The sequence below is a fragment of the Microbacterium azadirachtae genome, from assembly GCF_000956545.1.
GTDB classification, from domain to species: Bacteria; Actinomycetota; Actinomycetes; order Actinomycetales; family Microbacteriaceae; genus Microbacterium; species Microbacterium azadirachtae.
The window spans coordinates 57,022-109,239 of sequence record NZ_JYIT01000077.1 but is presented as its reverse complement, the minus strand read 5'-3'; the positions used below and the strand labels follow the sequence as shown (position 1 = coordinate 109,239).

Sequence of the window (52,218 nt, the reverse complement as noted above, 5' to 3'; positions counted from 1 at the left end):
CTGCTCCGCTTCGCGGGCCCTCCGGCGCGCGTCGGAGACCGCCGCCGGGTCGGTGGCACCTGCGGCGCGGCCCGCGAGGAGCCCGGCGAGCTCGGCGCGCGCGACACGCACGGCGACGCGCGCCTCGTTCGCCTGCCGGAGCGCGTTCTGCAGGTCCAGGCGCGCCGCGTCGTACCCGAGACGGCGCCCGCCGGACGAGAGCCTGCGCCGCACGCCGGCCACGCTCACGACCGCCCCGCCGGCGACGACCGGCGCGACCCACCAGAACTCCGCGGCCGCGGCCCAGAACGGATCCACTCCTCGAGCCTACCGATCGGGCCCGCGTCGCCGCGGTCCGGTGAGCCGCGCCCTGTCATCCGGCGCCCCTCAGACCAGCGTCTGCTGCCAGGCGGCGTGCAGCTGGGCGAACTTGCCCGTGCCGGCGATGAGCGCCGCGGGGGCGTCGTCCTCGATGATGCGGCCGTGTTCCATCACCAGCACCCGGTCGGCGATCGCCACGGTCGACAGCCGGTGCGCGATGATGATCGCGGTGCGGTCGGCGAGCAGCGTCTGCAGCGCATCCTGGATGAGCCGCTCGGACGGGATGTCCAGCGACGCGGTCGCCTCGTCGAGGATCAGCACCGCGGGATCGGCGAGGAAGGCGCGCGCGAACGAGATCAGCTGGCGCTGCCCCGCCGAGACGCGGCCGCCGCGCTTGTTCACGTCGGTGTCGTAGCCGTCCGGGAGCGAGTCGATGAACGTGTCGGCGCCCACGGCGCGCGCCGCGGCGCGGATCTCCTCGAGGGTCGCGTCGGGCTTGCCGAGCGCGATGTTGTCGGCGACCGTGCCGCTGAACAGGTACGCCTCCTGCGTGACCATGACGATCGCGCGGCGCAGGTCCTTCGGGTGCAGATCGCGCAGATCCACCCCGTCCAGCGTCACCGCTCCCGCCGTGGGGTCGTAGAAGCGCGACACGAGCTTCGCGAGCGTCGACTTGCCCGCGCCCGTGGTGCCCACCAGCGCGATCGTCTGCCCCGCGGGGATGTCCAGCGAGAAGTCGGGCAGGATCACCCGATCGGCCGCGTAACCGAACTCCACGTCGTCGAAGCGGACGTGCCCCTTCGCCTCCCAGAGGTCGGTCGGCGCCGCCGGGTCCGGAACCGTGGGTACCTCGTCCAGCACGCCGGACACCTTCTCCAGCGCCGCCGTGGCGGACTGGAAGGAGTTCAGGAACATCGCGATCTCCTGCATCGGCGCGAAGAAGTTGCGCACGTACAGCACGGCGGCGAGCAGGATGCCGACCTGGATCTGGCCGTCCGCCATGCGCACGCCGCCCCAGACCACGACCACGCCGAGCGTGAGCGCGGCGACCGCCATGAGACCGGGCTCGAACGTGCCGAACAGCAGCATCGAGCGCCGGTTCACATCGCGATAGTCGCCCGCGACCTCCTGGAAGGAGACGTCGTTGCGCGGCTCCTTGCGGAAGGCCTTGACGGCGCGGATGCCGGTCATGGTCTCGACGAACTGCACGATGACCTTCGCGCTGATCACCCGCGACTCCCGGTACACGAGCTGCGAGCGCTGGTAGAACCAGCGCATCAGGTACGCCAGCGGGACGCCGGCGAGCACGAGCACCACACCCGACTGCCAGTCGACGAGCACCAGCGCGATGAACGTGAACACGCCGTACAGCAGGCCCGAGACGAGCTGGTTCAGTCCGCCGTCCAGAAGCTCGCGGATCGAGTCCAGGTCGCTGGTCTGGCGCGAGATGATCCGGCCGGACGTGTAGCTCTCGTGGAACTCGAGGCTGAGCCGCTGCGTGTGCAGGAACATGCGCTTGCGCAGATCCAGCAGCACGGCCTGGGTGATGCGCGCGGTGAGCACGGCGTACCAGCCGATGAGCGCGGATCCGACCCCGCCGACGATGAGGAACACGATGCCCACGACGATCGTCGGCATCCAGTCCGCGTGCTTCAGCACCGCGGGCAGCGCCGTGTTGAGCCCGTACGCGACCAGCGCGGGGCCCGCCACCTGGGCGGCCGTCGAGACGACGAGCACCAGCGCGGTCAGGGTGATCTGCGCCTTGAGCGGCGAGATCAGGGATCCGAACAGCCGCAGCGATCGACGCCGGATCGCCCGGCTCTCCTCGTGCGTGAGGTCGGAGCGGTCCTCGTCCTGGGTTCCGATGACGCTCATGCCTGCACCTCCTCTGCGTCGACGCGGGTTTCGTCAGCATCGTCCTGTTGTTCGGCGACGACCGGGATGGCCCCGGTGCGCGCCGCCTCCTCCGCCTCGAGGCTGGAGATCACGTGGCGGTAGTGCGCGCTGGTGCGCAGCAGCTCGGAGTGGGCGCCCACCGCGGTGACCTTCCCGTCCTGCAGCAGCGCCACCCGGTCGGCGAGCGCGACCGTGGACGGACGGTGCGCCACGATGAGCGCGGTGGTCTCGGCGAGCACGTGGCGCAGCGCCTCCTCGACCAGGGCCTCGGTGTCGACGTCGAGCGCCGACAGCGGGTCGTCCAGCACGAGCACCTTGGGCTTGGCCGCGACGGCGCGGGCGAGGGCGAGGCGCTGGCGCTGTCCGCCGGACAGGCTCAGCCCCTCCTCGCCGATCATCGTCTCGACGCCTTCGGGGAGGGTGTCGACGAACCCGGCCTGGGCGACCTCGAGCGCCTCCCGGAGCACCTGCTCGGCCTCGGGGCTGTGGATGTCGAGATCCGCCCGGCCCAGCAGCACGTTCTCGCGCACCGTGGCCGAGAACAGCGTCGCGTCCTCGAACGCCATCGCGATGTGCGTGCGCAGCTCGGCCAGCGTCAGGTCACGCACGTCGACCCCGTCGAGGGTCACGCGCCCGCCGGTCACGTCGTACAGGCGCGTCGGCAGGGTCGTGAGCGTGGTCTTCCCGGATCCGGTGATCCCGACGAGGGCCATCGTCTCGCCGGGACGCAGCACCAGGTCGATGCCGTCGAGCAGGTCGCGCTCGCCAGGGCGGGCGTCCTGGTAGCGGAAGCGCGCCCCCTCGAACGCGAGCTCGCCGCGGGGCTCCGCGATCGTGAGCGGCTTCTCGGGGTCGACGATCGTGTTCTGCTCGTCGTAGATCTCGAACACGCGGTCGGTGGCCGTGCGCGCGTCGAGCATGAAGGAGAACAGGAAGCCGATCGACTCGATCGGCCAGCGCAGCACGGTCGCCATCGCGAAGTACGCGAACAGCTCGGGCGCGGTCAGGGCGCCCTGCGCGATCAGCCAGATGCCTGCGACCAGGTTCAGCGCGAAGGCGATCTCGGGCATGAGCACGAGCCAGAACCAGATCCACCCGACGGAGCGGGCCTTGCTGAGCTCGGTCTCGCGCAGGGACTCCGCCTGCCGAGCGAACTTGACGAGAGCATGCTTGCCTCGGCCGAACGCCTTCAGCACGCGGATGCCGTGAACGCTCTCCTCGACGCTCGTCGCGAGGTCGCCGGCCTGGTCCTGGCTGCGGCGCGTGAGCACGCCGTAGCGCTTCTCGAACAGGAAGCCGGAGATCCACAGCGGCACCGCGGTGAGCAGGAAGATCGTGCCGAGCAGCCAGTGCCACCGGAACAGCAGCACGGCACCGATGAGCATCGTCAGCAGATTGACCACGAGCAGCACGAGACCGAAGGCGAGCCAGCGGCGGATCAGGCCGATGTCCTGCATCATGCGGCTGAGCAGCTGGCCGGACTGCCAGCGGTCGTGGAACGCGACCGGGAGGCGCTGCAGGTTCGAGTACAGCTGCGTGCGCATGCGGTACTCGACCTGGGTGGCCGGGTTGAGGACGAACTGGCGGCGCAGCCAGACCATGAGCGCCTCACCGAGGGCGAGCACGGTGATCGCGACCGCTCCCCAGACGATGGCGCCGATCTCGCCGCTGGCGATCGGCCCTTCCAGCACGACCTGCAGCAGCAGCGGCACGCACAGGGCGATGACCGCGGCGGCGAGCGCCGAGAGCCCACCGCCGACCAGGCGCCAGGCGACCGGCTTGACGAAGGGCGCCAGGCGCGCCAGGGCGCGGGGCGTGGAGAGGGTGGAGGCGGACGAGGACGAGGATTCTTCAGACATTGTTCTCAGCAGTGACGTATCGCATCAGGGATGGCAGGGGACGAGAAGGAGCGGATGCGATGCATCCGTGCGATGAGCGGCCGGTGGGCCGGGGAGGAACCGGAGGGGTTCAGTCCTCGGCCGACGCGAGAGGCGAACCGGCGACAGCGCTGATCGACGACGCAGTGGTGATCGTGGGCATGGTGTCCTCCTCGGTTCGACGGCCGCCGGGTCGGTTGACGCGACAGCCGTCCAGCCTACGTTTGCGGACTGGCGGAGCGCAAGCGTTTTCCCGAAACCGATCTCACCAGCGCGTGACACCGGAGGGAGCGCGCTCACCCGCGCGATCATCTCGTGCGGAGAGGAGCGCTCGGCGTGCGTCATCCATTCCCGAGCGCGCGATCGCGGCCACGATCCGGGCGCCGGTCGTCGGATCGGATCAACCGGGGCATCCGGTTTCGGTCGAGCGGACAGCCGCGCCCGTCGGGGGCGTCAGCAGGATGGGAGCACGATCCGAATCCGAAGGAGCCGCCATGCCGGAACCCCTCGAGACGATGGTCGCGGAGATCCTGCGCCTCGTCCGCTGCGAGTCGCCGTCCGACGACCTCGCCGCCGTCGCGCGCAGCGCCGACGCCGTCGCCGAACTGGGCACGGCCCGCCTCGGTGCGGCGCCGGAGCGGATCGTGATCGACGGGCGCACCCACCTGCGCTGGCGCTTCCCCGGCGAGCCCCGGATCCTCGTGCTCGGCCATCACGACACCGTCTGGCCCGTCGGCTCGCTGGCGGAGCTGCCGGCCCGCGCCGATGCGGAGACCGTGGCGGGCCCCGGATCCTTCGACATGAAGGCCGGGCTCGTGATCGCGTTCCACGCGCTCGGCCGGCTGACCGACCTGGCCGGGATCACCGTGCTCGTCACCGGGGACGAGGAGCCGGGATCGTCCACCTCGCGGGCCCTCATCGAGGACGAGGCCCGTGCGTCGGTCGCCGCTCTCGTGCTGGAGGCCGCGGGCCCCGGCGGCGCACTCAAGGTGGCCCGCAAGGGGGTGTCGCGCTACGAGGTCGCCGTGCTCGGCCGCGCCTCGCACGCCGGGCTCGATCCGGAGCAGGGCGTTAACGCGACGCTCGAGCTCGCGCATCAGGTGCAGGCCGTGGCGCTGCTCGGCGATCACGACGCCGGGACGACCGTCACCCCGACGCGGACGAGCTCCGGCACGACGACGAACACGGTGCCGGCCCAGGCGTCGTTCTCGGTGGATGTCCGCGCCCTCACCGCCGCGGAGCAGGAGCGCGTCCACGCCGGGATGCTCGCCCTCCGGCCGCGGATCGCCGGAGCACGCGTCGCCGTCGACGGCGGCGTCAACCGCTCCCCCCTCGCCGCGGACTCCTCGGCCGAGCTGTTCCGGCGGGCGCAGACGGTCGCCGCCCGTCTCGCGCTGCCGCCCCTCGCGGGGAGCAGCGTCGGCGGCGCCTCGGACGGCAACTTCACCGCCGGGGTCGGCACGCCCACGCTCGACGGGCTCGGCGCCGTGGGCGGTGGCGCGCACGCCGCCGACGAGCATGTGCTGATCGCCGAGCTCGAGCCGCGGGTCCGCCTGCTGGCGGGCCTGATCGAAGACCTCCGGGCGACGCCGCCGGCGCGGTCCGCCGCGCAGAACCCGACGGCCTCCGCCCCGATCACGGTTCCGTCGCCATGAGCGGGTCCGTCGCCGTGGGCGCACGCGATGACACGGCCGCGGACGCCGGGCGCACGGCCGCGGCCGCCGCGGCCGCGGCGGGGGTCGGCATCCGCCTGCTCGACGACATGCGGGATCTCGCCGCCGTGCGCGCCCTGTACGAGGGCATCTGGCACACCGGCGCGACGAACCCTCCGGTCACCGCCGACCTGCTGCGCGCGCTCGTGCAGGCGGGCGGCTACGTCGCGGGCGCATTCGACGACCGCGGCGTCGGGCCGGAGCTCGTCGGCGCCTGCTTCGGCTTCTTCGGACCGCCTACGGCCCGGAACCTGCACAGCCACATCGCGGGCACGCTCCCGCGCGTGCGCGGCCGACAGCTCGGGTTCGCCCTCAAGCTGCACCAGCGCGCCTGGGCGCTGCGCCACGGCGCCGACACGATCACCTGGACCTACGATCCGCTGATCCGACGCAACGCGCACTTCAACCTGGGCCGGCTCGCCGCCTCGGTCGACGCCTACCTGCCCCGCCTCTACGGAGCCCTCGACGACAGCATCAACCGCGACGACGAGACCGACCGGATCCTGGTGCGCTGGGAGCTGCGGTCGCCGCAGGTGCTCGAGGCGGCCGAGCGCCGCCCGCGGCTGGTCGACGCCGCCGCGGCACGCGCCGCGGGCGCCGTCGTCGCCGTGCAGCCGGACGCCTCGGACGCCCCCTGCGTCACGGCCTCCGATGCTGGCACGGTGCTCGTCGGGGTGCCCGCCGACATCGAGCGCCTTCGCGAGACCGACCCCCCGTGCGCCGCCGACTGGCGGCTCGCCGTGCGCGACGTCCTGGGCGCCCTGCTCGAGAACGGGGCGATCGTACGGGGCTTCGACCGCGCCGGCTGGTACATCGTCGACAGACAGGAGAGGTCATGAGGCTCGAGGGCGTGGAGATCCGGACGATCCGGATGCCGCTGGTGTCGCCGTTCCGCACCTCCTTCGGCACCGAGACGGTGCGCGAGGCGGTGCTCGTGCGGGCGGTCGGTGCCGACGCCGAGGGATGGGGTGAGTGCGGCGCGAGCGCCCTGCCGTTGTACAGCTCGGAGTACACGCCGGGAGCTGCCGCCGTGCTGTCCGACGTGCTCGTGCCCGCCCTCGACGGCCGCGGCGACCTGGATCCGCACCGGATCGCGGGGATCATGTCCCCCTTCAAGGGCCATCGCCAGGCCAAGGCCGCGCTCGAGACCGCGATCCTGGACGCCGACCTCCGCGGGCGCGGCGTGCCGCTCGCCTACCACCTCGGCGCGGTGAAGGAGCGGGTCGCCTGCGGCGTGTCAGTGGGCATCACGCCGACGATCCCCGCGCTCCTGGACGTCGTCGAGGGCTACCTCGCCGACGGGTACGTGCGGATCAAGCTCAAGATCGAGCACGGCTGGGACCTGGATCCCGTCCGCGCCGTCCGCGAGCGCTTCGGCGACATCCTGCTGCAGGTCGACGCGAACGCCGCCTACGGCCGGGCCGACATCGAGCACCTCGCGAAGCTGGACGCGTTCGACCTGTCGCTGGTCGAGCAGCCGCTCGCCGCCGACGACCTCGCTGGGCACGCGATGCTCGCACGACGGATCGGCACGCCGATCTGCCTGGACGAGTCGATCCTCTCCGCCGCCCACGCCGCGCAGGCGATCGAGCTGGGCGCCTGCCGCATCGTGAACATCAAGCCCGGCCGCGTCGGCGGCTACCTGGAGTCGCGCCGGATCCACGACCTCTGCACCACGCACGGCGTGCCGGTGTGGTGCGGCGGGATGCTGGAGACGGGGATCGGCCGTGCGGCGAACCTCGCGCTCGCCGCCCTCCCCGGGTTCACCCTGCCCGGAGACACCTCCGCGTCCGAGCGCTACTACGCGACGGATCTGACCGAGCCGTTCCGGCTCGAGGACGGCCACATGGCCGTGCCATCGGGGCCGGGCATCGGCGTGACTCCGCATCCGGAGACGCTCGACGCGGTGACGGTCTCCCGCGTCTGGATCCCGCTCGCGCCATGATCGCCCGAACGCGCGGCCACGGCGCCCATCACGGTGCCGACGGACCCCTCCGGGAGCACCCGGGGAGCCGCCGACGCCCCGTGCTAGCGTCGCGAAGGTGCCCCCGATGAACCACCGCCCGCAGGTCACTCTGGTGCGCGTGCTCGAGGCGCTGGACACCACGCTGCTCACGGTCGTGTGCGGAACGGTCGCGCCCGAGCGGACGATCGAGGCGATCGTGATCCACGATCCCCGCGACGAGCCGGACGCCCCCCGCAACTCGCTCGTGATGGGCGTCGGCGTGGAGGAGCCGGAGCTCGTGCGGCGCCTGCTCCCCCTGCTCGCCCAGGCGGGCGTCACGGCCCTCGTGGTGCGCGCGCCGTTCGCCGCCGACGAGGCACTGCGCGCCGAGGCCGAGGCGACGGGGGTCGTGGTGCTCGCGTTGAACCCCGGCACGACCTGGGCGCACCTCGCCGGCATGCTGCGCTCGCTCATGACGCCCGGGGATCCGGACGAGGCGCGGCCGGTCACGTTCGGCGGCATCCTCGCCGGCGACCTGTTCGCCGTCGCGGACGCGATCGCGGCGCTGCTGGAGTCCCCCGTCACGATCGAGGACCGCAACGCCCAGCTGCTGGCCTTCTCGAACGGCCCAGAGCAGCAGCGCGCCCCCGGCATCCGCGCCCGGCCGCTGCCGTCCCAGGACGTGCGGGCCCTCGAGGAGAGCGGCGCCCTCGCGCAGATCGCCCGGAGCGAGTGGCCCGTCGAGATCGCCACCGGGTCCGCCGGCGACGAGGTGCGCACGGCGATCGCGGTGCGCGCCGGGGACGAGGTGCTCGGCACGATCTGGACCGCGGGCACGCTCACCGTCGAGCGCAGCGCCTCCCTGCACGACGCCGCGAAGCTCGTCGCGATGCACATGGTCTGGCAGCGAACCGACGCCGACGTCGAGCGCCGGCTGCGCGCCGAGCTGCTGCGCACGGCGCTCGGGGGCGGTCCTTCCGCGGGCGAGGCCGTTCACCGCCTCGGCCTGCGCGAGGAACCCTGCGTCGTGCTCGCGCTCACGCTGCACGATCCCGCGGCCGAGCAGCTCCCGCACGCGCATCTGGCCGCAGAGCGAAAGCGCGTCGCCGACGCCTTCGCCGTGCACCTGTCCTTCGCCCATCCGCGTTCGGTCTCCGGCCTCGTGGGGGACGTCGCATACGGGGTGCTGCCACTCGCGTCCGCGACCGACGCCGACGACGAGGGCGACAGCGCGGAGCGCGTGGCGACCGAGTTCCTCACCCGCATGCGCTCCGCGCTGCGCCCGCTCATCGGGGTCGGGGCCGTGGTCGCCGAGACCGCGCTGCTCCCCCGCTCCCGCGCGAGCGCGGACCGCGCCCTGCGCGTGCTGCGCGCCGGGATCGTGGACCGGCAGGTCGCGCGGCTGGACGAGGTGCACGCCGAGGCGCTGCTGCTCGAGCTCGCCGGATCCGCCCGCGACATCCCGTCCGGTCCGCTCGCGCGCCTCATCGCCTACGACGAGACGCACGGGAGCAGTCTGACCGAGACGCTCGAGGCGTGGCTCGACGCGTTCGGGGACGTCGGCGTCGCGGCGGCGGCGAAGTTCGTGCACCCCAACACGTTCCGCTACCGCCTGCGCCGCGTCGCCGAGGTCGGCCGCATCGACCTCGACGACCCGAACGCGCGGTTCGGCGCGATGATGCAGCTGCGCCTGCGTGCCATCGCCCCGGAGCGCTGACCCGGGGCGGCCGACGCCTGCGCCCGGATCCGGTCAACGCTGCGGCGCCACCGGGTCCGGCAGGCCCAGCGCGCCCAGCAGGCACGCCAGCCACGCCGCGTCCTGCGCGACGATCACGTCGTGCCCGGTGCCGGATCCGTGCCCGGCGTTCTCGTACACGTGCAGCAGGATCGGCGCCGACCCGCGCTGCGCGGCCTGCATGCGTGCGACGAACTTGCGCGCCTGCCACGGCGGGCAGCGCGGATCGTTCGCTCCGGCCTCCACGTAGAGCAGCGGATACTCGGCCGGACGCACCCGCTCGTACGGCGACAGCGCGATCATGCGAGCGACGTCGACCGGGTCCTCGGGGTCGCCCCAGGCCTTGCGGATCACGAACTCCAGGTACGGGTTGCGGAAGCCGCCGACGAGGTCGAGCAGAGGGGCGCGCGGCAGCACGGCGCACCACAGGTCGGGACGTGCGGTGATCGCATTGCCGCACATGAGTCCGCCGTCGGATCCCCCGGAGAGCGCGAGGCGGCCCGGCGCGGCGATCCCCGTGGCGAGCACGTCCTCGGCCACCGCAAGGAGGTCGCCGTCGCGCGTTCCGCGCCGCTCGCGATCGGCGGCGCGGAACCAGGCGCTTCCGAACTCGCCGCCCCCGCGCAGATACGCCTGCACGACCGTGCCGCCGGCGGACAGCACCGCCGCGAGATCCGGCTGGTACTGCGGGAGCGTGGGGATGCCGGCGGCGCCGTAGGCGGAGATCAGCACCGGGGCCGGGGCCGCAGCGCCCCGCGGACGCACGACGTGGTACGGGATCGCGGTGCCGTCGGCGGCGGTCGCCTCGCGCAGCTCGGCGGTCGCGTCGATCGCGATCCGCGGTTCCTGCAGCACCTCGAGCGCACCGCCGGGGCGATGCCGGTAGACGCCCCACGACGTGGTGAGCGTCGAGAAGGCGAAGACGAAGGATCCGTCCCGGCTCTCCGCGGCGAGGCCCGTGAGCGGGAAGAAGGGGGCGGCGAGCGCGCCCTGGCCCGGCAGCGGCACGACGCCCCGTTCCGCGCCGTCGTGGTCGAGGATCCGCACGCGCGCCGCGGTGCGGTGGAACTCGCTCAGGTACAGCGCATCCCCGACCGGGAGCACCGAGCGCAGCACCGCCTCCCCCTCGGGCACGAGCTCGGTCCAGCCGGAGGGATCCGCCGGATCCTCGGCGTCGAGCGGGATCGCGACGAGCCGGCGCCGCGGTGCGTCGAGGTCGGTCACGGTGACGTAGCGATCCCCCACGATGTGCCCCACGACGGTCTCCGGCCGCGGCGGGAGGAACGGCCGCCAGCCGGTGCCGGGGTGGGACAGGTCGCGCACCGCGACCGGGAACGGCGTGCCGACCCGGTGGACGGCGACCGCCCAGCGCCCGTCCGGCGAGAACTGGATCCGGGTGTACTCGCGGGAGCCGTCCGGGATCGGCACGTCCTCGATCGCGGAGGGGCCGCGCGTGCCGAGCTCTCTCCGGTATACGACCTGCCGGAAGTCCTGGGCGGGGCTGCGCAGCCCCAGGAACGCGAAGCCCGTACTGTCCGGGAACCACGAGATCCCGCCGCCCCAGGAGCTGTGCAGCGGCTCCGGCGGCGCGTCGTCGCGCAGCGAGCCGGTCGCGACGTCGACCAGCTCGACGCGGTTGTGCTCGCTGCCGTCCGTGCAGACCCCCACGGCGAGCACGGCGCCGTCGGGCGAGGGGGCGAACCAACTGAGCACCGCCGTGCCGCCGGGCTCGTCGAAGCGGCGGAGGTCGAGGAGGATGCGGCCGGCGCCGTAGGGCTCGTCCGCGACGAGGAGCCGGCCTCCCTGCGCGCGGAACCAGAGACCGCCCCCGCTGCGCGGGAGCTCCGGCCAGGCGCCCTCGTGGCTGTGCTCCACCAGCGCCCGGATCGCGTCGCGGTCGTGGCCGGACCAGAGGGTCTCCTCGGCATAGGCGGCCTGGGCGCGCTGCCAGTCCGCCACCTCGCCGGGCACCGAGGCGTCGCCCTCGAGCCAGCGATAGGGATCCGGCACCGCGATGCCGGCGACGATCTCGACGACGTCCTCCGTACGGGTGTGCGGTGCGGCGCTCATCGTACGGCCTCCGCTGTCGGCGCGGTCCCGGCGTCCCGCGGCGCCGGGGCCGTCCCGGCGTCACCGGATCCGAACTCCGCCCGCAGTCGGTCGAGGTGCCCCGGCACGAGCGAGACCCGGTGCCGGTGCGCGACCGCGTCGAACGCCGTCGCGACGTCGGCGATCGGATCGATCCCCGCGCCCGCGGCGGTGCCGGTGATCCCGGCCCGGAGCGCGGGAGGCGCGGCCCGGAGGTCGACGAGAACGTCGCCGAGGGGGTCCAGCGCGTGCTCGAGGGTGCCCGGCGCGGGGATCCGTTCGGAGACCGCGACCTCCCAGTCGAAGGGCCGCGGCGAGCGCTCCGTGAACGAGACGACGGGGCCGTGCCCGTACGTCATGGCGATGACCCGCAGCGCGTCGCCGAGTCGCGCGTGCAGCAGCGTGCCGAGCGTCGGCCGGCCGTGCAGCGGATCCCGGCGCACGTGCGCGTTGTGCGCGAGTACGAGGAGCCGCTCCTCGCGCCCGGCGATCCCGGCGACCGTGTCGGCCATCAGCCGCTCCCTGGGATACGGCCCGGGCTCGCCGTCCCAGGCGAGCTCGGCGAGGAACGCGTCGAGGGTCGCGGCGCTGCGCCGGGCGATGTCGTCGCCGTCGCGTTCGACGCGCGCGATCAGCCCGGCGATGCCGTCGCGGATCCGGTCCCGCGCCGCGTCGTCCAGCCCGTCCCACGCGATCGCGGCCGCGGTACGTCCGCCGAGGTCGGTGATCCGGCGCAGCGCGTCGTCTCCGTCCTGCGCGGGGATGCGGTCGAGGCAGACCCGCACGGCGGCGACCGGCGAGGTGGAGGATCCGGGCAGATCCATGCCCCAGAAGCGCAGCGGAACGCGCGCGCCGGCATCCGGCGAGTCCGCACCATCCGCCCGGCGCCGGGCGTTCTCCGCGCGCATCCAGGCGAGCTGACGCCGCACGGCTTCAGACTCGCCGAAGCCGTAGGTGATCCCGGCGCGGGCGATGTCCTCCGCCTCGCCCGGGCCGCCCTGGATCCATGCGTCGACGGCCAGTCCCTCGGCGAAGCCCGACTCGCGCACGAAGGCGGTGAAGCCGAGCTCGGTCGCGAGGGTGCGGAACAGCCCGTCGCCGAGCCGTGCGAAGTCGTCGACGCCGTGCGCGCCCTCGCCGAGGAGCACCACGCGGGCGTCGCCGATCAGCGCCCGCACCGCCGCGGTGTCCCACGGCTCGCCGGGGGCCGCCAGCGGGCGGGCGTAGATCGGCTCGGTGTCGTGCATCGGGGTTGATCCTTTCACCGCGGACGGGGCCCGTCGCTGCCGACCGGTCCCGTCCGCGGATCCGTCACTGCTTCTGCTTCTCGGTGAAGGACCACTGCTCCGGGGAGTAGATGAACTTCAGCAGTCCCTCGAACGTGTCCGGCGGGCCGGAGAGCGTGTTCTTCCACACGATCAGGTTGTCCGGGGTCGGCAGGAACAGCACGGGCAGGTCCTTCGAGAGCAGGGTCGTCTCCGCGCTCAGCGCCTTCGGATCCGATCCGAACACGCTCGCCTCGATGGCCTTGTCCGCCTCGGGGCTGCTGTAGCTGCCCAGGTTGAAGCTGCCGTCGGTGTTGAAGACGCCGTTCGCGGTCGGGTATGACGCCATGACCAGCGGGCCGGTGTCCTGCATGGCCCACTCGTTCGTGTTCGCCGGAGCGCCGGGATTCGTGTAGTTCTCGTACAGGTAGTTCAGCGACTTCGAGACGACCTTGACGTCGATCCCGAGCTTCTTCGCCTCCGAGGAGAACGCGAGGTCCCGCGCCCCGACATAGCTCGGAGAGCTCGCGGAGGCCAGGGTGAAGGCGATCCTCTGCCCCTGCGCGATCCCCTCGCCGCAGCGGTCGGATCCCGCGCCCGGCTTCTCGCACGTGGTGCCGGCCTTGTCGACCTTCCAGCCGTGCGCGGTCAGTAGCTTCTCGGCCGCCTTCGGGTCGAACGGGTACGGGGCCTTGTCGCCGAAGTCGGGCGGAAAGACGGAGCCCAGTCCGACCGTGGCGTAGTTCTCGCTCGCGGCGCCGTTGTAGACGCCGCGGCTCTTGATGTAACCGGGCTGGTCGACGAGGTGCTGCAGCGCCTGGCGCACATAGGGCTGGGCGATGATCTTGTCGAAGCCGCCCGTGGTGTTCGCGAAGTTGATCACGAGCGGGTCCGAACGCGCCGGGGCGGGGGCGGCGTAGACGTTGTAGCCCTTCTTCTGCAGCTCCTCGATCTTCGAGGAGTAGCTCGAGTCGAGGCGTCCCACGGTGATCGTGCCCGCCTGGTACTGGTTGTAGATCGCAGCGGCGGAGGTGAACGCTTTGAAGTCCACCTGCTCGAGCGCGTGCTTGCCCGGGCCGGTGTACGCCTTGTTGGGCGTGAGCGAGAATGATCCGGTCGTCGGCTCGAAGCTCTTCAGGGAGAACGGCCCGTTCACGACCTGCCACAGCGGGTTGGTCGCGAACGTGGACTGGTCGGCGGACTGCCCGGTGAGGAACGTGTAGATCGCACTCGCGTTCGCGGGGTCCGTGTAGTCGAGGACGGGTCCGCCGCTGGCCGCGATGCTCCAGTCCGCCGACGGGATCACGACGAGCTGCTGGAGGAGCGACTCGAGGTAGGCGGGGTTGTAGGCCTTCTCGAGCGTGAAGACGACCGTGTCGGACCCCTGCGCGGTCGCCGTGACGCCGTCGGGGAACTGCCCCGGCGTGTAGAACGCCCAGTTGGCCGCGCTCTGCGCGACGGCGGCCTTGAGGATCGCGAGCGAGAAGACGACGTCGCCGGCGGTGACGGGCTTGCCGTTGGACCAGCTGTTCTTCTTCATCGCGATCGTCACGGTGCGGCCCTCGTCGCTGTACGCGGGCGCCGAGGCGAGGCTCGTGTCGGGGTTGCTCTTGCCGTCCGCGTCCGCGCGGTACAGGGTGCGCCACATCAGGTCGTTGCCGATCACCGCGCCGTTCGCCGCGGCCGGGGGGTACGGGAAGATGTAGTTCGGCGCGAGGCCGGGCGTCATCGCGATCGTGACGACGCCGCCGTCCACCGGCTTGCCGCTCGCGGCAGGGATGGTGCGGTACTGCGACGGGTCGACCTTCGTGGTCCCGGCGGTGCAGCCGGTCGTGATCAGGGCGGCGGCGACCGTGAGCGCGATCAGGAGGCGCCTTCGCCTCCCGGGAACGTGCGGGTTCATGCTGTGCTCCTTCTTCGGGTTCGTCTTGTTCCGGTTCGTCGTGCTGCGTCGAGCAGGCGGATCGGGTGTCCGGGATCCGAGGAGGCCCGCTGCGTCTCGGATCCCGGTGCTTCGAGAGTGCAACAGCAGCGAACGGGCCCGTTCAGCGATCCGGACAGAATCCGCGGACTGCCGCTGTCTGGGCGGACACACCCCGACACGGACTCATCGGCGACGATCCAGCACGTCGCGCAACGCGTCCCCGAGAAGGTTGAGCCCGAGCACCACGAGCACGATGCACAGCCCGGCAGGGTAGATGAGCCACCAGTTCCCGGCGGTGATGTATGCCACGCCGCTGGAGAGCTGGCTGCCCCAGTCGGTGACCGGATAGCTCAGTCCGAACCCGAGGAACCCGAGCGCGGCGATCACGAGGATCGCGTCAGCGACCTGGAAGGTGAGGTTGACGATGATGACGCCGAAGGTGTTCGGGATGAGGTGCGTGAAGATGATCCTGCGGTCACCGGCGCCCATGAGCCGCGCGGCCAGCACGAACTCCCGCACCCGCAGCGACAGCACCTCGCCGCGGATGAGCCGTGCCGAGACGAGCCAGGAGAAGCCGCCGATCACGAGGCTGAGAGTGAGCGGCGTCGCGGTGAACCGCGCGGCGATGATGAGTACGAAGAAGAGGAACGGGATCGCGAGGAGCACGTCCACGAAACGCATCATGATCGCGTCCAGGACTCCCCCGGCGAGCCCCGCGACCGCGCCGTAGACCGTGCCCAGCGTCGTCGCGAAGACCGCCGCGAGCAGGCCGATCTCGAGCGAGACCTGACCGCCGAGCATGAGTCGTCCGAGCACGTCGAAGCCGTTCGGATCCGTACCGAGCGGGTATCCCTCGCCGGGCGGCAGCAGCGCGTCCAGCAGGTTCACGTCCGTCTGGTTCGTGGGGTACAGCAGCGGCCCGACGAAGCTGAACAGCGCGAGGAGCACGAGCAGCGAGGCGCCCGTCACGGCCATCGGGCTCCGCCGCAGCGCCCGCAGGACGGCGCGGACCGGCAAGGGGCGTGCGGCCGTCGCGGTCGCGACGATGACGTCGGTCTTCTCGGACAGCTCGGGGTGTGCGGTCGTCATCTGCTCAGCTCGATCCTTCGGTCCGCGCGTGCGACCACGAGGTCGGCGAGGAGGTTTCCCAGCACGGTGAGCGCGCCACCGATGAGGGTGTAGGCCAGCAGCACCGGATAGTCCTCGCGGTGCAGGCTGTTCAGGAACAGGAGGCCGAGACCGGGGTAGTTGAACACCGACTCGACGATGAGGTTGCCCGCCAGCAGCGTCGGGATCATGACGCCGACGAGAGTGATGAGCGGGATGCACGCGTTGCGCAGCAGATGGCGCATCAGCACGATGCGCTCCGGAGCGCCCTTGGCGCGCGCGACGGCGATGTAGTCCATGCCGAGCTGCTCGAGCGCGGCGGAGCGCTGGTACTGCGAGAACACCACGACGTTGGTAAGTGCGAGCGTGACCAGTGGCAGGGCCATAGCGCGAGGATCGGTGAACACCACCCACGGCGACGTGGACTGGGAGGCTTCGGCCGGGAAGAGCGGCACGAGCTGGCTGAGCAGCGCGATCAGCAGCAGCGCGACCAGGAAAGAGGGCGTCGCGTACAACAGATACGCGATCCCGGTGGCGGCACGATCCAGGACCGTGTTCCGGCGGACCGCCTGGAGGATGCCGAGCGGGATCGCGATGACGAGGGCGAGCACGAGTCCGGAGAGCGAGAGCACGGCGCTGCGTCCGGCGTTCTGCGCGAACAGGACCGACACTTCCTCGTTCAGCTTGTACGAGCGTCCGAGGTCGCCGTGCAGCAGCTGGACGACGTAGTCGACGTACTGGACGAACAAGGGTCGGTCGAAGCCGTTCTCGCGGTTGAACGCTGCGACCGCGGCCGCGGACGCCTGCGGCCCCAGCACCACCCGGCCCGGACTGTCGGAGATGAGGTGCAGCATCACGAAGATCACGATCGAGATGCCGATCAGCACGAGCAGCGAGACCAGGATCCGCCGCAGCAGATACGAGATCATGCCGCGTCCTCCTCGGTCGCATCGCCGTCCTCGTGCTGCAGGGGGAAGTGACAGGCGACCTCGTGGACGGCGCCCACGGCCTCCAGAGTCGGCTCCACCGCGGCGCACAGGTCGGTCGCGAGCGGGCACCGCGTGCGGAACCGGCAGCCGCTCGGCGGATCCAGCGGGCTGGGCAGCTCGCCCCGCACGCGCTCACCTGCCTCCGGCGCCGGCGCGTCCGGATCCGCGACCGGTACCGCCGCGAGCAGCCCCGCCGTGTACGGGTGCGCAGGCCGCTCGTAGACCTCGTCGGTCGCGCCGATCTCGACGATCTTGCCGAGGTACATCACGCCGACACGATCGGAGAGGTAGCGCACGACGGCGAGGTCGTGGGAGATCACGACGCTGCTGAGGCCGCGTTCACGCTGCTGCGTGCGCATGAGGTTGAGCACCTGGGAGCGGATCGAGACATCCAGCGCGCTGACCGGCTCGTCGGCGACGAGCACGTCCGGATCCAGGGCGAGAGCCCGGGCGAGACCGACGCGCTGACGCTGTCCGCCGGAGAGCTCGTGCGGGTACCTCTCCAGGATCGACGGGCCCAGGCCGACGGCGTCCAGCAGCGCTGCGGCCCGATCGGTGCGCTCGGCGGCCGTGCCGATCCCCTGGATCGCGAGCGGCTCACGCAGGATGGTGCCGATCGTCATCTTCGGATCGAGCGCCGCGCCCGAGTCCTGGAACATCATCTGCAGCTTCGCCCGGCGCGCACCGAGCTCCCGTCGGCCGACGCCGGAGACCTTCGCGCCCTCGAGCCGCACCTCCCCCGCCGTGGGCCGGTCCATCGCGACGAGCATGCGCCCCAGCGACGACTTGCCGCACCCGGATTCGCCGACCAGGCCCAGGGTCTCGCCCGCGCGCACCGTGAAGCTCACGCGGGAGACCGCCTTCACCGTGCGCCGCCTGCCCTTCGGCCTCCACCCGGAGACCGGGTGCTCCTGCACGAGGTCGACGACCTCCAGCCGCGGCTCGGCACGGACCCCGGCGGGCGTCAGAGGGAGCGCGCGTGCGGGAACCGCCATCCCCGGGTCGGCGACCGGATTCCAGCACGCGAACACGTGCGCGCCCTCGCCCTCGAGCGGCGGACGTTCGGTGCGGCAGCGGTCGGTCGCGGCGGCGCAGCGCGGTGCGAACCGGCATCCGGGAACCGCCTCGGCCGGATCCGGCGGAGAACCCGGGATCGAGGACAGCTCGACACCCCGGTCCTGCTCGAGCGAGGGGATCGAGTCGAGGAGCGCCCGCGTGTAACGGTGCCGCGTGTGCCGGAACAGCGACCGGGTCGGGCCTGTCTCCACGAGACGCCCGGCGTACATGACGCCCACCCGGTCGGCGTGCCGGGCCACCACGCCCATGTCGTGCGTGACCAGGATCATCGCCATTCCGAGCTGCTCCTTGAGTCGGGCGAGCAGGTCGAGGATCTCCGCCTGGATCGTGACGTCGAGGGCGGTCGTGGGTTCGTCCGCGATGAGCAGATCGGGTTCGGCGATGAGCGCCATCGCGATCATCACGCGCTGGCGCATGCCTCCGGACAGCTGGTGCGGATAGTCCCGCATGCGCTCGGACGGCCGCGGGATGCCGACGAGCGCCAGCATCTCCTCCGCCCTGCGCAGCGCCTCTGCCCGCGGCGCCAGCCCGTGCAGCAGCAGAGGCTCCGCGACCTGGTCGCCCACGCGCCTGGTCGGATTGAGCGCGGTCAGCGAGTCCTGGAAGACCATCGAGATCCGGCGTCCGCGCAGCGCGCGATATGCTCGCGGGTCCGCGCCGACGAGCTCCGCGCCGTCGAATCGGATCGACCCGCTCGTGATCGACGAGCCCGCCGGCAGCATCCCCATGATCGACAGGCCGGTCATCGACTTGCCCGATCCCGTCTCCCCGACGATGCCGAGCGTCTCGCCGCGGGCGAGGTCGAGGTCCACGCCGGTGATCGGACGCACGGTCCGCTCTCCCGCGCGGATCTGGACCGAGAGGTCTCGAATCGTCAGCATCGCCTGCTCCCTTGCGCCCGCCGCTCCGCGCGGCGCTGCCCTGTTCATCCATGATCCTGCGACACCGCGCCCGCGCGGCGTTCGTCCACTCCGTCGAACGGAGAGACCTCTGTTCGTCCTCGGGGACGAGCGTCGGCGCCCGAGCGGCCTCAGCGCGCGGAGGGTCGTCCGAGTTGTTCCCGGAAGAGCCGCTGCAGGTTCCCGCCGAGCACGCCGAGGATATCCGCCTCGGCCCATCCCCGGCGCAGCAGCGCCTCGGTGACGAGCGGCAGTCCCTCCGGACCCTCCAGCCCGGGCAGGTACACGTCGGCGGGGACGCCCTGGACCTCGGTGACGACGCAGCAGGGCGGCGTGGTCTCACCGATCACCTCGCGGACGAAGTCGGGCCCGAGACCCACGTGCTCGCTCCCCGCGATCGCCGCGATGTGCTCGAAGTGGTCGATGAGCCGGTCGATGGTCGCCGGCCGGTCGTCCAGGAACGGCGCGAAGAAGTTCGCACAGATCACACCGCCGCCCGCGGCGATCGCGGCGAGATGCTCGTCCGGGAGATTCCGATGATGATCGCGCAGCGCCCGCGCGGAGGAGTGCGACGCGACCACCGGACGTGTCGCGATCTCCAGCACGTGCGACACGCCTGCGCGGCCCAGGTGGCTGAGGTCGACGAGCATTCCGGCCCGTTCCATCTCGCGCACCGCGACGACTCCGGCGCCGGTCAGGCGGCTGCGGGCGGCGTCCTCACCGGATCCGTCCGCGAACGCTCCGCGGCCGACATGCGTGAGCGAGCCGACGCGCACTCCGAGCCGGTGCATCGTCGCGATCAGCTCCACGTCCGCGTCGAGACCGGGCATCCCCTCGAGCGCCAGCACGAGCGCGATCCGGCCGTCCGCGATCGTGCGATCGACGTCCTCGCCGGTGCGGCACAGCGCGACCCGGTGGGCGTTCTCCTCTGCGACCCGATGTGCGGCCTCGATCATGCGCAGGGTGCGGCGTAGCGCCCCCTCGGGACGATGAGGATCCTCGACGAACACGGGGAGCACCTGGGTCCGCCGCATGGAGACCGCCGATCCGGGCGACAGTATCCGGGCGCCGTCGGCGTCGCTCGCGTTCAGGTGCAGCCGGGCGAAAGTCAGGAGGTCGACGGCGCGCATCGCGAGCATCGATCCGGCGGGAGCGTTCGACCGGCCCATCGACCACACCGGCGCGGGGGCCAGCGGCGCGCCCGGCTCCGGCGCGAGGTGCCCGACGGCGACAGGCAGCCGCATCGCCTCCGCGGCATCGACCGCGGCATGATCGAGCTCCAGCGGATCCAGGATCCTCTCGCGCAACGCGCGCTCCCAGCTCTGCCCGCGCAGCACCTCCACCATCCGCCCGAGCAGGCAGTAGCCGGCGTTGTTGTACGACCAGAGCGCGCCCGGCGGGAACAGCGCCGGCGTGCGGTCGGCGAGCAGCGCCACATAGTCGCGGAGCGCCTCGTCGCCGGCGCCCGTGTCGTCGAACACGTCGCCCTCGAACCCGCCGGTGTGTGCGAGCAGTCGGCGCGCCGTGATCCCGGGGTCGGCCGCGGCGCCGGAGAGACGCAGCCCCGGCAGCGCATCGGTGATCGGCGCGTCCAGGTCGAGGAGGCCATCGTCGACCAGCTGCATCACGAGGGTCGCGGTGAAGGTCTTCGTGATCGAACCGATCTGGAAGATCGCATCGGTGGTCGCGGACTCTCCGCTGGCGAGGTTCAGCACCCCGTCCGCGGCGACGATGCTCCGCCCCGCGATCGCGACGGCGACAGAGACCGCCGGCACGCCGTACGTTCGGCGCAGGGCAGGCAGACGGTCGTCCAGTGCGGTCTGGAGCGCGTCGAGAACGGGCATGGTCCTCCTCGGGTCGCGCCGAGCCTAGGGCGCGACCGGAGGAGGCGGTTCATCCGTGCGCACGAGTGCGGAGGCCGCGCTTGGTCCGCGCGGCCAGGATGGTCACGCGGCGATCGCGTGCGCGGCCTCTCGGTCCAGCAGCCGGCGCTTGACGTCCTCGCCCCAGGCGAAGCCGCCGAGGGTGCCGTCGGTGCGCAGCACGCGGTGGCAGGGGACGAACAATGCGGGGGCGTTGCGTGCGCAGATCGACGCGGCGGGGCGCACGGCCCCGGGCTTGCCGAGAGCGACGGCGAACTCGGTGTACGTGAGCGGCTCGCCCGGGACGATCCGGCGCAGCGCCTCCCAGCCGGCGGTCTGCATGTCGGTGCCGAACTGGCGCACCGCGACCGTCTCGATCGCCGAGAGATCCCCCGCGTAGTATGCGGCGACGGCGTCCGCCGCGGCGGTGCGGCCCTCCGTGACCTCGGAGGGACGGTGCTTCTCCGCGAGTCGCTGCAGGATGGCTTCGTGGTCGGCCGTCCACCCGGAGGCGAGCACGCGGTCGTGCTCGTCGGCGAGGATCGTGAACGGCCCGTCGGGGGTGTCGACGGTCTGGATGATGGCGGTCATTTCGTGCCTTCCGTGATCGAGATGGTCGGTGCGGTCTTCGGGGCGAGGGCCGACGGGGAAGCGTCGACGGCGCTCGGTGCGCCGCCGCCCTTCCGCACGGCCTTCGCCGGGGCCGCGCGCCACAGGTGGGCGGTGAGATAGCTGCGCCAGGGCGCGACGCGTGTCGCCCACGCGGTGAGCGGCCCGGCGTCGGACGGGATCCCTGACGCGCCGGCCCCCGCGCGTGCGGCGACGTCTCCGGGCAGGAGCACATCGGGGTCGCCGAGCACTCGCATACGCACGTAGTCGGCGGTCCACGGCCCGATCCCGGGCATGGCGAGGAGGGCTGCGCGCTGCGCATCGCCGTCGTCGCCGAGCGTGAGCGTGAGCGAGCCGTCGGCGAGGGCGGCGGCGGCGCCGGTGACGGCTCTGATGCGCGCCGCCGGGCCGCGCAGCACCTCGTGGCCGTGCTCGGCGATCGCCGTCATGGTGGGGAAGAGGATCCCCTCCCCCGAACCCTCGGGACCGGATCCGACCCGCTCCCCCAGCTCCTGGGCGAGAAGGGTCAGGGCGGTGCGCGCGGCGGCGACCGTGATCTGCTGGCCGATCATCGCGCGGATGAGCATCTCGTGCGGATCCGCCGCACCGGGCACCCGGATGCCGGGCACCGCGGCGACGAGGGGCGCCAGCGGTTCGTGCCCCGAGAGCGCCGCGTCGACGGCCAGCGGGTCGGCGTCCAGGTCGAACAGCCGGCGGGCGCGTGCGACGAGCGGCGCGAGGTCGCCGAGCTGGGCGAGTCGCGCCCGCAGGTGCAGGCGGTCGGCGTCGTCGAGGCGGAGCTCGAACCAGGCGGGTCCGCCGCCGAGGCGCAGGTGCCGCGCGAACGAGCGCTCGCCGGCGGTCTCGACCCCGGGCAGCGCCCTCGCACGCATCCAGGCGAACAGCCCTTCCGCGTCGAGCGGACGGCGGTACGGCAGCAGCAGCTCGATCTCACCGGGGACCACCGCTGCCGCGCTCGCCGTGTCGCGGCCGTGACGCCGCGCGCGCAGCTCCCCCGGCGCGAGACCGAAGACCTCGCGCACCGTGTCGTTGAACTGGCGCACACTCGCGAAGCCGGCCGAGAACGCCACGTCGGCGATCGGCAGATCGGTGCCCACCAGCAGCATGCGGGCGGTGTGCGCGCGATGCGCACGGGCGAGCGCGAGCGGCCCGGCGCCGAGCTCGGCCGTCAGCAACCGGGTGAGGTGACGCGCCGAGTAGCCCAGGCGGGCGGCGAGCCCCGGCACGCCCTCGCGTTCGACGACCCCGTCGGCGATGAGGCGCATGGCCCTGGCCGTGACGTCGCCGCGCAGGTTCCACTCCGGCGAGCCGGGCGCCGCCTCGGGGAGGCAGCGCTTGCAGGCGCGGTAGCCCGCCTCGTGCGCCGCCGCGCTGGTCGGGAAGAAGGTGACGTTCTCGGGCTTGGGCGTGCGTGCAGGGCAGCTCGGTCGGCAGTAGATCCCGGTCGAGCGGACCGCCGTCACGAACTGCCCGTCGAAGCGGGTGTCCCGCGCGTCGATCGCGCGGTACCGCTCGTCGAAGGTCATCGCGGGGAAGCTCATGCCTCCACTCTGGCACGTCCGTTTCCCGCAGCCTCGCGGAAATCGGACACGGCAGTTCCGGCTCCCCGGAGCCCCAGCGCAGACCCCCGGATCCCCGTCCCCGCCGGCGCCGAGACCCCCACGGCGCGCCGAGACCCCCGCGCGGCGGCCTCCCCCTGTGGGGGTATCGACGCTGCGTGGGGGTCTCGCGAGGGATCCGGCGGGGATCCGGCAGGGATCCGCGGGGATCCGGTCAGTGGAAGAAGTGGCGCTCTCCCGTGAAGAACATGGTCACGCCGGCCTTGCGGGCCGCGTCCACGACCTCTTCGTCCCGCACGGATCCGCCGGGCTGCACGATCGCCGTCACGCCGGCGTCGATCAGCACCTGCGCGCCGTCGGCGAACGGGAAGAACGCGTCCGACGCGGCGACGGATCCGGCCGCGCGGTCACCCGCGCGCTCGACCGCCAGACGGCAGGAGTCGACGCGGTTGACCTGACCCATGCCGACGCCGACCGTGGCGTTCGCCTTGGCGAGCACGATCGCGTTCGACTTCACGGCGCGGCACGCCTTCCACGCGAAGATCAGGTTCTCCATCTCGAGGTCGTCCGGGCGCTCGCCGGAGACCAGCTCCCAGTTCTTGGCGACCGAGACGATGTCGTCCGGGAAGCGGTCCGCGTCCTGCAGCAGCAGGCCGCCGGACACCAGGCGCACGTCCATCCGCTCCTGCTGCCAGTCGTCGGGCAGCTGGAGCAGGCGCAGGTTCTTCTTCGCCTTGAACACCTCGAGCGCGGCCGGCTCGAACGCCGGCGCGACGATGACCTCGGTGAAGATGTCCTTGAGGTTCTCGGCCATCTTCAGGGTCACGGTGCCGTTCGCGGCGATGACGCCGCCGTAGGCCGAGACCGGGTCGCACTCGTGCGCACGCAGGTGCGCGCTCGCGATCGGGTCCAGCGCGTTGGGCGCCGTGGTCGCGATGCCGCACGGGTTCGCGTGCTTGATGATGGCGACGGCCGGATGCACCATGTCGTACGCCGCGCGCAGAGCCGCGTCGGCGTCGACGTAGTTGTTGTACGACATCTCCTTGCCCTGCAGCTGCGTGGCCTGCGCGATGCCGTGGCCGCCGGCGCGGGTGTAGATCGCCGCGCGCTGGTGCGAGTTCTCGCCGTAGCGCAGCGTCGCCAGGCGCGAGGCGGAGATCGTGAGGTGCTCGGGGAGGTCGCTGTCGCTGGACAGGGTGCCGTCGGAGAACCACTGCGCCACGGCGGTGTCGTAGGCGGCGGTGTGCGCGAACGCGCGGGCGGCCAGCTCACGACGCTGGGCGAGCGTGGTGCCCCCGTCCTCGAGGGCGCGCAGCAGCGACGGATAGGACTCGGGCGAGACCACGATCGCGACGTTGGCGTGGTTCTTCGCGGCGGCGCGCACCATCGCCGGCCCGCCGATGTCGATCTGCTCCACGACGTCGTCGCCCACGGCGCCCGAGGCGACCGTCTGCACGAAGGGGTACAGGTTCACCACGACGAGCTCGAACGGGCTGATCCCGAGCTCGGCGAGCTGACGCTCGTGGTCCTCCAGACGCAGATCTGCGAGCACCGCGCCGTGGATCGACGGGTGCAGGGTCTTCACGCGCCCGTCGAGCATCTCGGCGACCCCTGTGACGGCGGCGACGTCGGTGACGGCGATGCCCGCATCCCGGATGGTCTGGGCGGTGGATCCGGTCGACACGATCTCGATGCCGTTGTCGGCGAGCGCCTGGGCCAGCGGCACGAGCCCCGTCTTGTCGCTCACGGAGACGAGCGCACGGCGGATGCGCACGGCATCGCGGGGGCGGTAGAGGGACGGGTCGTGGGCAGGACCGGCCATCGGGACTTCCTTCCGGGGGTGGGCGTCAGTTCGGGGAGGGGCGGGCGCCGAGATCGAGCTCGCCCTCGGCGATGCGGCGGACGACGTCGATCAGGAGTCGTCGCTCGACGGGCTTGATGCGCTCGTGCAGCGTGGCCTCGGTGTCGCCCTCGTGCACCGGCACGCGCTCCTGCGCGAGGATCGGTCCGCTGTCGACGCCGTCGTCGACCACGATCACGCTGGCGCCGGTCTCGCCGACGCCCGCGGCGAGGGCGTCGCGCACGCCGTGCGCTCCCGGGAACTCGGGCAGGTAGGCCGGGTGCGTGTTGATGATGTTCGGCGCCCAGGCCGCCACGACGTCGTGCGGCAGCAGGCGCATGAGGCCGGACAGCACGATGAGGTCCGGATTCCAGACCCTCAGCTGCGCGTCGAGCTCGGCGCCCCACTCCTCGCGGCTGTCGAACGCCTCCCACGGCACCACGAACGACGGGATCCCGAACGCCTCGGCGTGCGCGAGACCGTCGGCCTCGCGATCGGCACCGATCACGATGATCCGGGCGGGGAATCCGGGGTCGTCAGCCGCGTCGAGGAGGGCACGAAGATTCGAGCCGGTGCCCGAGATGAGTACGGCGACCGTCAGCACCCGAACAGTCTAGCCGGGAGCCCGCGACGCCCCGGCCGCGGTGACGCCGCCGCTCAGACGCGCTCGGAGCGCAGCACGTCCTCCGCGTCGTCGAACCCTTCCTCACCGAAGAGCCCCCGGCGACGCGGCGCGAGCAGCAGGATCCCCGCGCCGACGAGCACCTCGAGCCCGAGCGCGAGGGCGACGGGACCCGGCTCGGGACCTGCGACGGCGAGGCGCCCCGGTCCGAGCGAGCCGCGCGACAGCGCGGCGAGCAGGGCGCCCGCGCCGCCGGAGAGCACGGCGATCCCCACGGCCGTCGCCGCGCGGGCGCCGAACGACGCCTCGGCGCCCGCGGAGACCTGACGCGAGCGGATCAGCCACCCGGCGAAGGCGCCCGCCGCGATCGGCACCAGGACGACGATGAGCAGCCACGGGGACGTGCTGTCCGGCACGAGTCCCAGCAGCGGAACGCTCGGGACCACGCCGAGCGCGGTGCCGGCGGGCGAGACGGCCGTGCCCGCGCCGATCGCGAAGCCGGGGCCGGCGATCCAGGCGACCGCCCAGGCCACGAGCGTCGGCAGGTATGCGAGCTGCGCCAGTCCGATCACGACGACGCCGAGCCCGTCGGCGCGCAGCACCTCGAACAGCGCCACGGTCTGACCGCCGCGCACGAGGGCGGCCACGGCGACCGCCAGCCCCGCCGCGCCCACGACTCCGACGACCGCGGCGGCAGCGCCCCGCACGATGTCGCCGGGCACAGGGGCCCAGTCGGGCCGTCGGTCCAGCGCATCCTGCACACGGTCGACGATCCCGCCGTCGCCTTCGCCCCACGCGGTCGCGACGGCTCCGGCGAGCGCGCCGCACAGGAACACGAGCGGCGGGAACAGCATCGCCGCCCACAGCGGCGCCCGCAGCACGCCGAGTCCGCCGGTCAGGGCGGTGAGGGTCGAGATCGCCGCGAAGACGACCGTGCCGCCGATCACGCCTGCGGGCCAGGATCCGGCGAGCGCGGCACGACGGCCCGAGCGCGCCGCGAAGATCGCCGTGAAGCCGAGCAGGAGCAGCGGCGTCACCGACAGTGCGAAGCGCGCGGCGGACGGATCCAGCCCCGTCGAGCGCACCAGCGCGTCGGGCAGCGAGACGGCCAGCGGCACGCCGTGCCCGAACTGCCACAGAGTGGCGGTCGCCGGCCACAGCGCGCCCCAGTCGGCGCGCGTCCCGAACGCCACCGCCCAGATCACGGTGAGGGGCGCGAGCAGCGCGGCGAGGCCGATCGCAGCCGCGACGACGGCATCGACCGCCGCCAGGAGCACGATGAGGAGGCGTTGCATGACGGCTTCGAGCCTACGTGCTCCGCCGCACGACACACGGACGACATCCGCGACGCGATACGGTTTTCCGCGGAGGTCCCCCATGACAACAGTCCCCCCGCCCACGACCGACGAGACCGCCGCAGAGCCCAAGAACGCGCTCGACCGGTTCTTCGAGATCACCCGACGCGGATCCACCCTCGGCACCGAGGTCCGCGGCGGCATCGTCACCTTCGTGACGATGGCCTACATCGTCATCCTCAACCCGATCATCCTGGCCACGCCCGACGTCGCGGGCCACACTCTGCCGGGCACCGCGGTCGCCGCCGCCACGGCGCTGACCGCGGGCGTCATGACGATCCTTTTCGGGCTCGTCGCCCGGCTGCCGTTCGCCTTCGCCGCGGGCCTCGGCATCAACGCCTTCCTCGCGTTCACGGTCGTCAAGTCGGTCACCTGGCCCGAGGCCATGGCGCTCGTGGTGATCAACGGCGTGATCATCGTGCTGCTCGCGGCGACCGGGCTGCGCAAGCTCATCTTCGACGCCGTGCCCGTGCAGCTCAAGCTCGCCATCACGGTCGGCATCGGCCTGTTCATCGCGTTCATCGGGTTCGTGAACGCGGGCTTCGTCACCTCGACGAAGCAGCCCTCCCCTCCGGTCGACCTCGGCATCGGCGGATCCGTCGCCTCGATCCCCACCCTGCTGTTCGTGCTCACCCTGCTGATCGGCGGCGTGCTCATCGCGCTGCGCGTCAAGGGCGCCATCCTCATCGCGCTCGTGGGCGGCACGGTGCTGGCCGCCATCCTCAACCTCATCTGGCCGTTCGGGCAGAAGTTCGGCTTCACGGGCAGCATCGTGGGCCTGCCGGATCTGAGCCTCATCGGCCGGGTGGACTTCGGATTCGACCTTGCGAAGGTCGGCGGCGTCACCCTGGTGATGTTCGTCTTCACGCTGCTGTTCTCGAACTTCTTCGACGCGATGGGCACCATGACGGGTCTCGCCAAGGAGGCCGATCTCGCCGACGAGAAGGGCGACTTCCCGCGGATCAAGTCGGCCCTGGTGGTCGAGGGCGTCGGCGCGATCGTCGGCGGCGGCACCTCCTCGTCGTCCGCGACCGTGTTCGTCGAATCCGGCGCCGGCATCGGCGAGGGGGCCCGCACGGGCCTGGCGACCACCATCACCGGCGTGCTGTTCCTGCTCGCGATGTTCTTCACCCCGCTCACGGCCCTCGTGCCCAGCGAGGTCGCCGCGGCCGCGCTCGTGCTCGTCGGCGCGATGATGCTGTCGCAGATCAAGAACATCGACCTCGGAGACTTCCGCGTGCTGCTCCCGGTGTTCCTCACGGTCACGGTCATGCCGATGACCTACTCGATCGCCAACGGCATCGGCGCCGGCTTCGTCAGCTGGATCGTCGTGAACGCCCTCACCGGCCGCGCCAAGACGATCCATCCGCTGCTGTGGGTGGTGGGCGTCGGGTTCGTGCTGTTCTTCGCCCGCGGCCCGATCGAGGCCCTGCTCGGGGCGTGACCGCCGGCTGATCCCCGGATCCGACGAGGCCCTCTCGCCGCACGACGCCCGGATGGGCGGTGCCGTGAGAGGGCCTCGTCGCGTATCCCTCCCGGGCGCTCCGCTCAGAGCGCGAGCGGCACGCCCGCCTCGGGCACCCGCAGCCGCCCGGCGAGCCCCGCATAGCCGAACTCGCGCACGAGGCGCTCGCGCGTCTCGGAGAAGTGGTGCCATCCTTCGGCGTGCACCGGCACGATGAGGGCCTCCCCCAGCTCCCGGGCGGCCTCCACCGCGGTGCGCGCGTTCAGGGTGAGGTCCGCGTCGCCGAAGCGGCCCACGTTCGCGGCCCCGGCGAAGAGCACGGCCACGTCGATCCGCCCGATCCGCTCGGCGATCGCCGACACCACCGCGACGGACGCGTTGTCGCCCGACACGTACACGACGCGCTCGCCCGGGGCCGAGAGCACGAAGCCCGTCACGGTGCCCGACAGCGCCTCCGCACCCTCCGGCCCGTGCAGCGCCGGGACCGCGGTGATCGAGACCTCTCCGACGCGCTGTGTCTGCCACGGCGCGAGTCCGGTCACGCCCTCGATCCGCTCCTGCGCCTCGGGCGTGGAGAGCACGACACCGGCACGCGGCAGGAACGCGCGCCCCGCCTCGTCGAGGTTGTCGGGGTGCTGGTCGTGCGAGAGCAGGACAGCGTCGATCGCCCCCATCTCCGCGGGGCCGAGCGCGGGTCCCGTGAGCTTGTGCAGCGCGATGCCGCCCTCATAGATCCGCGGGGCGTCGAAGGTCGGGTCCGTGAGCAGACGCAGGCCGGCGTATTCGAGCACGACGGTCGGTCCGCCGACGAGGGTCAGGGTCAGAGGGTTCTGGGTCATGGATCCATCGTGCCGATCCCGTCCGCTCTCCGGGAGTGGCCCTGAAGTCACCTTTCGATAAGATCGGGCCATGCGCACCGCCGCCGTGCTCGCCTTCCCCGGCATCAGCCCGTTCCACCTGTCCGTCCCGCTCATGGTCTTCGGCGGTGTGGGCGTGCGCTCGGTCGAGGCCGCCTACCGCGTCGTCACGGTGGCCGAGGAGCCGGGCGCGATCCGCACCGCCGCCGGACTCGACCTCGTCGTCGGCGAAGGGCTCGACGCCCTCGCCGGCGCCGATCTCGTGGTCATCCCCAGTTGGGATCCGGAGGTCGCGCCGAGCGCCGCCCTGCTCGACGCCGTCCGCACCGCGCATGCGAACGGCGCGCGGGTGCTGGGCCTGTGCCTGGGTGCCTTCGTGATCGCCGCGAGCGGCATCGCGGACGGCCGCGAGGTGTCCACGCACTGGTCCGCGGGTCCGCAGCTCGCGGCCCGTCATCCCGAGCTCACGGTGCGCTGCGAGGCCCTCTGGACCGACCTGGGCGACGTGGTCACCTCCGCCGGGGTGGCCGCCGCCCTGGACTGCTGCCTGCACATCGTCCGCACCGAACTGGGCAGCGCCGTCGCCGCGGATCTGGCCCGATCGCTCGTCATGGCGCCGCACCGGGAGGGATCCCAGGCCCAGTTCCTGTCCCGTCCGATCGCCGCCGACCGGGACGGCGACGAGATCGACCGGGCCATCGCCTGGGCCATGGAGCGGATCGACGCGCCGGCTCCCCTCGACGACTGGGCCGGCGCCGTGCACCTCTCCCGCCGCACGTTCACACGGCGCTTCCGCGACCGCACCGGCACGAGCCCGGGCGACTGGCTGCTGCAGCGCCGTCTGGACGAGGCGCGCCGCCTCCTGGAGGCGTCGGACCTGCCCGTCGACGCGGTCGCCCAGCGCACCGGATTCGGCAGCGCGGTCACGCTGCGCCACCACTTCCGCGCACGCTTCGGCACGACGCCGGGTGCACACCGCCGGGCGTTCGCCGACCCGGCCTGACCCCGCCCGAGCGGTTCGGCGCGACCCGAGATCAGGCGAACCGACCGAGATCAGGCGGATCCTGCGCGGATCCCCGGATCTCGGTCGTTCCACCGCATCCCGGCAGGGCGGCCACCTCCCGCTCTGCACGACGAAGGGCCCCCGGCGCGAAGCCGGGAGCCCTTCGTGTACTGCGGTGCTTTACAGCGCAGCGCACTTCGACTCGTCGCTACGCTCCTCGCTCAGCAACCGGGTCGAAGCCGCTTCGCGCCTACAGTGCAGCAAATACCTCGCGCAGCAGTGCGGCGGTCTCGGACGGCGTCTTGCCGACCTTGACGCCGGCGGCCTCGAGGGCCTCCTTCTTCGCCTGCGCCGTGCCCGCCGAGCCGGAGACGATGGCGCCGGCGTGGCCCATGGTCTTGCCCTCGGGCGCGGTGAAGCCCGCGACGTAGCCGACGACCGGCTTGGTGACGTTGGCCTTGATGAACTCGGCCGCACGCTCCTCGGCGTCGCCGCCGATCTCGCCGATCATGACGATCGCCTTGGTCTCGGGGTCGGCCTCGAACGCGGCGAGCGCGTCGATGTGCGTCGTGCCGATGACCGGGTCGCCGCCGATGCCGATGGCGGTCGAGAAGCCCAGGTCGCGCAGCTCGAACATCATCTGGTAGGTCAGGGTGCCCGACTTCGAGACGAGACCGATCGGGCCCTTGCCGGTGATGTTGGCCGGGGTGATGCCGGCGAGTGCCTCGCCCGGGGTGATGATGCCGGGGCAGTTCGGCCCGATGATGCGGGTCTTGTTGCCCTTCTCGGTCGCGTACGCCCACGCCTCGGCGGAGTCGCCGACCGGCACGCCCTCGGTGATGACCACGAGCAGCGGGATCTCGGCATCGATGGCCTCGACCATCGCGTCCTTCGTGAACGCCGGCGGCACGAAGGCGACCGATGCGTTCGCGCCCGTCTTCTCGATCGCCTCGGCGACCGAGGCGAACACCGGCAGCTCGACGGCGTTGCCGTCCTTGTCGGTGTGCGAGACCGTGGTGCCGGCCTTGCGCGCGTTCACGCCGCCGACGACGTTCGTGCCCGCCTTGAGCATGAGCGCGGTGTGCTTGGTGCCCTCGCCGCCCGTGATGCCCTGGACGATGACCTTGGAGTCCTTGTTGAGATAGATCGACATGTCTCTAGTCCTTTCAGGCGTTCGCCAGCTCGGCGGCCTTGTCGGCGCCCTCGTCCATGGTGGCGGCGAGCGTGACGAGGGGGTGGTTCGCGGCCGTGAGGATCGCACGGCCCTCTTCGACCTGGTTGCCGTCGAGGCGGACGACCAGCGGCTTGGTCGCCGCGTCGCCGAGGATCTCGAGGGCCTTGACGATGCCCTCTGCGACGGCCACGCAGCTGGTGATGCCGCCGAACACGTTCACGAAGACGCTCTTGACCTGCTCGTCGCCGAGGATCACGTCCAGGCCGGAGGCCATGACCTGCGCGTTCGCGCCGCCGCCGATGTCGAGGAAGTTGGCCGGCTTCACGCCGCCGTGGTTCTCTCCCGCGTACGCGACCACGTCGAGGGTCGACATGACCAGACCCGCGCCGTTGCCGATGATGCCGACCTGGCCGTCGAGCTTGACGTAGTTGAGACCCGACTCCTTGGCCTTGGCCTCGAGCGGGTTCTCGGTCGCCTTGTCGGCGAGCTCCTCGTGCTCCGGGTGACGCACCTCGGAGGCGTTGTCGTCGAGGGTGACCTTGCCGTCGAGCGCGATGATGTCGCCGTCCTCGGTCTGCACCAGCGGGTTGACCTCGACCAGGGTCGCGTCCTCGCCCTTGTAGACCTCGAACAGCTTCACGAAGACGTCGGCGACCTTCTCGGCGAGGCCGGGCTCGAAGTTCGCGGCCCGGGCGATCTCGAGCGCCTTGTCGAGCGTGATGCCCTCGATCGGGTTGACCTCGACGCGGGCGAGCGCCTCGGGCTTCTCGACCGCGAGCTGCTCGATCTCCATGCCGCCCTCGACCGAGGCGAGGCTCAGGTACGAGCGGTTGGCCCGGTCGAGCAGGACCGAGAAGTAGAACTCGCGCGCGATGCGGGCACCGGCGGCGACCATGACGCGCTTCACGACGTGGCCCTTGATGTCCAGGCCCAGGATCGCCTTCGCGGCCTCGTACGCCTCGTCCGGGTTCTTCGCGACCTTCACGCCGCCGGCCTTGCCGCGGCCGCCGGTCTTGACCTGCGCCTTGACGACGACCACACCACCGAGCTTCTCCGCCGCTGCCTTCACCTCCTCGGGGGTGTCGGCGACGATGCCGGCGAGGACCGGCACTCCGTACTTTTCGAAAAGGTCTCGTGCCTGGTACTCGTAGAGGTCCACGTGCAGTCCTTCGCTGGTTGCGACGAATGGGACGCGACAGGAATTCTGTCGGGTGTCGATGTGATTCGACCCGATCAGCCAGCTTACTACCGCGGAATCGCGGTTCCTGACCGCCGGTACAGCCTTCCGGAGGGGGCCGGCGACCCGCAGCGACGCACATCGGTGCACGGAGGGGCGAGGGAACTAGGCTGTGCTGCTATGACAGAGCACGCCGACGTGTCCCCCGCCCGCACCGCCGTGGTGCGCGCGGCGCTCGAGCTGTTCTCCGCCCAGGGCTTCGACGCGACCTCGGTCGAGCAGATCGCGCGCGCCGCCGGCATCTCCCGATCCACCTTCTTCCGTCAGTTCGGCGGCAAGGACGACGTCGTCTTCGCCGATCACGAGGAGCTGCTCGAGGGGCTGCGCCGCTACCTGGACCGCTCCCACCCGAATCCGTGGACCGCCGTGTGCGACGCGTCGATGATGGTGTTCCGGGCGTTCGCCGCCGACCCCGAGCTGGCGCGCCTGCGCTATCAGGTGGTGCGGGAGGTGCCGACCCTGCGCGAACGCGAGATCGTCGCGGTGTTCCGCTACGAGCGCCTCTTCGACGAGTACCTGCGGCGTTCGCTGCCGGATCTGGATCCGCTCGACGCGGTCGGCTTCGCGGCGCTCGTCACCGCCGTGCACAATCACGTGCTGCGGCGCCTGCTGCGCGGATCGCGCACCTCGGCGGCGGCTCTGCGCCGTGCGCTCGACGACGTGCTGCGGCGGTACGGCGTGCACCCGGACGGCATGAAGGAGCCCGGCGACGACGCGGTCGTGGTGGCCGTGTTCCCCCGATCGATGCCGATGGCCGAGATCAGCCGGCGCCTGCGCGACGAACTGGGCTGAGGTCCGTACCGCGCCCGCGCGATCCCCGGTGGGTTCGGTATCGGTCGCGCGCGCGAATCGCGGTACGCTGTCTCATGAATCCTGAGACTCAGTCTCACTCCTGCGGTTGGAGATCCCATGAGCAACGACGCCCCCCGCTTCCCCGGCGAAGCCGTCACCTCCTATGACCTGACCGGTCGCGCCGGCACCGACTACTACGAGGTCTTCTCCGACATCCCCGCCGCCGATCGTGCGCACTGGGAGCGGGCGCAGGCGTACGTCGATGAGGTCGCCCCGCAGATGCTCGACGCGTGGGACCGTGCCGAGTACCCGCTGGACGCCGCCCGCCGCATGGGCGAGATGGATCTCGTGGCCGACGGCATCGAGCACCCCGCACTGACCCGGATGAGCCCGCTCGCGGCCGGCCTGGTCAACATGGAGATCTCCCGCGGCGACGGCTCGCTCGGCACCGTGCTGGCCGTGCAGGGCGGGCTCGCGCTGCGCTCCCTCGCGCTGTTCGGCAGCCCCGAGCAGCAGGAGCGCTGGCTGGTCCCCCTCGCCGACGGCTCGGTGCTCGGATCCTTCGCGCTCACCGAGCCGGACCACGGATCCGACTCGGTCTCGCTGGAGACCGTCGCCCGTCGCGACGGCGACGAGTGGGTGCTACGCGGGGCGAAGAAGTGGATCGGCAACGGCGCCTCCGGCGGCATCACCTTCGTGTGGGCGCGCGTCGACGACGAGGGCGCCGCCGAGCACGGCGCCGTGCGCTGCTTCCTCGTCGAGCAGGACCGTCCGGGCTACCAGGGCACCGTCATCACCGGCAAGGTGTCGCTGCGCGGGATCCACCAGGCGCACATCCGCCTCGACGACGTGCGGATCCCTCGGGATGCGGTGCTGCCGGGCACGCACAGCTTCAAGGACGCGTCCACCGTGCTGTACGCGACCCGCTCGGGCGTGGCCTGGTCGGCCCTCGGGCACGCGACCGCCTGCTACGAGGCGGCACTCGCGTACGCCACGACGCGGATCCAGTTCGGCAAGCCGCTCGCGAAGTTCCAGATGGTGCAGGAGCGCCTCACCCACATGCTGGAGGAGCTCACGGCGATGCAGCTGTACTGCCGCCGGATGGCGGACATGGACGAGGCGGGCACCCTGCGGCCGACGCAGGCCTCGCTCGCCAAGTTCCACAACACGCGCGCCGCACGCCGCATCGCCCAGACCGCGCGCGACCTGCTCGGCGGCAACGGCATCCTGCTCGAGAACGGCGTGATGCAGCACATGGCCGACATCGAGGCCATCCACACCTACGAGGGCACCGAGAGCGTGCAGGCGCTGCTCATCGGCCGCGACATCACCGGGATGAGCGCGTTCGCCTGACCCGGCGCCAAGCCGAGCTCGGTCTTGCCGCTGCGCAGGGTCCGGGCGCGGTTGCGCAGGGCGCGGGCGCCGTTGTGCAGGGGCGGGCGCCGTTGTGCAGGGGCGGGATCCGCTGTTCCGGTCACACCTCCGCGCGGCGGCCGCGGCGCGCCCGGCCTAGAGCTACGGCACGACCGGGGCTCCCTGCAGAACGACCGGGGCTCCCTGCAGAACAACCAGGGCTCCCTGCAGAACGACCAGGGCTCCCTGCAGAACGGCTCGGGCTCAGGTGCAGGCGCAGCCGCCGGAGGGCGTCTTCACCATGAAGCACACGTCGCACACCCCGTAGTCGCGTTCGTCCAGCGGAGTCGTCTTCGGCGCGCGGGGCTCGGACTTGGGCTTCGCCGGAGCGCGGGTCCCCGCGGTGCGCGACGGACGCGCGACGCCGGCCGGTGCGCTCGGCAGCTCGCTCGGATGCGTCACGTAGAAGTACGGCGCGCGGCCCTCGCTGGGCGCGAGCGGCAGCGGCCGCCCGCCGACGACGACGATCTCGTCCTCGGTGAAGCCGTTCGTGTAGGTGCGCCCGATGTGCAGGGCCGCACCGTCGCCGCGGCGGATCGCCTCGATGTAGCGGCCGCGGTCGATGAAGGTGCTGACGCCGACGGCGTCCACGATCGCGCGGATGAAGTCGTGGTTCACCGGGTCGATGCGCTGACCGCGCAGAGCCTCGGTGAGCGACTTGTAGGGACGGGAGGTGCCGGTGGGGGTCGGGCCCTGGACTTCGTTCATCCCCTCTAGGATCCCACGTTCTGCTCGGAGCGGCCTGCGCGCGTGCGAGACTGGCCGCATGCCCCGCGCGACCGTGATCGGCAGCGGACCGAACGGCCTGACCGCCGCGGTCTCGCTCGCCCGTGCCGGATACGCGGTCGAGGTGATCGAGGCGGCGCCGACGATCGGCGGCGGCGTGCGCAGCGACACCTCGACGCTCCCCGGATTCGTGCTCGACGTGTGCTCGGCGGTGCACCCCGCGGCCTACTCGTCGCCGTTCTTCCGCGCCTTCGGACGCGACCGCATCGACTGGATCATTCCGGAAGCGGCATATGCCCATCCGCTCGACGGCGGGCGGGCGGGGATCGCCTGGCACGACCTCGAGCGCACGGCTGACGCGCTCGGCCCGGACGCCCGCGCCTGGCGGGCCCTGCTGCGTCCGTTGAGCTCGCACATCGACGGGCTCCTCGACTTCACGGGCGGTTCTCTGCTGCGCCTCCCGGACGACCCCGTCACCGCCGTCCGCTACGGGCTCCGCGTGCTCGAGCAGGGATCGGCGATGGCCGAGCGCACCTTCCGCACCGCGGAGGCCGCCGCACTCGTGGCCGGCGTGGTGGCACACGCCAACTCGGCGCTCCCCTCCCTCAGCGGCGCCGCGGCCGGCCTGCTCCTCATGGCGCAGGCGCACGCCGGCGGCTGGGCGTATCCGCGCGGCGGGGCCCAGCGGATCGCGGACGCGCTCGCCGACGACCTGCGTGCGCACGGCGGCAGGATCCGCACCGACGCGCCCGTCGCCGACCTCTCGGCCCTGGACTGGGGGGATCCGCGGCAGGGCGACCTGCTGCTGCTCAACACGGCGCCCCGGCTCGCGCTGACCCTGCGCGACGTGCCTGTCCGCTACGCCGACGCCGTGCGCGCCTACCGTTACGGCCACGCTGCCGCCAAGGTCGACTTCGCCCTGGACGGTCCGGTTCCGTGGACGAATCCCGACGTCGCGCTGGCGCCCACCGTGCACGTCGGCGGCACCCGCGAGGAGGTGTGGGCCAGCGAGAACACGGTCGCCCAGGGGCGGATCTCCGATCGACCCTACGTCCTCGTCGTGCAGCCTTCCGTGCTCGACGACTCCCGCGCGCCCGCGGGCCGGCAGGTGCTGTGGGCGTACATCCACGTGCCGGCGAACTCGGATGCCGACGCGACGGAGCTGATCGTGCGGCAGATCGAGCGCTTCGCGCCGGGGTTCCGCGATCGCATCCTCGCTAGCCATGCCGTGAGCGCCCGGGAGCGCGTGCACCTGAACCCGGCGGAGATCGGCGGCGACATCTTCGGCGGCGCGTTCACGATGCGCCAGGCGTTCGTGCGGCCCGTGCTGTCCCGCACCCCCTGGCGCACGCCGATGCCCGGCGTGTACCTCGCGTCGGCGGCCACGCCGCCCGGTCCCGGGGTCAACGGCATGGCCGGCTGGCACGCCGCACGCACCGCGCTCGCGGACGCCGGCGAGCGCGTCGCCCTCCCCGACCTGTTCACCCCCTGATCCCCCCTCGTCGCTCCGTCTGTTTGCGTCAAACGGTGGGCTCAGGGCACGAAACGCCACGGTTCGGCGAAAATAGACGGACAGACGAGGCGGGCGGGCAGGCAGGATGGGATCCATGCGCTACGAGATCCCCGCACCGATGCTCGCGAAGGCCTCCGCCGCCGTCCCGGATCCGGCGAAGTTCCCGGACGGCCTGCTGTACGAACCCAAGTGGGACGGCTTCCGCGGGCTCGTGTCGTGGGACGGCGAGACGGTCGAGATCGGCTCCCGCGGGGCGAAGCCGCTCACGCGCTACTTCCCCGAGCTCGTCGAAGCGATCCCCCGCCTCCTTCCGGGACCGTGCCTGCTCGACGGCGAGATCGTCGTCGCCACCGGCCCCGCGGGATCGCAGCGGCTGGACTGGGAGGCCCTGAGCCAGCGGATCCATCCCGCCGCGTCCCGGGTGCAGAAGCTGTCGGCGGAGACGCCGGCGATGTTCATCGCGTTCGACCTGCTCGCCGACGGCGACGAGGATCTGCAGCAGCTCCCCTTCGGCGAGCGCAGGGAGCGGCTCGAGCGCCTGCTCGCCGAGGTGCCGCACCCGCTGCACCTCACGCGCACGACCACGGATCCCGATCTGGCCCGGCGCTGGCTCGCCGAGTTCGAGGGCGCGGGTCTCGACGGCGTCGTCGCGAAGCCGCTGGACCAGCCGTACGCGCCGAACAAGCGCACCCTGTTCAAGGTGAAGCACGCGCGCACGGCGGACGTGGTCGCGCTCGGCTACCGCATCCACAAGAGCGGCTCGGGCGTCGGATCCCTCCTCGTCGGCCTCTACGGCGACGACGGCGTGCTGCGCCAGGTCGGCGGAGTGGCGGCGTGGAGCGACGCGATGCGGCAGCAGCTGGTCGAGGACCTCGCGCCCCTCGTGGAGCGCGACGAGTCCGGCGTCGCCGTCACCGGCGAGGGCGAACGATCCCGATTCAGCGGGAGCAAGGACACGTCGTTCGTGCGGCTGCGCCCCGAGCGCGTGCTCGAGGTGCGCTACGACCAGCTGGAGGGGTGGCGGTTCCGGCACACCGTGCAGTTCGAGCGCTGGCGCGACGACCGCGAGGCGCGATCGTGCACCTACGAGCAGCTCGAGACCGTCGCCGGCTACGACCTCGCCGACGTGATCGACTGACGCCCCTCCCGGCAGCCGCGCACCCGGGTTCCTGATCCAGGACGCCCCGCTCTAGCGGGGCTCGCCGTTCTCGTCCCAGTTCGCCGCGACCTTCTTCGAGGGCTGCACGCGCGGGGGCTCGCCGGGCATCTTCGGGAACTCGGGCGGGAACGGCATCTCGCCGAGCCCGTTCTCCACGTCGCGCTCCCACCAGCCCAGCAGCGTGTCGATGCGGCCCGGCGCGTCCTGCATGCGCGCCCAGGGATCGCCGACGTCCGCGAGACGCTGCGGCACCGTGCGCACCGTGAACCGCCGGGGATCCACGTCGTCCAGCTCGTCCCACGCGATCGGCGTCGAGACGGTCGCGCCCGGCAGCGCCCGAGGGCTGTACGCACCCGCCATCGTGCGGTCGCGGTTCGCCTGGTTGAAGTCGACGAAGATCCGCTCGCCGCGCTCCTCCTTCCACCACGCGGTCGTGACGCGATCGGGCATCCGCCGCTCGAGCTCGCGCCCGGCGGCGATCACCGCATGCCGCACCGTGAGGAACTCCCACTCCGGGACGATCGGGCAGAACACGTGCAGACCGCGGTTCCCGCTGGTCTTGATGAACGCCTCCAGCCCCGCCTCGCGCAGCACGGTGCGCAGCTCGTGCGCGGCCGGGATCGCCTCGGCGAAGCCGGTGCCCGGCTGCGGATCCAGGTCGATGCGCAGTTCCACCGGGTTGTCGGTGTCGGAGGCGAGAGATGCCCAGGGGTGGAAGACCACCGTGTTCATCTGCACCGCCCACACGATCGCGGCCGGCTCGGTGAGCACGATCTGCGGGTGCGAGCGACCGCTGTTGTAGGTGCACATCACGCTCTGCACGAAGTCCGGCGTGCCCTTGGGCGGGTTCTTGGAGAAGAAGCTCTCGCCGCCGATGCCGTCGCGGTAGCGCTCGAGCGACACCGGCCGGTCGCCGGTCGAGGTGAGGAACGGCGTCGCCACGGTCTGCACGTACTCGGCGAGCTCCGCCTTCGTGATCGGGCCCCCCTCGGCCTCCGGCCAGACCGCGCGGTTGGGGCTGGACAGATCCAGCGAGCGGTCCCCGTCGGGGCCGGGGATGGTCAGCGTGATGCGCTCGGATGCCATGACTCGACCCTAGGGTGCGGCGCGGACGTCTGGCCAGGCCCGCGGGCTCAGCGCAGCACGCGTCCCGCGGCGGCACGGATCTCGGCGGCGATGGCGTCCAGCAGCTCGGAGCGCAGGTTCCACTGCTGCCAGAACAGCGGCGACGTCGTCTCGGCATCGTCGAGGCGCACCAGCCGCCCGTCCGCGAGACCGGGCTCCGCGTGCGGCACGGGCAGCAGCGCCCACCCCAGTCCCAGCTCCACCGCGATCGAGAAGTCCGCCGACGCGGGCACGTGGTGACGGGGCACGGCCCAGGGATCCACGCCGCGTGCGCGCAGCCAGTCCTGCTGCATCAGATCCCGGCGGTCGAAGTCGACGAACGGCGCGAGCGAGAGCGCGTCGGCGGTGACGCCCTCCGGGAACCAGCGCCGCGCGAACGCCGGGGAGGCCGCCGCCACGTAGCGCAGTGCGCCCAGCGCCTCCACGCGGCAGCCGCCGACCGGCTCCGACTCGCTGGTGACGGCGGCCATCACCGTGCCGGATTCGAGCAGTCGCGCGGTGAAGTTCTGATCGTCGCGATGCAGGTCGAACTCGACGTCGTGCCTCTCGGACAGGCGTGCGAGAGGCGTGAGGAACCAGGTCGCCATCGAATCCGCGTTCACCGCGAGCGGGATGCGCACGCGAGCGCCCTCGGCTTCGCCCGCGAGGCCGAATCCGGCGATCGCGTCGCGCTCGAGCAGGGCCACCTGCCGGCCGAACCGCGCGACCGCCTCCCCCGCCTCGGTCGCGCGCGCCGGCTTGCTGCGCACGAGCAGGATCCGTCCGAGCTGCTGCTCGAGCGTCTTGATCCGCTGGCTGACCGCGGAAGGGGTGAGCAGCAGACGGCGCGCCGCGCCCTCGAAGCTGCCCTCGTCGAGCACCGCGGCCACGGTGCGCGCCGATTCCGGATCCACCTGCACATCAGAGATCCTAATCTTGCTTAAGGAATCTTCGCTGGTGTTGAAGAGTGCGCGCACCGTATCGTCGATCCGTGCTCACCCTCCTCTCCGGCCTCGGCCTCATGTTCTCGCTCATCATCGCCGTCGGCGCGCAGAACGTGTACGTGCTGCGCCAGGGGCTGCGACGGGAGCACGTGCTGCCGGTCGTCCTCATCTGCGCGGCGTCCGACGCGGCGCTGGTCCTGGCCGGCACGGCGGGTCTCGGGTACCTGGTCAAGACGCTTCCGTGGCTCATCGTCGTGGCCCGCTGGGCGGGTGCCGCCTCGCTCGTGCTCTACGGGATCCTCGCCGCACGTCGGGCATGGGCGTCGGGGGGCGAGGCGCTGATCGCCGACGGCACGGAGGCGACCGCGGGAGCCGCCTCCGGGTCCGGGGGCGCCGCCACGCTCACCCGCACGGCGCCGCTCGCGCCCGTGATCCTGGCCACGCTCGCGTTCACCTGGCTGAACCCCAACGTGTACCTCGACACGGTGCTGCTCATCGGCGGGATCGCCGCCACGCACGGCGACGCGCGGTGGCTGTTCGCGGCGGGCGCGATCACCGCGAGCGTGGTCTGGTTCTTCGGGCTCGGCTACGGCGCGCGCCATCTCGGGCGCTGGCTCCGCACGCCGCGCGCCTGGCGGATCCTCGACACGGCGATCGCCGTCCTGCTCGTGGTGATGGGCATCGGCCTCGTGCTCCCGCTCTTCGTCGGCTGATCGGAGCGCCGATCCCGGTCACTCCGCGGCGTCGCCGCCCGTCGGTCCGTCCTGCGTGCTCTCCGTCCGCTCGGTCGCGGCGAGCGCGCGCAGGAAGCGCGTGACGATCGACCGCTCGCCGGACGACAGCCCAGCGGCGACCTCGAACCGCCGCGCGTGCACGCGCCCGACGCTCTCCCGGGCCGCCTGGCGCGTCTCCGGCGTCACGCTCAGGGCGATCGCGCGTCGATCCACGGGGTGCGGCCGCCGCACGACGTGACCGCCGCGCTCGAGGCGGTCGAGCATCTTCGTCGTCGCGGCGCTGCTGATGCGCAGGTGGCCGGCGACGGCCCGGGCCGTCGCGATCTCGCCGGCGTTCTCGGCGGCGATCATGAAGCGCAGCGCGCGCATGTCGTTCTCGTTCAGCTTCATGTACTGCCGCGAGGCCTCGCTCATCCGCGCGGCGGCACCGTGCCACGCGCGCAGCGCCGCCATCAGCTCCACGATCTCGTCGACCTCGGTGTCCGAGAGGTCGGTGCGGGGGACGAGCTCGCGGCGCGGATCGATCACGCGCGGATCGATCATCGCCCGGCCGAGGCGGTCTTCAGGCTCGATGTCTTCCACGGGAGGACTCTATGCCATAGTCTTTGTCCCTAACCAGGTTAGTAATATTCCTAGTGAGCAAAAGGAGACGTCCGATGACCCCTGACAGTGAGATGGTCGTGCTCCTCGACGCAGAGGGCGCACGGATCGGCATCGCTCCGAAGAGCAGCGTGCACGGCGCCGACACCCGCCTGCACCTGGCGTTCTCCTGCCATGTCTTCGATCGGCACGGCCGGCTGCTGGTCACCCGCCGCGCCCTGACCAAGACGGCATGGCCCGGTGTCTGGACCAACTCGTTCTGCGGGCATCCCGCACCGGGTGAGGAACTGATCGCCGCGGTCCGCCGCCGCGCCGAGCACGAGCTCGGCATCGCCCTGGACGGGATCGATCCGGTGCTCCCCTTCTTCCGCTACCGGGCGACCGACGCCGCCGGGATCGTGGAGAACGAGATCTGCCCTGTCTATCTGGCCGTCACGTCCGACACTCCCCGACCGCATCCGGACGAGGTCGTCGAGCACCGCTGGGTGGACCCCGACGACCTCGCCGAATCCATCCGCCGCGCGCCCTGGGCTTTCAGCCCCTGGCTCGTCCTTCAGGCGAGGCTGCTCCCCTTCCTCGGCGGTCGCGGACTCGAGGAGCTCGCCTCGTGACCGACAGCGCGGTGGCGGAGGACGGGCTCGCCGAGGTCGGGGCCGTGATCGACGAATGCTTCCAGGACGCGGCGGCCCGTCTCGGCGATCTCGCCGGATTCGGCGCCGTCTGGGAGGAGACGCGTCGCGCGGCCGACGGCGGCAAGCTGCTCCGTCCGCGCCTCCTCCTCGCGGCGCACCGCGCCTTCGACGCGGGGTCTCCGGAGGACGCGATCCGCGTCGCCGCGGCGCTCGAGCTGCTCCACCTCGCTTTCCTGCTGCACGACGACGTGATCGACCGCGACGTGCTGCGCCGCGGCGCACCGAACCTGATCGCGCGTCGCCGCGACGCCGCGCGCGCGATGGGGGCGGACGAGGCGGAGGCGCTCCGCTACGGGGACAGCTGCGCGATCCTCGCCGGCGACGTCCTGCTCTCGGCGGCGCACCGGCTGATCGCCGAGCTGGACGCACCGGCGCCCCGGCGCAGGGCGCTGTGGGGCGTGCTGAGCGACGCGATCGGCGCGGCGGCCGTGGGCGAGCACGCGGACGTGCTGCTGGGCCTGCAGGGCGGCGCCGACGAAGAGGCGGTCCTTCGCACCATGGAGCACAAGACGGCGCGCTACTCCTTCAGCGCTCCCCTGCGGATGGGCGCCATCCTCGGCGGGGCGGATGCGACCGCGGTCGAGACGCTCGGCGTCGTCGGCACGACGGTCGGGATCGCCTTCCAGGTGCGCGACGATGTGCTCGGCGTGTTCGGCGACCCGCAGCACACCGGGAAGTCGGCCCTCTCCGACCTCCGCGAGGGCAAGATCACCCTGCTCGTCGCGCACGCCGCCGCGGATCCCTCCTGGCAGAGCGCCTCCGCGCTCTTCGGAGACCCCGGTCTCGACGAACGCGGTGCGGCGGTGCTCCGCGCCGCGATCGAGAGGTCCGGCGGCCTCGCACGGGCTGAGGCGGCGATCTCCGGCCTCGTCGCCGAGGCGCGCGCCACCCTGCTGCTCTCCGCGCTCCCGGCCGCCCTGATCGACGACCTCGAGCACATCATCGCGAGCGCGGCGGAGCGGGTCCGATGACCGCGGGCACCGGCCTCGCGCTCTACGACCGCGCGGCGGTACGGGGCTCCGCGCAGGTCCTGGACAGCTACTCGACCTCCTTCCGCCTCGCCAGCCGGCTCTGCTCGGGCCCGGTGCGCGCCGATCTCGCCGCGATCTACGCGCTCGTGCGCGTCGCCGACGAGATCGTCGACGGATGCGCGGCGGACGCAGGCCTGTCCTCGGCGCAGTGCCGCGAGGTGCTGGACGGCCTCGAGCGCGAGGTCGGCGCGGCCCTGAGAACCGGATACAGCGCCAATCTCGTCGTGCACGCGTTCGCGACGACCGCCCGGGCGACCGGGATCGGCGAGGACCTCACCCGTCCCTTCTTCGCGTCGATGCGTCGTGATCTGAGCCCGCTCGCGTTCGCCGACGAACGGGAGCTCGACGACTACGTGCACGGGTCGGCCGAGGTGGTCGGGCTCATGTGCCTGGCCTCTTTCCGTCGCGGAATGGACCCGGATCCGGTCCGCGACGCGCGGTGGGACCGCGGCGCGATCGCCCTGGGCTCGGCGTTCCAGCGGGTGAACTTCCTCCGCGATCTCGGCGCGGACGCCGATGGGCTCGGCCGGCGCTACTTCCCCGGCATCGATCCGCACTCCGTCACCGACGCGCAGCGCGACCGGATCCTGGACGGGATCGATGCGGAGCTCGCGATCGCCGGCGCCGTGATCGGCGAGCTGCCCTCGTCGTCGCGCCGGGCGGTCGCCGCCGCGCACCTGCTGTACTCCGAGCTCTCGGCACGGCTGCGACGCACTCCGGCACGGGTGCTCGCCGACCGCCGGGTCCGGGTTCCGGCCCCGCGCAAGGCGGCGCTGCTCGTACGCGCGGCCCTGCGCGGACTCGAGCCGGGGCTCGGAGCGGCACGATGAGCCGGGTGGCCGTGATCGGCGGTGGGATCTCCGGGCTCGCGTCGGCCGCTCTGCTCGCCGCCGACGGGCACGACGTCTCGCTCTTCGAGCAGTCCTCGCGGCTCGGCGGCAGGGCGGGCAGCTGGGAGCGCGACGGCTTCCGCTTCGACACCGGACCCTCCTGGTACCTCATGCCCGAGGTCTTCGATCACTGCTTCCGGCTGCTCGGCACGAGCGCCGCGGCCGAGCTCGATCTCGTCCGGCTCGATCCCGCCTATCGGGTGTTCGCCGAGGACGCCGAGTCGCTGGACGTGCACTCGGAGCGGGAGCGCTCGCTCGCGCTGTTCGAGTCGGTGGAACCGGGCGCGGGCGCCGCACTCGCGCGTCACCTCGACTCGGCCGCGCGCACCGCGCGGATCGCGAGCGACCGCTTCCTCTACACGGACTTCTCACACCCGGGGGCCTTCCTGCCCGGGGGCGAGCTCGGCGAGCTCCCCCGGCTCGCCGGGCTGCTGGGCACGTCGCTGCAGGGGATGGTCGAGGCGTCGTTCTCGGACCGCCGGCTGCGCCAGATCCTGCAGTACCCGGCGGTGTTCCTCGGCGCAGCCCCCGGCATCGCCCCCGCTCTGTTCCATCTGATGAGCTCGTTCGACCTCGAGGATGGAGTGCTCTACCCGCGCGGCGGCTTCACCACGGTGATCGACGCGTTCGCCCGGCTCGCCCGCGAGGCGGGCGCGCGACTGCACACCGACACGCGGGTGCACCGGATCCTGATCCGGGGCGGAGAGGTGCGCGGAATCATCGTCTCCCAGGACGGCGTCGCGCGTGAGGAGCCGTTCGACCAGGTCGTGAGCACGGTCGACATGCACCACAGCGACACGGCCCTGCTGCCGAGGAGGGCGCGCGAGCGCCCGGCGTCGCACTGGCGCCGGGCCAACCCCGGCACGGGCGCCGTCCTCGCGATGCTCGGCGTCCGCGGAAGGCTGCCCGGCCTCACCCATCACAACCTCGTGTTCACCGAGGACTGGGACGAGAACTTCGACGCGATCTTCGGATCCGCGCCCCGCGTGCCGGAGCCGGCCTCGTTCTACGCCTGCATGCCCAGCACGACCGACGACACCGTGGCTCCGCAGGACCACGAGAACCTGTTCCTGCTGATCCCCGTGCCCGCGGACCCGGCGATCGGCGGCGGCGGGATCGACGGCCGCGGGGCCGCGGAGGTGGAGCGCATCGCGGATCGCGCGATCGCGGAGCTGGCCGTGCAGTCCGGCAGCCCCGATCTCGCCGAGCGGATCGTGCTGCGGCGCACGGTGGGCCCGGCGGACTTCGCCCGGGACCTGCACTCCTGGCGGGGCTCCGCGCTGGGTCCGGCGCACACGCTGCGGCAGAGCGCGTTCCTGCGCGGCCGCACGCGCTCCCGCACGACGCGCGGGCTGTTCTACGCGGGGGCGACCACGCTGCCCGGCATCGGCCTGCCGATGTGCCTGATCAGCGCCGAGCTCGTGCTGAAGGCGTTCCGCGGCGACCGCAGCGTCGGCCCCCTGCCCGTTCCTGCGGGGGCGTGATGGGCCTGCTCCACCTCGCTCTGCTGCTCACCGCGATCCTGTGCGTCGGGCTGGTCGACGCGCGCTGGCGGCTGTTCGTCTGGGCGCGGCCGAGACGGGCGCTGCTCGTGCTGGGCGCGGGCGTCGCGTTCCTGCTGCTCTGGGACGCGGCCGGCATCGCCACGGGGATCTTCTCCCGCGAGGGCAATCCGTTCTCGACGGGGATACTGCTCGCGCCGCATCTGCCGGTCGAGGAGCCGGTGTTCCTGCTGTTCCTCGTGCAGCTGACCATGGTGCTGTACTCGGGGACGCTGCGGGTCCTGCGGCGACGGGCGGAGCAGCGCCCGTGAACGCGACCTACCTGATCGTCGACGCCCTCTTCCTCGCGCCCTGCGTGCTCGTGCAGGCGCTGACCTGGCGGCGCCGGCCGCGCGGGCACGGCGCGGCGCTCACCGCGGCCGTCGTGGTGCTCGTCCTGCTCACGGCCGTCTTCGACTCGCTCATGATCGCGGCGGGTCTGTTCACGTACGCCCCCGACCGCATCAGCGGGATCCGGATCGGGCTCGCGCCGATCGAGGATCTCGCCTATCCCGTCGCTGCGGCCCTGCTCGGCTCGGCCCTGTGGAACGCTCGTCGTGCGGCGCCCGCCCCGGCCCCGAGGCCCGCGGCGCACCCGGATCCGTCGACCGCCTCGGAGGAACGCCGGCGATGAGCACATCCCTCACATCCTCCCTTCCCCGCGACCTGCTGCTCGCCTCGCGCCCCGTGAGCTGGATCAACACCGCCTACGGCTTCGCGGCGGCGTACCTGCTCACCTCCGGACGCGTCGACGCGGCCTTCGTGATCGGCACCCTGTTCTTCCTCGTGCCGTACAACCTCGCGATGTACGGGATCAACGACGTCTTCGACTACGCGTCGGACCTCGCGAACCCCCGCAAGGGCGGCGCCGAGGGCGCGATCCTCTCCCCCGCCCGTCATCGGGTCGTCCTGACGTGGTCGACGCTGCTCCCCGTCCCGTTCGCGGTGGCGCTCGTCGTGCTCGGCGACCCGCTGTCCTGGCTCGTCCTGGCCCTCAGCCTGTTCGCGGTGGTCGCCTACTCCGCCCCGGGGCTGCGGTTCAAGGAGATCCCCTTCGTGGACTCCCTCACCTCGAGCACGCACTTCGTCTCGCCGGCGGTGTACGGCCTCGCGCTCGCCCACGCGACGACGACCGTCCCGCTCGTCCTCCTGCTGCTGGCCTTCTTCGCCTGGGGCGTCGCGAGCCACGCCTTCGGGGCGGTGCAGGACATCGGTCCGGATCGGGAGGCGGGGATCTCCTCGATCGCCACCGCCCTGGGCGCGCGACGGACCGTGCGCTTCGCCCTGTCGATGTGGGCCGTCGCCGGGGTGCTCATGCTGTTCACCACGTGGCCCGGTCCCCTGGGCGCGCTCCTCGCACTGCCGTACCTCGTCGCGGTGTGGCCGTTCCGCTCGGTGACGGACGCCGAGGCGGCGAGCACCAACCGCGGGTGGCGGCGGTTCCTGCTCCTGAACTACGTCTGCGGCTTCCTGGCGACGATGCTGCTGATCTGGTGGGCGTTCGTGGGCGGCACGGCGTTCTGAGGCCCGATGCGGTCACGCGCTGGTGGTCAACGCCCGTCGATCTCCGCGAGGCGGAAGGAGACGAGATCGCGGATCAGATCCTCGGGGATCTCGGATCCGAGGGCGAAGCGGACGGCGCCGGTGCTCGCATCCGCGCCCGGGATCGTCGCGACGCGGCCCGCGACCGCCGCGACGGCCGCCGCGCTGAACGGGTAGACGCCGAGGTGCTTGGCAGCGCGGATGGCCGAGATCAGCACCTTTCCGTCGTGCTTGAGCGCGGGCATCCGGTATCCGGTGCCCTGCTCCGCGTCGGGGGCGAGCTCGCCCGCGATCTCATAGACCCGCGCGAGGGCGGCCCGATCCGCCGGATCCGAGACGGTCGCCAGGTAGTCGTCCACTGCACCCATGCGCTCATCCTGGCACGCGGACCGGGAACGACGAAGGTCCGCCCCGGCGAACCGGAGCGGACCTTCGTGACGCGACGTCAGCCTCAGATGGCGTTGACATCCAGCGGGATGCCGGGGCCGAACGTGGTCGACACCGCACCCTTCTGGATGTAGCGGCCCTTGGAGCTGGACGGCTTGAGGCGCACGATCTCCTCGAGCGCGGCCTTCATGTTCTCGTCGAGCTGCTCGGCCGAGAACGACGCCTTGCCGACGACGAAGTGCACGTTGGCGTGCTTGTCGACGCGGAACTCGATCTTTCCGCCCTTGATCTCCTCGACGGCCTTGGCCGCGTTCGGGGTCACGGTGCCGGTCTTCGGGTTCGGCATCAGGCCACGCGGACCCAGCACCTTGCCCAGACGGCCGACCTGGCCCATGAGCTCGGGGGTGGAGACGGCCGCGTCGAACGCGGTCCAGCCGCCGGCGACCTTCTCGATGAGCTCGGCGCCGCCGACCTCGTCCGCACCCGCGGCGATCGCGGCCTCAGCGGCCGGACCCGTCGCGAACACGATGACGCGGGCGGTCTTGCCGGTGCCGTGCGGGAGGATGACGGTGCCGCGCACCATCTGGTCCGCCTTGCGCGGGTCGACCGAGAGCTTCAGCGCGACCTCGACGGTGGAGTCGAACTTCGCGGAGCCGGTCTCCTTCGCGAGGGCGACGGCCTCGGCGGGGGTGTAGAAGCGGTCTGCCTCGATCTTCGCGGCAGCAGCGTTGTAAGCCTTGGACTTGGTAGCCATTGTTATCTCCCTCAGCCCTCGACCGTGATGCCCATGGAACGGGCGGTTCCGGCGATGATCTTGGACGCGGCGTCGATGTCGTTCGCGTTCAGGTCGGCCTGCTTCTGCTCGGCGATCTGACGGACCTGCTCGGCGGTGATCTTCGCGACCTTGACGGTGTGCGGAGTGGCGGAGCCCTTCTGCACGCCCGCAGCCTTCTTGATCAGCTCGGCGGCCGGCGGGGTCTTCAGGATGAACGTGAAGCTGCGGTCCTCGTAGACGGTGATCTCGACGGGGATGACGTTGCCGCGCTGCGACTCGGTCGCCGCGTTGTACGCCTTGCAGAACTCCATGATGTTGACGCCATGCTGACCGAGCGCGGGGCCGATCGGCGGCGCCGGGTTGGCAGCGCCGGCGTTGATCTGGAGCTTGATCAGGCCGGTCACCTTCTTCTTCGGTGCCATAGTGATTCCTTTCTCGAGCGGATGCTCGCGCATCCCTCTCCCGCGGATCCGGCATCTCCGGAACGCGGTGCCGTCTGCACGCACGACGAACGGGCGCACAAACCATAGAAGTCTACCCGATCCTCGACTCCGGCGCACATCGACGGTCCTGGACAGACGAGGAACGGCCGCCCCTCGGGGACGGCCGTTCCGCATGCGCTTCGAGAGAAGCGTCAGATCATCTTGGTGACCTGGTCGAACGACAGCTCGACCGGGGTCTCGCGCTCGAAGAGCGACACGAGCACGGTGAGCTTGCCGCTCTCCGGCTTGATCTCGGAGATCGATCCCGGAAGGCCGGCGAACGAGCCCTCCTTGATCGTGATCGTCTCGCCGATCTCGAAGTCGACCTCGGCGGTGAGCGGACGCGCCACGGCGGTGCCACCCTTGGCCGCGACAGCCTTGGCCGTAGGGACGTCCTTCACCTCGACGAGCGACTTCAGCATGTTGAAGGCCTCTTCGAAGCGCAGCGGCGTCGGGTTGTGCGCGTTGCCCACGAAGCCGGTGACGCCGGGGGTGTGCCGCACGACGGACCAGGTGTCCTCGTTCAGCTCCATGCGCACGAGCACGTAGCCGGGGATCCGGACGCGCGTGACCATCTTGCGCTGACCGTTCTTGATCTCGACGACGTCCTCCATCGGGACCTCGATCTGGTAGATGTCGTCCTCGACCTCGAGCGTCGACTTGCGCTGCTCGATGTTGGCCTTCACCTTGCGCTCGAAGCCGGCGTAGGAGTGGATGACGTACCACTTGCCGGGGAGCATGCGCAGGTCCATGCGGAAGGCCTCGTACGGGTCCTCCTCCGCGTCGGCCGCGTCGACGTCCTCAGGGACGCTCGCTGCATCGGCCGGGTCAAGCTCGGACTCCACCGCGTCGACCACACCGGCGGCCGCGTCGATCTCGGCGACCTCCTCGGGGTCGAGCACGGGTGCGTCCTCGTCGCCGTTCACGTCGGGGCCGTCGTAGGGCGTGACCTGGTCGGCGGCGGCGGCCTCACGGTCTGCGGCCTCCTCGGCCACGGCGTCGTTGAGGACCTCTGCGGCAGCCTCGGACTCGGCCGCCTGGTCCAGGTTGAGAGCGTCGTTCACGATGGCGTCTGCCTCCGGGTCTTCTTCGAAATCGATGTCTTCGTCGTCCACGTCGCCGTCGTCATCGCCCTCGATGTGCAGGGCGACCCGCTCGGCGGCGGTGACGGCGCGCTCCTCGGAGGCGAGCACGTCGCCCTCCTGGGCCTCGTCGTCCTCGCTGGACTGCTCAGCGGCGGTCGCCCAGTCGACGTCGTCTCCGAGGTATCGTTCGCGTTCGGACACTTGCTCTTCTCTCCTTCAGGTTCGGCCCGGGGTCAGCTGCCGCCGGGCCGCGGGATCACGCGGTTTTCCCGGGAACCCCGAAGACTTGCGTCGTCAGCCACGAGAAGGCCATGTCGAGCCCGTACACCAGGGCCATCATCACGATGACGAAGCCCAGAACGACCAGGGTGTACTTGACGAGCTCCTTGCGCGTGGGGGTGACCACCTTGCGGAGCTCCGCGATCACCTGACGGAAGAACAGCGCGATGCGACCGAAGAAGCCCAGCTTCTTGTCGCGGCTCGCGCCGCCGTTCGCCGTGGGAACCACGGCGCCCGATGCGTCCTGAACCATCCTCGAGTACCTTTCGTGTGCCGGCTGCGCGCCGACGCGCAGGGCGGACAGGAATCGAACCTGCAACCTGCGGTTTTGGAGACCGCTGCTCTGCCAATTGAGCTACCGCCCTAGAGATCCGGAGATCTCTGTCCGCATCCTCTCTGCGCTCGGGATGACCCGGGGCACGGCGAAAGAATGCAGACAACAACTGCTCGTCCAGTGTACGGCATCCGCACGGACGGTCCGAACCGAGGGCGCATCCCGGGCGCGGCCGGGCGTGGCGGACGGGGCACCGGCGAGGGTTGTTAGGCTCGGAAGACGGGCCTGCGGCGCCCGCGGCGGACGTGGAGACGAGGGGGGCCGATGGGGACGGAGGACGGCGCTCGGGCGGAGGCGCAGCAGTTCCAGGTGGACCTGCGCGGAGTCGTCGATCTGCTGAGCCGGCACATCTACTCGAGCCCCCGGGTCTACCTGCGCGAGCTGCTGCAGAACGCCCGCGACGCCGTCACGGCGCGGCGCGAGGTCGACGGCGGCGGCGGCACCATCCGCATCCGGCCGCTCCCCGCAGCGGATCCCTCGGACGCGAGCGGAGCGGACGCGGAGTTCGTCCTCAGCGACGACGGCGTCGGACTCACCGCGACCGAGGTCGCGGAGCTGCTGGCCACTGTCGGACGCAGCTCCAAGCGGGACATCTTCGACCTGCCCCGCAGCGACTACCTCGGCCAGTTCGGCATCGGGCTGCTGAGCTGCTTCATGGTGGCCGACACCATCCGCATCCGCTCGCGCAGCGCCTGCGGCGGCGCCCCGGTCGAGTGGATCGGATCCGCCGACGGCACGTTCCGCGTGCGCGAGCTCGACGAGGACCTGCCGGTCGGCACCAGCGTGCACCTGATCCCGCGGTTCGACGCGGGCGACCTGCTCCGGGCCCCCGCTGTCCGCGAGCTCGCGGAGACGTTCGCCGAGTTCCTGCCCGTCTCCGTGCTGCTGGAGACCGGCGGCGGCACCGACTCGATCACGCACGCCGCTCCGTTCCTCGCCCCGCGGGAGGATCCGGCCGCGGTGGTGCAGTACGGCCGCGAGCTCCTCGGCGCGACGCCGCTGGATGTGATCGAGCTGGCCGATGCCGCCACCGGCACGCGCGGCATCGCCTACGTGCTGCCCTTCGCTCCCCCGCCCGGCGCCCGCCAGGCCACCCGCATGTACCTCGGCCGGATGCTGCTCTCCGAGCGCGCCGACGACGTGCTCCCGGACTGGGCGTTCTTCGTCCGCGCGGTGATCGACTCGACCGGCCTGAACCCGACCGCCAGCCGGGAGGCCCTCGTCGAGGACGAGGCGCTCGCCCGGGTCCGCGAGGAGCTGGGTGCCGCGATCCGGCGCTGGGTGCTCGAGCTGGGCCTGCGCGAACCGCACCGGCTCGCGCAGTTCGTGGCGGTGCACGAGGTGGGGCTCAAGTCCCTCATCCGTCACGACGAGGAGCTCGCGCGCTTCATCACGCGCTGGCTCACGGTCGAGACGACGCACGGCACGATGAGCGTGGGGGATCTGGTCGAGCGCTTCGACCGCATCCGCTACGCGGACACCGTGGACGAGTTCCGCCAGGTGGCCGGCATCAGCCGTCCGGAGCACGTGCTGGTCAACGGCGGCTACCTCTACGACGCGGATCTGATCCGCAGCCTGCCGGAGCTGCATCCCGCCGTCGCGGTCGAGCGCGTCGACGTCGTCGGCGAGCTGGACCGGCTGGATCCGCCGCCGCTCGACGACCGCGCCGATGCGGTCGCGCTGGAGGACCGCGCCTCGGCGGTGCTCGCCGAGGTGGGGTGCCGCGTGGTGGTGCGCATGATCGATCAGCCCGAGCTCCCCTCGCTGTACGTCGCGG

General features: G+C 72.0%; 45 protein-coding genes, 1 tRNA gene and 1 pseudogene (1 of these 47 only partly in view). 19 read left to right on the top strand and 28 right to left on the bottom strand.

Features of this window, described 5'->3' with window-relative positions:
* From RL72_RS10560 to RL72_RS10550, 3 genes and pseudogenes are all read right to left on the bottom strand, one after another.
* Positions 1–297: pseudogene (locus RL72_RS10560) on the bottom strand (hypothetical protein); the annotation flags it as partial.
* A gap of 69 nt (positions 298–366) precedes the next feature.
* Positions 367–2,175 carry an ABC transporter ATP-binding protein gene (locus tag RL72_RS10555; protein WP_045250789.1) on the bottom strand — a complete coding sequence of 603 codons (1,809 nt, stop codon included), beginning with the start codon at positions 2,173–2,175 and terminating at the stop codon, positions 367–369.
* Entirely contained in the window at positions 2,172–4,055 is a 1,884-nt protein-coding gene (locus RL72_RS10550) for an ABC transporter ATP-binding protein (protein WP_045250788.1), read from the bottom strand. The genes RL72_RS10555 and RL72_RS10550 overlap by 4 nt, the downstream gene beginning before the upstream one ends.
* A gap of 512 nt (positions 4,056–4,567) precedes the next feature.
* Here RL72_RS10550 and RL72_RS10545 point away from each other — a divergent pair.
* From RL72_RS10545 to RL72_RS10530, 4 genes are all read left to right on the top strand, one after another.
* Positions 4,568–5,728, top strand: a complete 1,161-nt coding sequence (locus tag RL72_RS10545; RefSeq protein ID WP_169748229.1) for a M20/M25/M40 family metallo-hydrolase — start codon at positions 4,568–4,570, stop codon at positions 5,726–5,728.
* Positions 5,725–6,624 (top strand): hypothetical protein, encoded by a 900-nt coding sequence (locus tag RL72_RS10540; RefSeq protein ID WP_045250786.1) that lies wholly within the window; start codon positions 5,725–5,727, stop codon positions 6,622–6,624. Before RL72_RS10545 ends, RL72_RS10540 begins: the two co-directional genes overlap by 4 nt.
* On the top strand, positions 6,621–7,730 hold the full coding sequence (menC, locus tag RL72_RS10535) for an o-succinylbenzoate synthase (RefSeq protein ID WP_045250785.1): 1,110 nt from the start codon (positions 6,621–6,623) through the stop codon (positions 7,728–7,730). The genes RL72_RS10540 and menC overlap by 4 nt, the downstream gene beginning before the upstream one ends.
* A gap of 106 nt (positions 7,731–7,836) precedes the next feature.
* Positions 7,837–9,447: a PucR family transcriptional regulator gene (locus RL72_RS10530; RefSeq protein WP_045250784.1), complete on the top strand. Its 1,611-nt coding sequence runs from the start codon at positions 7,837–7,839 to the stop codon at positions 9,445–9,447.
* 33 nt (positions 9,448–9,480) lie between these two features.
* On the opposite strand, the gene RL72_RS10525 is transcribed toward RL72_RS10530, so the two are convergent.
* From RL72_RS10525 to RL72_RS10470, 12 genes are all read right to left on the bottom strand, one after another.
* Positions 9,481–11,535: a prolyl oligopeptidase family serine peptidase gene (locus RL72_RS10525; RefSeq protein WP_045250783.1), complete on the bottom strand. Its 2,055-nt coding sequence runs from the start codon at positions 11,533–11,535 to the stop codon at positions 9,481–9,483.
* Positions 11,532–12,800: an erythromycin esterase family protein gene (locus RL72_RS10520; protein WP_045250782.1), complete on the bottom strand. Its 1,269-nt coding sequence runs from the start codon at positions 12,798–12,800 to the stop codon at positions 11,532–11,534. The genes RL72_RS10525 and RL72_RS10520 overlap by 4 nt, the downstream gene beginning before the upstream one ends.
* 64 nt (positions 12,801–12,864) lie before the next feature.
* Entirely contained in the window at positions 12,865–14,721 is a 1,857-nt protein-coding gene (locus RL72_RS10515) for an ABC transporter substrate-binding protein (RefSeq protein WP_045250781.1), read from the bottom strand.
* 204 nt (positions 14,722–14,925) lie between these two features.
* Positions 14,926–15,831, bottom strand: a complete 906-nt coding sequence (locus RL72_RS10510) for an ABC transporter permease (protein ID WP_052674319.1) — start codon at positions 15,829–15,831, stop codon at positions 14,926–14,928.
* Positions 15,828–16,778 (bottom strand): ABC transporter permease, encoded by a 951-nt coding sequence (locus RL72_RS10505; RefSeq protein WP_045250780.1) that lies wholly within the window; start codon positions 16,776–16,778, stop codon positions 15,828–15,830. Before RL72_RS10505 ends, RL72_RS10510 begins: the two co-directional genes overlap by 4 nt.
* Complete coding sequence (locus RL72_RS10500; protein ID WP_211256048.1) at positions 16,775–18,796, bottom strand: dipeptide ABC transporter ATP-binding protein; 2,022 nt, start codon at positions 18,794–18,796, stop codon at positions 16,775–16,777. Before RL72_RS10500 ends, RL72_RS10505 begins: the two co-directional genes overlap by 4 nt.
* Before the next feature lie 149 nt (positions 18,797–18,945).
* Positions 18,946–20,658 carry a membrane dipeptidase gene (locus RL72_RS20440; protein WP_082072319.1) on the bottom strand — a complete coding sequence of 571 codons (1,713 nt, stop codon included), beginning with the start codon at positions 20,656–20,658 and terminating at the stop codon, positions 18,946–18,948.
* A 102-nt stretch (positions 20,659–20,760) separates the two neighbouring features.
* On the bottom strand, positions 20,761–21,267 hold the full coding sequence (locus RL72_RS10490) for a methylated-DNA--[protein]-cysteine S-methyltransferase (RefSeq protein WP_045250778.1): 507 nt from the start codon (positions 21,265–21,267) through the stop codon (positions 20,761–20,763).
* Positions 21,264–22,847, bottom strand: a complete 1,584-nt coding sequence (locus RL72_RS10485; RefSeq protein ID WP_045250777.1) for a DNA-3-methyladenine glycosylase 2 family protein — start codon at positions 22,845–22,847, stop codon at positions 21,264–21,266. Before RL72_RS10485 ends, RL72_RS10490 begins: the two co-directional genes overlap by 4 nt.
* Positions 22,848–23,079: 232 nt before the next feature.
* Positions 23,080–24,687, bottom strand: a complete 1,608-nt coding sequence (gene purH / locus RL72_RS10480) for a bifunctional phosphoribosylaminoimidazolecarboxamide formyltransferase/IMP cyclohydrolase (protein WP_045250776.1) — start codon at positions 24,685–24,687, stop codon at positions 23,080–23,082.
* A 25-nt stretch (positions 24,688–24,712) separates the two neighbouring features.
* On the bottom strand, positions 24,713–25,309 hold the full coding sequence (gene purN / locus RL72_RS10475; protein ID WP_045250775.1) for a phosphoribosylglycinamide formyltransferase: 597 nt from the start codon (positions 25,307–25,309) through the stop codon (positions 24,713–24,715).
* A 53-nt stretch (positions 25,310–25,362) separates the two neighbouring features.
* On the bottom strand, positions 25,363–26,622 hold the full coding sequence (locus RL72_RS10470) for a cell division protein PerM (RefSeq protein WP_052674318.1): 1,260 nt from the start codon (positions 26,620–26,622) through the stop codon (positions 25,363–25,365).
* A gap of 82 nt (positions 26,623–26,704) precedes the next feature.
* On the opposite strand from RL72_RS10470, the gene RL72_RS10465 reads away from it, so the two are divergent.
* Positions 26,705–28,126, top strand: coding sequence for an NCS2 family permease (locus RL72_RS10465; RefSeq protein ID WP_045250774.1), 1,422 nt, complete (start codon positions 26,705–26,707; stop codon positions 28,124–28,126).
* Between the two features lie 104 nt (positions 28,127–28,230).
* Here RL72_RS10465 and RL72_RS10460 read toward each other — a convergent pair whose 3' ends face one another.
* Positions 28,231–28,986, bottom strand: a complete 756-nt coding sequence (locus RL72_RS10460) for an MBL fold metallo-hydrolase (RefSeq protein WP_045250773.1) — start codon at positions 28,984–28,986, stop codon at positions 28,231–28,233.
* A 70-nt stretch (positions 28,987–29,056) separates the two neighbouring features.
* Here RL72_RS10460 and RL72_RS10455 point away from each other — a divergent pair, with 70 nt between their 5' ends.
* On the top strand, positions 29,057–30,007 hold the full coding sequence (locus tag RL72_RS10455; protein WP_045250772.1) for a GlxA family transcriptional regulator: 951 nt from the start codon (positions 29,057–29,059) through the stop codon (positions 30,005–30,007).
* Between the two features lie 250 nt (positions 30,008–30,257).
* On the opposite strand, the gene sucD is transcribed toward RL72_RS10455, so the two are convergent.
* Together sucD and sucC are read right to left on the bottom strand one after the other, a co-directional pair.
* The gene (gene sucD, locus RL72_RS10450) at positions 30,258–31,160 is read right to left on the bottom strand and encodes a succinate--CoA ligase subunit alpha (protein ID WP_045250771.1); all 903 of its coding nucleotides are present in this window, start codon (positions 31,158–31,160) and stop codon (positions 30,258–30,260) included.
* 13 nt (positions 31,161–31,173) lie between these two features.
* On the bottom strand, positions 31,174–32,340 hold the full coding sequence (gene sucC, locus RL72_RS10445) for an ADP-forming succinate--CoA ligase subunit beta (RefSeq protein ID WP_045250770.1): 1,167 nt from the start codon (positions 32,338–32,340) through the stop codon (positions 31,174–31,176).
* A gap of 198 nt (positions 32,341–32,538) precedes the next feature.
* Here sucC and RL72_RS10440 point away from each other — a divergent pair, with 198 nt between their 5' ends.
* Positions 32,539–33,210 carry a TetR family transcriptional regulator gene (locus tag RL72_RS10440; protein ID WP_045250769.1) on the top strand — a complete coding sequence of 224 codons (672 nt, stop codon included), beginning with the start codon at positions 32,539–32,541 and terminating at the stop codon, positions 33,208–33,210.
* 117 nt (positions 33,211–33,327) lie between these two features.
* Positions 33,328–34,563 (top strand): acyl-CoA dehydrogenase family protein, encoded by a 1,236-nt coding sequence (locus tag RL72_RS10435; RefSeq protein WP_045250768.1) that lies wholly within the window; start codon positions 33,328–33,330, stop codon positions 34,561–34,563.
* Between the two features lie 264 nt (positions 34,564–34,827).
* Here RL72_RS10435 and RL72_RS19200 read toward each other — a convergent pair whose 3' ends face one another.
* A complete protein-coding gene (locus RL72_RS19200; RefSeq protein WP_052674317.1) occupies positions 34,828–35,331 on the bottom strand; it encodes a hypothetical protein in 504 nt (167 codons plus the stop codon).
* Positions 35,332–35,389: 58 nt separating this feature from the next.
* Between RL72_RS19200 and RL72_RS10425 the strand changes: the two genes are divergently transcribed.
* Both RL72_RS10425 and RL72_RS10420 read left to right on the top strand, forming a co-directional pair.
* Positions 35,390–36,841 carry a phytoene desaturase family protein gene (locus tag RL72_RS10425; protein ID WP_045250767.1) on the top strand — a complete coding sequence of 484 codons (1,452 nt, stop codon included), beginning with the start codon at positions 35,390–35,392 and terminating at the stop codon, positions 36,839–36,841.
* 115 nt (positions 36,842–36,956) lie between these two features.
* A complete protein-coding gene (locus RL72_RS10420; RefSeq protein WP_045250766.1) occupies positions 36,957–38,000 on the top strand; it encodes an ATP-dependent DNA ligase in 1,044 nt (347 codons plus the stop codon).
* 51 nt (positions 38,001–38,051) lie between these two features.
* On the opposite strand, the gene ligD is transcribed toward RL72_RS10420, so the two are convergent.
* Both ligD and RL72_RS10410 read right to left on the bottom strand, forming a co-directional pair.
* Complete coding sequence (gene ligD, locus RL72_RS10415; RefSeq protein WP_045250765.1) at positions 38,052–39,107, bottom strand: non-homologous end-joining DNA ligase; 1,056 nt, start codon at positions 39,105–39,107, stop codon at positions 38,052–38,054.
* A 47-nt stretch (positions 39,108–39,154) separates the two neighbouring features.
* Positions 39,155–40,045 carry a LysR family transcriptional regulator ArgP gene (locus tag RL72_RS10410; protein ID WP_045250764.1) on the bottom strand — a complete coding sequence of 297 codons (891 nt, stop codon included), beginning with the start codon at positions 40,043–40,045 and terminating at the stop codon, positions 39,155–39,157.
* Between the two features lie 71 nt (positions 40,046–40,116).
* Between RL72_RS10410 and RL72_RS10405 the strand changes: the two genes are divergently transcribed.
* Positions 40,117–40,782: a LysE/ArgO family amino acid transporter gene (locus RL72_RS10405; protein WP_248700446.1), complete on the top strand. Its 666-nt coding sequence runs from the start codon at positions 40,117–40,119 to the stop codon at positions 40,780–40,782.
* Between the two features lie 18 nt (positions 40,783–40,800).
* Here the strand turns inward: RL72_RS10405 and RL72_RS10400 are convergent, their stop codons facing one another.
* Positions 40,801–41,385, bottom strand: a complete 585-nt coding sequence (locus RL72_RS10400; RefSeq protein ID WP_248700445.1) for a MarR family winged helix-turn-helix transcriptional regulator — start codon at positions 41,383–41,385, stop codon at positions 40,801–40,803.
* Positions 41,386–41,459: 74 nt separating this feature from the next.
* On the opposite strand from RL72_RS10400, the gene idi reads away from it, so the two are divergent.
* Genes idi through RL72_RS10365 form a run of 7 tightly spaced genes read left to right on the top strand, consistent with a single transcriptional unit; the run spans position 41,460 to position 47,081 of the window.
* Positions 41,460–42,014, top strand: coding sequence for an isopentenyl-diphosphate Delta-isomerase (gene idi / locus RL72_RS10395; RefSeq protein ID WP_045250762.1), 555 nt, complete (start codon positions 41,460–41,462; stop codon positions 42,012–42,014).
* The gene (locus tag RL72_RS10390; protein ID WP_052674316.1) at positions 42,011–43,066 is read left to right on the top strand and encodes a polyprenyl synthetase family protein; all 1,056 of its coding nucleotides are present in this window, start codon (positions 42,011–42,013) and stop codon (positions 43,064–43,066) included. Before idi ends, RL72_RS10390 begins: the two co-directional genes overlap by 4 nt.
* On the top strand, positions 43,063–43,956 hold the full coding sequence (locus RL72_RS20085; protein WP_045250761.1) for a phytoene/squalene synthase family protein: 894 nt from the start codon (positions 43,063–43,065) through the stop codon (positions 43,954–43,956). Before RL72_RS10390 ends, RL72_RS20085 begins: the two co-directional genes overlap by 4 nt.
* Positions 43,953–45,500, top strand: a complete 1,548-nt coding sequence (gene crtI, locus RL72_RS20080) for a phytoene desaturase family protein (protein WP_045250760.1) — start codon at positions 43,953–43,955, stop codon at positions 45,498–45,500. The genes RL72_RS20085 and crtI overlap by 4 nt, the downstream gene beginning before the upstream one ends.
* The gene (locus RL72_RS10375; protein ID WP_045250759.1) at positions 45,500–45,829 is read left to right on the top strand and encodes a lycopene cyclase domain-containing protein; all 330 of its coding nucleotides are present in this window, start codon (positions 45,500–45,502) and stop codon (positions 45,827–45,829) included. The genes crtI and RL72_RS10375 overlap by 1 nt, the downstream gene beginning before the upstream one ends.
* A complete protein-coding gene (locus RL72_RS10370; protein ID WP_248700444.1) occupies positions 45,826–46,191 on the top strand; it encodes a lycopene cyclase domain-containing protein in 366 nt (121 codons plus the stop codon). Before RL72_RS10375 ends, RL72_RS10370 begins: the two co-directional genes overlap by 4 nt.
* A complete protein-coding gene (locus RL72_RS10365) occupies positions 46,188–47,081 on the top strand; it encodes a prenyltransferase (protein WP_045250758.1) in 894 nt (297 codons plus the stop codon). Before RL72_RS10370 ends, RL72_RS10365 begins: the two co-directional genes overlap by 4 nt.
* A gap of 26 nt (positions 47,082–47,107) precedes the next feature.
* Here the strand turns inward: RL72_RS10365 and RL72_RS10360 are convergent, their stop codons facing one another.
* From RL72_RS10360 to RL72_RS10335, 6 genes are all read right to left on the bottom strand, one after another.
* Complete coding sequence (locus RL72_RS10360; protein ID WP_045250757.1) at positions 47,108–47,467, bottom strand: iron chaperone; 360 nt, start codon at positions 47,465–47,467, stop codon at positions 47,108–47,110.
* Positions 47,468–47,550: 83 nt separating this feature from the next.
* Entirely contained in the window at positions 47,551–48,240 is a 690-nt protein-coding gene (gene rplA, locus RL72_RS10355) for a 50S ribosomal protein L1 (protein ID WP_045250756.1), read from the bottom strand.
* A gap of 11 nt (positions 48,241–48,251) precedes the next feature.
* Positions 48,252–48,683 (bottom strand): 50S ribosomal protein L11, encoded by a 432-nt coding sequence (gene rplK / locus RL72_RS10350; protein WP_045250755.1) that lies wholly within the window; start codon positions 48,681–48,683, stop codon positions 48,252–48,254.
* 212 nt (positions 48,684–48,895) lie between these two features.
* The gene (nusG, locus tag RL72_RS10345; RefSeq protein ID WP_045250754.1) at positions 48,896–50,029 is read right to left on the bottom strand and encodes a transcription termination/antitermination protein NusG; all 1,134 of its coding nucleotides are present in this window, start codon (positions 50,027–50,029) and stop codon (positions 48,896–48,898) included.
* Positions 50,030–50,084: 55 nt separating this feature from the next.
* Positions 50,085–50,360 (bottom strand): preprotein translocase subunit SecE, encoded by a 276-nt coding sequence (gene secE, locus RL72_RS10340; protein ID WP_045250801.1) that lies wholly within the window; start codon positions 50,358–50,360, stop codon positions 50,085–50,087.
* A gap of 39 nt (positions 50,361–50,399) precedes the next feature.
* Positions 50,400–50,472, bottom strand: a tRNA-Trp gene (locus tag RL72_RS10335).
* Between the two features lie 233 nt (positions 50,473–50,705).
* On the opposite strand from RL72_RS10335, the gene RL72_RS10330 reads away from it, so the two are divergent.
* Positions 50,706–52,218, top strand: the 5' portion of a protein-coding gene (locus RL72_RS10330; RefSeq protein WP_082072317.1) for an HSP90 family protein. 395 nt of this gene lie beyond the right edge of the window; 1,513 of the gene's 1,908 nt are visible here — the first part of the coding sequence; its start codon is at positions 50,706–50,708; the stop codon falls past the right edge of the window.

Excerpts from the sequence above, each read along its gene's own strand:
- RL72_RS10455 (WP_045250772.1), top strand. The coding sequence starts at position 29,057 with ATGCGCACCGCCGCCGTGCTCGCCTTCCCCGGCATCAGCCCGTTCCAC.
- idi (WP_045250762.1), top strand. The coding sequence starts at position 41,460 with ATGACCCCTGACAGTGAGATGGTCGTGCTCCTCGACGCAGAGGGCGCA.
- RL72_RS10525 (WP_045250783.1), bottom strand. The coding sequence starts at position 11,535 with ATGAGCGCCGCACCGCACACCCGTACGGAGGACGTCGTCGAGATCGTC.
- ligD (WP_045250765.1), bottom strand. The coding sequence starts at position 39,107 with ATGGCATCCGAGCGCATCACGCTGACCATCCCCGGCCCCGACGGGGAC.
- RL72_RS10530 (WP_045250784.1), top strand. The coding sequence starts at position 7,837 with ATGAACCACCGCCCGCAGGTCACTCTGGTGCGCGTGCTCGAGGCGCTG.
- RL72_RS10500 (WP_211256048.1), bottom strand. The coding sequence starts at position 18,796 with ATGCTGACGATTCGAGACCTCTCGGTCCAGATCCGCGCGGGAGAGCGG.
- RL72_RS10545 (WP_169748229.1), top strand. The coding sequence starts at position 4,568 with ATGCCGGAACCCCTCGAGACGATGGTCGCGGAGATCCTGCGCCTCGTC.
- RL72_RS10550 (WP_045250788.1), bottom strand. The coding sequence starts at position 4,055 with ATGTCTGAAGAATCCTCGTCCTCGTCCGCCTCCACCCTCTCCACGCCC.
- RL72_RS19200 (WP_052674317.1), bottom strand. The coding sequence starts at position 35,331 with ATGAACGAAGTCCAGGGCCCGACCCCCACCGGCACCTCCCGTCCCTAC.
- sucD (WP_045250771.1), bottom strand. The coding sequence starts at position 31,160 with ATGTCGATCTATCTCAACAAGGACTCCAAGGTCATCGTCCAGGGCATC.
- RL72_RS10440 (WP_045250769.1), top strand. The coding sequence starts at position 32,539 with ATGACAGAGCACGCCGACGTGTCCCCCGCCCGCACCGCCGTGGTGCGC.
- RL72_RS10460 (WP_045250773.1), bottom strand. The coding sequence starts at position 28,986 with ATGACCCAGAACCCTCTGACCCTGACCCTCGTCGGCGGACCGACCGTC.
- RL72_RS10515 (WP_045250781.1), bottom strand. The coding sequence starts at position 14,721 with ATGAACCCGCACGTTCCCGGGAGGCGAAGGCGCCTCCTGATCGCGCTC.
- purH (WP_045250776.1), bottom strand. The coding sequence starts at position 24,687 with ATGGCCGGTCCTGCCCACGACCCGTCCCTCTACCGCCCCCGCGATGCC.
- RL72_RS10360 (WP_045250757.1), bottom strand. The coding sequence starts at position 47,467 with ATGGGTGCAGTGGACGACTACCTGGCGACCGTCTCGGATCCGGCGGAT.
- RL72_RS10470 (WP_052674318.1), bottom strand. The coding sequence starts at position 26,622 with ATGCAACGCCTCCTCATCGTGCTCCTGGCGGCGGTCGATGCCGTCGTC.
- RL72_RS10435 (WP_045250768.1), top strand. The coding sequence starts at position 33,328 with ATGAGCAACGACGCCCCCCGCTTCCCCGGCGAAGCCGTCACCTCCTAT.
- RL72_RS10520 (WP_045250782.1), bottom strand. The coding sequence starts at position 12,800 with ATGCACGACACCGAGCCGATCTACGCCCGCCCGCTGGCGGCCCCCGGC.
- secE (WP_045250801.1), bottom strand. The coding sequence starts at position 50,360 with ATGGTTCAGGACGCATCGGGCGCCGTGGTTCCCACGGCGAACGGCGGC.
- rplA (WP_045250756.1), bottom strand. The coding sequence starts at position 48,240 with ATGGCTACCAAGTCCAAGGCTTACAACGCTGCTGCCGCGAAGATCGAG.
- rplK (WP_045250755.1), bottom strand. The coding sequence starts at position 48,683 with ATGGCACCGAAGAAGAAGGTGACCGGCCTGATCAAGCTCCAGATCAAC.
- RL72_RS10425 (WP_045250767.1), top strand. The coding sequence starts at position 35,390 with ATGCCCCGCGCGACCGTGATCGGCAGCGGACCGAACGGCCTGACCGCC.
- RL72_RS20085 (WP_045250761.1), top strand. The coding sequence starts at position 43,063 with ATGACCGCGGGCACCGGCCTCGCGCTCTACGACCGCGCGGCGGTACGG.
- crtI (WP_045250760.1), top strand. The coding sequence starts at position 43,953 with ATGAGCCGGGTGGCCGTGATCGGCGGTGGGATCTCCGGGCTCGCGTCG.
- RL72_RS20440 (WP_082072319.1), bottom strand. The coding sequence starts at position 20,658 with ATGCCCGTTCTCGACGCGCTCCAGACCGCACTGGACGACCGTCTGCCT.
- RL72_RS10505 (WP_045250780.1), bottom strand. The coding sequence starts at position 16,778 with ATGATCTCGTATCTGCTGCGGCGGATCCTGGTCTCGCTGCTCGTGCTG.
- menC (WP_045250785.1), top strand. The coding sequence starts at position 6,621 with ATGAGGCTCGAGGGCGTGGAGATCCGGACGATCCGGATGCCGCTGGTG.
- RL72_RS10465 (WP_045250774.1), top strand. The coding sequence starts at position 26,705 with ATGACAACAGTCCCCCCGCCCACGACCGACGAGACCGCCGCAGAGCCC.
- RL72_RS10375 (WP_045250759.1), top strand. The coding sequence starts at position 45,500 with ATGGGCCTGCTCCACCTCGCTCTGCTGCTCACCGCGATCCTGTGCGTC.
- RL72_RS10485 (WP_045250777.1), bottom strand. The coding sequence starts at position 22,847 with ATGAGCTTCCCCGCGATGACCTTCGACGAGCGGTACCGCGCGATCGAC.
- RL72_RS10555 (WP_045250789.1), bottom strand. The coding sequence starts at position 2,175 with ATGAGCGTCATCGGAACCCAGGACGAGGACCGCTCCGACCTCACGCAC.
- RL72_RS10365 (WP_045250758.1), top strand. The coding sequence starts at position 46,188 with ATGAGCACATCCCTCACATCCTCCCTTCCCCGCGACCTGCTGCTCGCC.
- RL72_RS10490 (WP_045250778.1), bottom strand. The coding sequence starts at position 21,267 with ATGACCGCCATCATCCAGACCGTCGACACCCCCGACGGGCCGTTCACG.
- RL72_RS10420 (WP_045250766.1), top strand. The coding sequence starts at position 36,957 with ATGCGCTACGAGATCCCCGCACCGATGCTCGCGAAGGCCTCCGCCGCC.
- RL72_RS10510 (WP_052674319.1), bottom strand. The coding sequence starts at position 15,831 with ATGACGACCGCACACCCCGAGCTGTCCGAGAAGACCGACGTCATCGTC.
- RL72_RS10540 (WP_045250786.1), top strand. The coding sequence starts at position 5,725 with ATGAGCGGGTCCGTCGCCGTGGGCGCACGCGATGACACGGCCGCGGAC.